Genomic DNA, 55,758 nt, shown 5'->3' on the forward strand with positions numbered 1-55,758 from the left:
ATGTCACGAGCACCTTATGTAATGGCAAAACCGGAGCGTGCATTTCCAAGGGGAGATATGAAACTTCAGCCCCTAAAGTAAAGTGGTGTAGGAGTATCTATTTAGTACTCCTCATACTTCATATAGAGAGTTTTCTAGAAAAGGATACATGGCCTTTCTAAATAGATAAAAGGGCGCATATAGTATTTCTGAATGAATGTTGCAAGTATCCTTACGGAGACGCGTTAAAAAATAAGATACCTATTAATCAAAACGATAGAGAAACTGTGGAAATCAGTTGCTTTATCGTTTTTTATTTCTTAAAAATAAAATGAAACTATATACAATAACCTACGTCTATAGCGCGAAGAAGTGCTTAAAGATAAGAAAAAAGAGATGAAAATTCAGATGTTGTTGGAGTGAGAAAATCTGTGTGAAGAGGTTCGGAGTTGTGGTGATGAAAATTGGGAAGTTAACTTTTCGTAGATGTTCCTTACACTAATTTCATAATGGATTATTCATGTAAATAGGGTACCAGGTCACACACAACTTGGAAACAAATCTGAATTGAATTAGAGTTGTGTGAGGACCTGGTACCTTTATAAAAGCAATTGACCTATTAGAATAACGCACTACAATTCAGGGTCGTATAAAAGTATATTTAAATTAAGGTAGGTGCATAAAATGTCCGAAATAATCAAAGCTATTCCAGTGGATAAGATGACTGAAGCAGGTGTAGAAGTAGGTAGAGCATTAGGAGATGCAATAAGGAAAAACCCTAAAGAATCATTAGCTGTAGCCCTGTTTTTAGGTAGCCTTTATGTTCTAAAAGATAAAAAACTTAAATTGAAACTGAAAGTGAAAGATATAGATATTGATTTTGAAGCAGAATAAACTACTTGAGAACATAAGGCGAGAATTCAAATAAGGTACCTGTGTGGGAAACAAACGTGAATGTGTAAACAATCATGAAAGTTTCACGCACAGGTATTTTTCATGAAAATTCACGCGATAACATGTAGCTGCCAGGCCGAACCGCTATAATAGATGACGCATTCCCAATAATCCATCACTTACGAACAATAATCTCATTCGAAAACTGAAGAGTAATATCAATAAAGTCTTGAATAGGAGGCGGGAGATAGCGTTCAGGCTGATAGACTAAATATACTGTTCTCTTGGAAGCGAAGTCTTTTATGAAGACTACGTTTCTTCTTTTCGATGGATTTAGGGTGAGAAAGCTTTCTGGTACAACCGATATACCCAGTCCATTCTCTACAAGGCTACATGCGGTTTCTAAACTTTCTGTTTCGAATTCTACTGTGGGTGAAAAGCCTACATGCTCGCATGCTTTGATAAATGTTTCTCTAATTTTAAAACCTTCCAGGCTATGAATAAAGGTTTCGTTTTTCAAATCGATGATTTCAATACTCGTCAGGTTTTTAAATCGGTGATCAGGAGGTGTTAGTAATACGTAATTTTCCTGGAAGATTGGTATATATTTGAAGTCGTTGTGATCATTGGCTATAGATGTGATACCTAAATGAATGTCAAAGCTCTCTAAATTTTTTACAATATCCTTCGGTCCTAATTCCCGTACTTTCATCGAGACAGCAGGATTTTTGCTCTTGAAAATTCCGATCATATGGGAAATGAAATACCGGTATGATTCAATCATTCCTAGATTGATTTTGCCTTTACCTACATTTCGTGCGTCCTCCATCTCTTTGTAAATCTTATCGAATAACTCCAATACATTCCCCGCATGTTTATATAAAATTTCTCCTGGTTCGGTCAACTTCAAACTTTTCGTGCTTCTTTCAAATAATGTACATCCGAGCTCCTTTTCTAATGATTTGATGGTATTGCTCAAAGCTGGCTGTGAAATATGTAATTGTATTGCAGCCCTTGTAAATTGTCCGCATTCTGCGATGGTATGAAAATGCTTTAAAGAGCGAATGTCCATTTTAGCACCTCTTCTTTATAACTATAAGTTATCAATTCATAATAATCCGATATTAGACATTATATATCTAGTGATATACAATTTCAACTAGATGGAGTGTTTAGAAAGTTCTAATTCATTTGATTTCATTTTTTATGGAATTATCTTTAGCTCCTAAGCAAAAAGCGATGTTTAGCGATAAATGGAAAGGAGGAACTGCTATGTCATCGAGTAGAAGTGAGAATGGAATGCTAATCCTGGATGTCGATATGATTACTTTTACTGCTATCGGGGCAGTGTTACTAATCTTGGGGACATGGATCGTAAAGAAATATGAAATTCTTTGGAAGTATTCAATTCCAGGGCCTGTAATTGGCGGTTTTGGATTTTCACTATTAATGTGGGGAGCTTATGAATTAGGGCTTTTTGAGTTTCAATACGACAATACACTCTACGATTTATTCATGTATGTTTTCTTTGTAACCATTGGCTTGTCTACCGGCGTGTCGATTTTGAAAAAAGGCGGTAAATTGCTTTTGATTTACATGTTGGTTTGTTGGTTCCTGGCTATTTTGCAAAACGGTATTAGTGTCGGGGCAGCATGGCTGACTGGCATTAATCCACTCTCAGCATTAATGGCAGGACAAGCATCTATGCAGGGCGGTCATGGCATGGCAGCCTCACTTGCTCCATTAATTGAGTCATTTGGTGAATCAAATGCATTAACGATTGGAATGGCTGCTTCAACATATGGACTAATAGCAGGCTCGTTAATTGGAGGACCTGTCGGCAATTGGCTGATCACTAGAAAAAATCTAAAAATCCAAACTGACACGGATGATTTGAATGCGCTTGCAAGTGAGATTGAAGAGAAGAAGACGGCGATTACTTGGCAAAATGTGCTCATAGAAGGTTCTTTAATCTTTGTAATATTGTCCATCGGTTTGCCAACAGCACAGTGGATTACAGAAGTGACTGGTTTCTCCATCCCAGGCCATATATTTAGTCTTTTCCTAGGTATTATTTTCCGCTCAATCAATGAGCGAACGTCATGGGTGCCTATGACAGACACGGCAATGGATATAATTTCAAATGTTTCATTGAACATGTTTTTAGTAATGGCCATGATGAAACTGAAGTTATGGGAACTGTACGATCTGGCTCTTCCTTTAGCAGTAATTCTCGTTTTGCAAACACTAGCGACAATGGCAGTTGCGGTATTCATCCTATATAGATTGCTTGGGAAGAACTATGACGCGGCTGTGATGTCAGCAGGATTTATTGGACATGGATTAGGAGCCACGCCAAATGGATTGGTTGTCATGAATGCGATATGTACGAAATATGGTGTCTTTTCTAGGAAAGCGTTTATCATTATCCCGGTTGCGGGGACAGTTTTAACAGATATCGTCGGAGTACCTATATTTGTATTTCTTGCAAACCTTTTAGGAAATTAAACTAGTAATGGGGGAATAACGAATGGAAAAAATTAATATGCCGATCACAGGAATTTGTTCTTTTGCTAAGTATCCAATCTGCACGGACTGGGAAGAAATTGATGCAGACATCGCAGTTTTAGGGGTTCCGTACGATACGGGCGTGGGCTTTTTAAGCGGCTGTCGATTTGGACCTAGAAGAATTCGAGAAGTGTCCACGCATTACGCACGTGGGAATGCAGGGTTCTACGATCCAGAACGGGATGAAGTATTTTTAGGCGGAGACGTAAAAATCGTGGATGCAGGGGATGCGGATGTCATCCATGGAGATATAGAGCAAGCATTTACTGCAATTGAATATGCAGTAGCAAAAATTCGAGAAAAAGGTGCTATTCCTGCAATTATGGGAGGAGACCATTCGATTTCCATCCCTGTTGCACGCGCATTAAAAGATGAAGGCGATATCACCGTCATTCAATTAGATGCACATTTAGACTGGTCAGATGCACCAGGCGGGCAGACATTAGGAAACGGTAGCCCTATGCGTAGAATGTCTGAAATGGATCATATTAAAGATATGGTACAAATCGGTTTGCGCGGATTAGGGAGTAGTCGAAAAGAAGATTTTGACGCGGCAAAAGCTTACGGAAGCGAGCTAATCTCAGCACGCGATTCCGCTAAGTTGGGTGTAGAAGGTATACTTAATAAAATTCCAAAAGCCGATAAGTACTATGTGACGATCGATATTGACTGCTTCGATATATCATTGGCTACGGGTACAGGATCTCCTTCACCTGGAGGTTTCTCGTTTGATTTCCTAAATGACATTTTAATTGGAATCGCTGAAAAAGGAAACGTCGTTTGTTTCGACCTAGTTGAAGTTGCTCCTCAATATGATCCGACTGGTGCGACGACTCGAGTAGCAGCTATGACGATGCTGAACTTTATGGGTCATATTCTTAAAAACAAAGAAAAACATGCAGACTGATAGAATGTACTATAGCCATGCAGCGAATGTATTTTATTCGCTGTATGGCTTTTTGAGTGGGTACGAATGAGCAAATCGGGTATCTTTAAATAGTTTGAAACTTTTTAAAGAAATTGACGTCTGTACGGGGAAATATAGTTTAGGTGCCAAATTGGCACCGATTGTATATTACTACTACATAACGTAAAGGGGAGACAGGAAATGGAGAAACAGCAAAAAAAGAAAAAACCATTTTATAAAAAGTGGTGGGTTTGGTTGCTTGCAATTATTATTATAGCGGCAGTCAATAGCGATGATGAAGACACAGAGAGTGCTGACGTGGAAGAAAGTCAACCAGCTGTTACGGCATCGGCGGAGGATAAGCCGGAAAAGGTAGAAGCAGAGACCGAAAAAGTAGAACCTGAGGTGAAAGAAAAACCAGTAGAAGACAATGTACCTAAAGAATTCAAAACAGCTTTGAATAAAGCTGAAACGTATGCAAAAACAATGAACATGTCTAAAAAGGCTATTTCTGAACAATTGACTTCAGAGTATGGTGAGAAATACTCTGCTGAAGCTGCCGAGTATGCAATGAATAATCTTGAATTTGATTGGAAAGCAAATGCACTGAAAAAGGCAGAAACGTATTCTGATACTATGCATATGTCAAAGCAAGGAATCCAAGAACAGCTTGTCTCTGAAAATGGTGAGAAGTTTACAGCGGAAGAAGCACAGTATGCAATCGATAATTTGCAAGCTGATTTTAATAAAAATGCGTTAGAGAAGGCAAAAACGTATCAGGATACTATGAGCATGTCACCGGAAGCGGTTAGAGACCAGCTGGCTTCTACGTACGGTGAGAAATTCACACAAGCAGAAGCTGATTACGCAATCGCTAATTTAGGTAAATGATGCTAGCTCATTAGGTGCCATGTCCCAACGCAATTTAGAAACAATTCTGAATTGAACTAGAGTTGTGTGAGGACCTGGTACCATTTGCGAAAGTTTCATGCACGCCTATCATCAATACATAAGAAATGTGAATTCTACTACTCTTAATCATGTTATAATTACCATAACCTTGCAAACAAATTAGAAAATCAGAAAGCGGGCGATTATTCTGTTTACGATCAAAAATTTTGAAGACAACGAGAATGTAAAAGTCAGGGAGGAGCTAGGCCCTTTTAAAGTAGTAGAGTTTCAAAGAGAACTAAGTATCGATCATGCTACGGCCCAATCGGCATATTATGCTTCTGAAATGAATGTAAGAAGAAGGCAGCTAGTTTGCGATGTCAGTCAATCAAACATTACGATTCAGGCAGGGGCCATGCAATGGATGGCCGGAGATGTGAAAGCGACGACTGGGCTCAAGGGAGTAGGAGACTTTATTGGAAAAGCGATTCGGGGCAAAGTGACCAAAGAATCGGCCATCAAACCTGAGTACACGGGAACCGGTACACTTGTTTTAGAACCAACGTACAAGCATATTTTGCTACTGGATGTTGACGAGTGGGATCAGTCACTCGTCATTGAAGACGGACTCTTTTTAGCTTGTGATTCAGGATTAAAACATAAGGCTGTGATGCGCTCAAATCTTTCTTCTGCTGCATTGGGCGGGGAAGGTCTTTTCAATCTTGGACTTTCCGGGCAAGGAACGATTGCACTGGAATCTTCCGTATCGAGAGAGGAACTTATAGAAATTGAGTTAGAAAATGATGAGTTGAAAATCGACGGGAATATGGCGATTGCTTGGTCAGGCGGTTTAGAATTTACTGTCGAGCGCTCTGGAAAAACACTTATGGGTTCGGCGGCTTCAGGCGAAGGATTGGTAAATGTCTACCGCGGAACAGGAAAAGTATTAATGGCGCCTTTCCTTCAATAAATTCGGAATATCAGATTCTATTAAAATAAGGTGCCTGTGTGAGAAACAACCGTGAATGTGTAATCCATCATGAGAGTTTCACACGCAGGTATTTTTAATTTCCAGAAATATGTTAGGATAAAGTAAAAATGGAAGGGGAGTTTGAATTGAAAAAGATGAATAGTGCATTGGGTTCGTTTGTTATCCTTGGGCTATTGTTAGCGAGTTGTGGAACGGATGACGAAGAAACGAAGCAAGTCGATTCACCAGTGCAAAAAGTCGAGCCGGCACAAGACAATGAGTCAAAAGTCGAAGTAATGGAACGTCCGCCAATGGTCAACGAATTCAATGAAGAAACCGACGACTTGGAAGAAGCATTTTTCTCTGAATTTTCAAGCGTGAAAAGTTTCGTTGAAAGCTCCGTAAATGACATGAAAGAAGGTTCTGACTATCGAGAGAAATTTGCACATGCTGAACAATTTCTTGCTAATTCGACAATTACGTATATCGGATATTTCCACAAAGAAATTGAAGAACTTGGGATGACTGAAGACTTCGAAGAACTAAAGACGATCGCAGCAGAAGTAGTTGAGAAGTTTGAGACAAGCGGTGAACATCTTGAAGAGTATGAAACGAAGTATATGGAATTCGAAAATAAAATGAGGGACGTCTATTCAAAAATGTAAATAGACGTTCTTTTTAAAATAAGGTACCTGTGTGAGAAACAAATATGAATGTGTAAACCGTCATGAAAGTTTCTTGCACAGGTACCTTTTAGTTTTTTAAAAGACCTCCGAAAAAATTGAAACGTTTACCTGATTTCTCCGTCTGTACGACAAATCGACATACAGATCCATGATGGGGAGGTTAGAAAATTTGAAGAAGAAAATTGTAACGATGTTTGGCGCATTGGTGCTGGCGTGCAGTTCTCCGGTTGCTGGTTGTGCCGCTGGAGAACAAATATTTTCTGATGTACCTGCGAGCAAGCATTTTGCACAAGCGGTGAATGAACTAGCGGAACGGCATGTCATTGGCGGCTATCCAGATGGAACATTTAAGCCCGGCAATTCAGTGACACGCGGACAGGCTGCTGCAATTATCGTGAAACTGACAGGCATAGACACTTCAAACGTGAAAGATCCGCATTTCAAGGATGTGGCAAAAACAAACGGTTCTTATCAGGCAATTGCCGCACTGGCGCAGGCAAATGTCATTGGCGGTTATGAAGATGGCCGGTTTGGTCCGAATGATCCAGTGAAACGGGGACAGCTCGCTTCTATTCTTGTAAAAGCATTCGATTTGCCGCGTTATGATTTCTACGGAATGAAAAATCCTTTTAAAGACGTCGCGGGCAACCAGTCTCACAGTGCCAGCATTTTGATACTTCACCAGTTTGGAATTGCGGGCGGCATTGCGCCGGACCGTTTTGGTGTGAATCAGCCGGTGACGAGGGGACAAGCAGCTAAGATGATGAAAGCAACAGAAGATGAAAAACCTGCGATGGTTTCATTTAAACCGGAAGAGCTTGGGATGGACGGAATATATTCAGTGATTTGGAAAGAGGATCAGGACGTGTACGAGTCGATTGTCGCTCGCGACACAGCGTATGGACCGGGTAGACTGCAACTTATAGCACTGAAAGAAGGAACTGCGACACTGAATGTCAGCGGATATAACGGAGACTCGCCAATGAATGAAGATGAGGAGATCTACCGGAAATATTATGTGCATGTTAAAAAAACAGCTGACGGACTGAAACTTTCAATTGAGCAAACAGATGATTATTTGCCGACAGAGGCACCGCTGGAATCGTCTAAAGCTGAGAAAATCAAGAAAGTCAGACTTTATTCAGCAACTGTTGAATTGCTAGAGGGTGACGCAGCTCTCCATATATGCAAAGAGGATCAAAAGACTTGTATAACGATTCGCCAGCCGGGCAACTATTATGCCGTTGCCCAGCTGAATAGTGGTGAAGAAATCCGCTATGCGATGCATGTGAAAGAGCCGGAGCATGCCTATTTTCATTACGACATGGATGTGTTGAGAGAGCGGCCGTTTTATACATTCAACGTGGAAGAGCTGTTTGAAAAGAATGGGTATTATGATGAGAAGGCGGCACGTAATATCGGGAAGCACACTGTCGTTACAAAAAATGCGAAACACATTGCAAACATTACAAGAGATCCCCGAACGAATGTATTTCATGTTACAGCTAAGAAAGCCGGCACAGTGGAAGTAAAGTTTGAAAATCCCGTTTATTTTACGGGTGAAGTAGGGGACGGGGTATCAGGTATGATCACCGGCATGGAAATAAAGGTCCGGGTGTTGAATGGCCTGATTAATGTTTCTGCTTCACAAGTTTATGAACTTAATTATTGACGGTGAATTTTGGATATTGAAGGAGAGTATAAGGGATATCGCATGAGGGGGAACTCTTGTGTGATATCCCTAAATAATCTATCTGTGCATTACACAACTCAAAAACAATTTAGAATAGTGCCCGAGTTGTGTGATGCACAGGTAAACAAGATCAAATACTTATATTATTATTTAAGCATACTCGTATTTCCCCTAAACTTTTAAGTACAAATTAGTATAACTTATTCTAACTATTCCCGAGGTTAAAATTAAAATTGGAAAGGAAGATTGAATTTATGATAAGTACAAAATTTAATAAAGTAACAAAATTAGCAGAAGAGATACGATTTGTTGATGAAGAAAAAGTTCATTCATTAATAATCTTGTGTAACCAAGTGAAAGTTAACCATCAAATTAGCACTTTGAAAGAAATTTATGATTTATTTTGTAGTATTTCCCTGGTTTTTCCACATGAAGACTATACTTTGCAAATTGAAATTACTAATAATATTTGTGATGCATTTGTTGAGATTGGTAAATTGGAATCAAGGTTTATATTAAGAGAATTTGATGGAATAACTTTAAGTAATGACATTTTCTTTGACAGAAGGTTTGCTAAATTTTCTGATCCTCATATATTTGCAATGGGTATGTATGCACTTTTAGCATCCAAATTAAATCATTTAGGAATAACTGGAGAACTTGATAACGCATTATTAAAAGCTAGAGATCCATGGGTAAATATTTATAATCGTGATACAAAAAAAGGCGATGAATTTTTAAAAAATGAACTACTCTTTCGAAAAGTTAATATCATGTATGCAAAAATAAATGAATCTAACAGACAAAATTTCGTAGGTAAATATTACTTGTTATTTAAGAATGCTATCACAATAGGTGACATAAATAATGAAGCTAGTTATTACTTTTTTAGTATAAAACCCTATGTGATTTTAGGTAAAAAAGCATCAATTTCAGACATACTTTTTTATACATACTATTTAGAATTATTGCTTAGCAAAAATGATATTGGAACTACTTTTAGAGAAATTGAACAACTGCTTTTGAATGAGTTTTCAATACAATCTTCATTAAAACGATATACATACAGTTATGAAATAGCAAAAACACTTGCAAAGGTCTATAAGGATAGAATGTGGAGTGAAATTGCATTAGCGATACCTACTGAAGAAAAACATCCTTCAGATGTTTGTTCGTTAGAAATGTTATTAATCATAAAAAATAATCACTCCGATTCTAGCCAAGAAATCATAGCAAAGATTGAATCACTACTATTTGATGCTAGAAATTCATATCCAACGAGAATAATGCTAGATTTGTATAAAAAGAAATATACATTTGTTTTCCTAGAAGCAATTACTTACTTTTACGAAAAAAAAGATTGGATTTCGATTATAAAGGTAACTTATTTATGGAATTGTTTTAATGATGTTGATAATGCAGATACTAATTTCCAAGATAAATGTATTCTGGTTTCAATTTTAAACTTAACTACTGAAAAGCCTTTATACATTTTTTCTAACCATGGAGAGGTTACTTACTTTGAAGCAGAGAGTAAATGGGTTCTTACAGATATATTAAAGGCCAAAGATATATTGGAAGATAGTTGGACAGCATTAATTGAGGCACCCGAATCATTGGAAGTAAAACTAGCAGACAGAATGTATATTCATACTGCTAAAGATTATACTAATATGTTAGGCCAATTTGTTGAAGTAGAGAAGTTGAGTAAACTTTTGGAGGATTCTATTAATGATTATATTGAATTCATAGAAATATGTTGGACTAATACCCCTATTGTTCCATTACTAGACAATTTAATTGAAAGTAAAATTGTAACTTTACGCACGAATAAAAAACTTAATTCTCTTAAAAGCGTGAGAAAAGTATTAATTTGGGCAAATCCAGATAGCACTTTATATAGAGCGCAATTTGAAGTAGACGCCCTCAAAGTATTATTAGATGACAGGGAAATTAGTTATGAAGTTTATTCTGAAACGGAATGTAACAAAGATCTGTTCCTACAAAAATATTCTGACTATGAATTCGATGTTATCTGGTTAATTACTCATGGTGAATTCGATCACAATAACCCACCAAATTCTCGGATTATCGTTTCATCAGATGCATACATAACTACAAAAGAGCTTTCAGAAATTAAAATTCAAAGATTAATTAAAAGATATTTAGTTCTAAACGCTTGTCAGAGTGCAACATCAGAAATCAGATATAATAGTATGGGTTTTACTGGAATTGCTTCTAGTTTAACTAATTCCCAACAGAGTGTACTTGGACACTTGTGGCCCGTAGACGCTATGGGTTCAGCTCTATTCGGATGTCTTATTATGAAATATCTTGTTTCTACAGATTTACCTGATTTAGCTTTAGCGCTAAAATCAACTGCTAAAACAATGTCATTTGGTAATGAAGCTATTATTTCCGAGTTGAAAAGTATTAATTCAAGTCTTGAAATTATTGATAGAATTCAAAGTAGTAGCGAAGATTTTTCAAGCCCTTTCTATTCTCAATCTGCTATGGTTTTTGAATAAAAATACAGTACCTGTGTTCGAAACAACCGTGAATGTGTAAACAATCATGAAAGTTTCATGCACAGATATTTTTATTAAGATATTACCCAGAAGCCCAACTTCTGAGTAATATCTTTTTTACATACATTCGTACCAAAATCCCCCAAAAGACAAAATCCGCAACCTTCAAACACCTCCATCGTCTATACTATGCTGTATACTACCAATAAAAATCCTCAGCAATAAAGCAGGTGAATCCTATATGAAAAGATCCGAATATAAAGAACAACAGCGTAAAAAAACGCCAATAAAGAAAATTAGCCTGAAGAAAAAGATCATCCGTTTCGTATCCATCAGTGTACTGCTTGCCGTTCTTTGCACACTACTCGTACTGAATGTCTTCATAACATTCAGTGACGTGAGTAAACTCGAAGAACCCGCACCCAGATCGACGGTTATTTACGATCCGAACGGAGAAGTCATCAGTAAGGTTTCGAATTCGAATATTGAAGGTGTATCGATCGACCAGATTCCGAATACGTTGATCGAAGCAGTTATCTCCGTGGAAGATCAACGATTCTACAAACATCACGGCATTAATTATTTGAGGATGGGACGCGCCTTACTCGAGAACGCATTTAAAGGTAAAATCGTGGCAGGGGGCAGTACGATTACGCAGCAACTTGCGAAAAATGTCTTTTTGACGCAGGAGCGTACGTACTCGCGTAAATTCAAAGAACTGATCCTCGCAAAGAAGATTGAACGGGAGTATTCGAAAGAGGAGATCATGGAACGTTACCTTAACCAAATCTATTTCGGCGACGGGGCGTGGGGTGTTCAACGTGCGGCGCAGACCTATTTCGGTAAGGATGTCAGCGAATTGACGTTAAGCGAATCTGCGACAATCGCAGGCATCATTAAAGCACCGTCGCATTTAGCGCCAACAAAAAATATGGAAAAGTCGGTGAAACGGCGCAATCTGGTGTTGTCGTTGATGCTACGTGAACAGTATAGTAGTCAGCAAGAATACGATGAAGCGATAGGACAGAAAATAGAACTGGCTGATTCGACAGTGCCAGATTATAAAGCGAAATATCCCTATTATATCGACCGTGTAGTGGACGAGGCGGTCAATATGTACGATTTGACGAGAAATGAAGTGCTATCCGGCGGTTTGCATATTACGACAGAAATTAATCCGGTGGTCCAGAATGCGCTGGAAGAAGTGTATGCGGATGATAGATATTTTCCGAAGAGCACTCCAGATCAAATTTTGCAGAGCGCCTCTGTTTTCTTGAACCCTAAAACAGGCGGGATCCTGGCGTTAGTCGGTGGTAGAGGAGAATATACGCATGGAAGCTTTAATAATGCGACTGACCTCATCCGGCAGCCTGGATCTGCGCTAAAGCCGCTTGCCGTCTATACGCCGGCACTTGAGCAAGGGTACCATATGTCGGATTTGCTTGTGGATGAACCGATAGATATGGATGGGTATTCTCCGAAAAACTTTGATCAGAAATATAGAGGGAACGTGACCATGTACGATGCACTCGCACAATCGTATAATATCCCTCCCGTTTGGCTGTTAGATCAGATCGGCATCAAAAATGGAGTTCGTGCTGTTGAACGGTTTGGAATTCCATTAGAAAAAAATGACCGTGCACTTGGATTAGCCTTGGGAGGACTGGTCAAAGGCACTTCTCCTTTGCGGATGGCACAAGCGTTTTCTGCGTTTGCGAATGATGGAGTGATGGAGGAAGCTCATGCGATCACAGAAATTAAAGATTCGGAAGGAAAAGTGCTCGGAAAGTGGCGGGGTGAGTCTGTGCAGGTGACAGATGCGGAAGTTGCCCAGCAAATGACCTATATGCTGCAAGGGGCTGTTGCGGAAGGTACTGCCAAAAAAGCACAAATTCCCGGTGTGGACGTGGCAGGGAAGACGGGCACCACACAGCTCCCGTTTGAAGGAGTGGACGGTTCAAAAGATCATTGGTTTGTTGGCTATACACCGGATATTGCCGGTGCGGTCTGGCTCGGATATGATCAAACAGATGCCGACCATTATTTAACCTCCACGAGTAGCGTTACCGCACCGCCCATTTTTGCGCAGGTTGTTTCAAAATCAGCCAGCGAATTAACTGTGAAGAAATTTGATTTGTCGTTAATTGATAAAGAAATAAAAGAGCTGAAGAAGCAGAAGAAAATGACAAAGGAAGAAAGAGAAAAGAAAGAGAAGAAAAAAGAGTTTTGGGAGGAGATTGAAAAGTGGGGACGGAGCTGGTTTCGGGTTGAGTAGGTACCAGGTCCCCACACAATTTAGAAACGATTCTGAATTGAACTAGAGTTGTGTGTGGACCTGGTACCTTTTGTGAAGCTTTGTTCAAGGTTTCACCGTGAACAGAAAAATGGTATACTATTTGAAGATGCCAAACCAACTGTTTACACTTATTATCCATACATATCGCGATTGAAATGTAATTTCGGTTGAACGATTTTATTGAAAGCAACAACCACAACAAATAAATGGCTTGAAAAGAAGATTGGAAATCCGATCTTCTTTTTAGCGTGAAAAATGATAAACGCTTGGAAATGAATCATGAGGGGACTAATTATTATAAAAAAGACATTTGCTTACGAAAATAAATTACCATCTTTACCCATACCGCCAGTAACGAGTACAAGGGAGAAACTTCTTGAATGGGTTGAACCACTTTTAAACGATGAACAACTTAAAGAAACTACGGGGGTGGTTACCCATTTCTTCAAAGTGGATGGAGACGCAGAAAAACTTCAAAAAAAATTGTGCGAATGGGATGCCAAAATGGAAGGTAGTTGGCTAAAGCCTTTATGGGATGATATGTATTTAAATTTCCGCGACCCTTTGCCAACGGGCATGCATTTCAATATTTTATTAGATAATAAAAAGCATGAAAATCGATATACGCGTGCGGAACTTGCCGGAAGGGTTAGCCGTTTAGTTACGGAATTATATCATTTAATAATTGATGGCGAAGTAGCGCCCGTCATACAAAATGGTGTGCCCCAAGATATGAGTCAATATAAGAAGTTTTTTAAGTCCATTCGCATTCCGAGAGTAGAAAGAGATGAATTTAGACTAGCGGCATTCGAGAAAAGAAATAACCATGTCATGATTTTATATAATAGAAATGTTTATAAAGTGAACGTAACCAATAGTGAAGGTGAAATTTATCAAAGCAGTGAAATCGCAGATGCTATTGAAAAATCTTTTCAAGAAGAGCAAAGTGAAGGCGCTAACGTAGGAATTTTTACAACTGGGAAAAGAGACGAAGCTGCGAAGATATATGATCAACTCACCGTATCTAAAGTGAATGCGGATACTTTACAAACGATAGCGGATTCGCTCATTGTCATTTCTATGGATGAAGAAAGTAGTAATTCCGAAGAAGCGATTGAGAACTTAATGTTAAATGGAACGAACAAATACTTTGATAAAACCATCCAAGTCATCCTCACTAAAAAAGGTGAATTGGGTTATAGCATCGAGCATTCTTCGGTTGATGGTACGACGATATTTGCTGTCATTAGCTATGTAAATGAAGGCCTGGAAAGTGAAGAGCCTGAAACCATCTATACGACTGAACCCACTCGAATGGAAAAACAACAATGGGAATTATCTGCGGAGATTGAGAAGTCGTTAATGAGATTCGAAGAAGATCATGCGAGAGTCAAAAAAGAGTTTTTTATTAAAACGAGAACCTTCAACAGCTTTGGTTCAGATGAAATCAAAAACCTGAATATGAGTCCGGACGCTTTTTTTCATATGGCCTTACAAATTGCACAGTACAGAACGTTTGGCGTATGTAGAAGCGTGTATGAACCCGTTTCAGTCCGTGCATTTTATGAGGGAAGAACAGAATGTGCGAGAGCGACCAGTATGGAGAAGCTGAACTTGGTGAAAGCGCTAGAAAACGGTGCAGAGAGTAGTGAAGTGTTGTATGCCTTAATGCAAAAGGCGAGCGCGGCTCATACAAATCGAATCATAACGTGCCGTAAAGGATTCGGTGTTGAAAGACATATGTACGGCCTGGAGCAAATGTATAAGTTACACGGGGTAGACATCGGTATGACGGATACACCTGCACTCTTTAGCGACCCTGGCTATTTGACACTGCGTCATGATTTTATTTCGACAAGTGGTATGGCTTATGACAATGTAAAGTATCGAATATTCGGCCCAGTCGTTGAAGGTGGTTTTGGACTCGCTTATATTTTATTAGATCAAACGATTTCTATTAATATCTCCTCCAATGCGGATGAAGCAGATCATGCGCAGAAGTTAACCAATCATTTGATAGATGCATTTTTAGAATTAAGACAGATTGCGAATCGTAGTCTTTAAATACTTCAAGGCTACTTGTTAACAGATGTTCGATTGAGTGAAATCAGTTTAGTACAGGACTTCCACTATTTCCAAGATATACTGGTGCTTTCATCGTGACGACTGGCGCTTGCCATGTTGTTAGCTCAGTGTAATCAATAATCGTGTACTCATTCGTAATGCCCTAAAAGCTGAAAACAAGGTACCTGTGTGAGAAACAATCATCAAAGTTTCACACAGGTGCCTTTTCTTACTTAAAAACAATTCAGAACAGTGCCTGACTTGTGTGATGCACAGGTAAACAAGACCAAGGCCAAGAATACGCTAATTCAATAGTTCACTATCCAACGCTAATCTCTCACCACCACTAAAATCGAGAACTGGTGGAACATATGATTCTCCTCTCGGTTCCTTTGCTACGACTAGTTCATTACTATAGTTTTCAAAGTTTGTAGCGTTAAACAAAGTAGAGGGTCGTAGGAACGTATTGAATTCACGGTGGTTCAACCATTGCTTGGTCTTTAGGTCGATGACACGAATAAAGTCTTCCTGTGTGTAGCCTTCTTTGATTCGACCGTTGATGAATTTACGGGTAGCAGCGGACTCCGCTTTGAAATGTTTTCCGGTTTTGTCGTTTAGGTATTCAATAACAGAATGTGCGACGTCGAGATTCTTCTCGACAATGGTTTTATTTTTTATCTTCTTAAGTTCTTTGGTTATAGGCCGTCCCATAGTGGGATACGCCGTCGTACCAGTGTGGGTTTGCACAGCGTCCAATTGTGAGTCGGTAATCGTCTCATGTTGAGACGGTGGAGCATCTAATTTTGGGTTCGCCGGTATCTCATTTGGCATATAGGAAAATGGCAGCTTTTCATAATCGATCCGGTACCATTTTGTGTTGTCGATTTTCATCTTATTGTGCTTGGAAGTGGAAATCAGATAACCCTTTTGTTCTAAGTCGTACGTAATCCGTTTAATCGTGTTCAACGACCAAAACGGAAATTCTTCCATCCAGTCGTCATACGTATTGAACACCCATTTATGACCGTCACGGATGTTTTTTGAAATGTTCAAACGGTAGTGAAGTTGTTGCAGGAATAGCGCAGCGTTCAGTCCTACTTTCATTGCTAATGAAGGTAATAATGGAATCGGATCTTCGTTAATTAATAATTTCATATGGTGGTCCTCCAAGAGTAAAGTGTTGTAGGAGTATTCATCTAGTACTCCTCATACTTCATATAGAGAGTATTTCTAAAAAGGATACATCGTCTTTTTAAATAGATAAAAGGGCGCGTGTAGTATTTCTAATGGAAATTTGCAAAATGGGATACCTTTAATAAAGAAGGTAACAGGTCCCCACACAGTTAGTGAACAATTCTGAATTGATTTAAAGTTGTGTGAGGATTATTTATGGGTAGATACTATTACTCACTATAGTTTTAAAAGCTAAACAGCTAAAAAATATAGACTAATGTTTAATTATGGTATATGATTGAGTAAATATAATTAGGCATATAGGAGGATTTTTAGATGTCATCTCTGGTAAAATGTAAAGCTTGCGATAATGATATCGCAAAAGGTGTAAAGAAATGTCCACAATGTGGAAAAGATCAGCGTAATTGGTTTATGCGCCATAAAATCATGACGTTTTTAGGTGCGTTATTAGTACTGATTATCATTAGTAGTTTAGGTGGCGGTAATGGTACCGATACCGATGAAACGGCAGTTGCTAATGAACAGACAAAAGCTAACGATGAGAAAAAAGAAGAATTTATTTATTCAGTAGGCGATACAATAAATATTAAACAACTAGATATTACACTAACGCAAGTTGAAGAACTAACACAAATTGGCGATCCACAATTTCTAGGTAAAAAAGCCCCAGAGGGATCAGTTTTGGTAGCGGTCCAATACACTATGAAAAATGTTTCAGATAAGCCTGTTGGAATGTTTAGTTATCCCACGGTTAATCTAGTAGACGGAAATGAAACTAAGTATAGTTCTGATTTTGATGGTTCGGTTGCGTATTCTGTAGAAACAGGCATTGACGATTCTAAAGCAGTATCTGATCTAAATCCAGATATTAGCGTGACGAAAGTTGAAGTATATGAAGTATCTGAAACGAGATTTGCGGAAGGCGATTGGTATATTCAGTTAGGCAAAGAGAAAATAAAAGTTAAATAAATTAAGTAACTAAACTACCTATTATCATAAATAATAAATGAGACGTCTAATCAGTTTGCGATTAAACGTCTCATTTTCGTATGGAGAAAAATACTAGACAGGGGTGTGGGTGGAGTGATTAATTACTAAGAAAAGAGGAAAAATGAAATAAGGTACCTGTGTAAAAAAACAAACATAAATGTTTAAACTTTCATGAAAATCTCACGCGCAGAAACCTTTCATTTAAAAAGGCCGAAACGTATTCTGATACTATGCATATGTCAAAGCAAGGAATCCTGGAACAACTTGTCTCTGAAAATGGCGAGAAGTTTACAGAGGACGAAGCACAGTATGCAATTGATAATTTGCAAGCTGATTTTAATGAAAATGCTTTGGAAAAGGCCAAAACGTATCAGGATACTATGAGTATGTCACCGGAAGCGGTTAGAGACCAGCTGACTTCTACGTACGGTGAGAAATTCACACAAGCAGAAGCTGATTACGCAATCGCTAATTTAGGTAAATGATGCTGGCTGATTAGGTGCCAGGTCCCAACACAATTTGGAAACAATTCTGAATTGAACTAGATTTGTGTGAGGACCTGGTACCTTTCGTGAGATTATCTAGCTTCTTATTGCAAGAAGTCCTCAGTTGAAGTTACAGCACAATACATACCGTTAAGGGCACCGACAAACGCGTAATGAACCTGTTCAGCTGGAACGTCTTTACCCCCATAAGATACGTCTCTTGTCGCACATGCATCTTCAATGAGAGTTGTCTCAAAGCCCAGATCTACTGCGGCTCTGACTGTTGCATCAATACACATATGCGTCATCATACCTACCACGACTATCTCGGTAACACCATTTTCACGTAACTTTTTTTCCAAATCAGTCTGTAAAAAGCTGTTAGGGAAATGTTTGATAATTAGGCTTTCGTTTTCCAAAGGTTGAACAGTTTCATGTATTTCCGCACCATCCGTATCTGGGAGGAAGAATCCTAAAGCTGGATCAGCTGCGATGTGCTGAACATGAAAAATATTTTCTTTATCGTTCTCCCTAAACCATTCAAGAACTTTGGCAGCATTTTCGGCAGCTTTATCTGGATTAACTAATTCCATCTTTCCATTTGGAAAATAGTCATTTTGAATATCTACAATAATTAGCGCTGTGCTCATTATTTCTCCACCTCATTGAAAGTATTTTGGTACACTATAATCATATCTCGTATATTAATTTTTATCGATATGTTGGCGAAACACTTTCAGCTCAAAAAATTTCACGGTGAAAGGAATTAATTATGGAACTTGATAACATTGATTTTAAAATCCTACGATTATTATCCAAAAATTCACGTATTCAATGGAAAGATTTAGGTGAACAAATTCATATGACGGGACAAGCAGTAGGGAATCGTATAAAAAAACTTGAGAATAGCGGTGTAATTAAAGCCTTCTCTCTAGAAGTCGATGAAATGAAAGTAGGACTATCTTATACAGCGTTTATTATTATATATATGAAAACAGCGAACCATGATGCGTTTATACGATTCATGAATGATTGTAAGGAAGTAGTAGAAGTTCACCGCGTGTCAGGCGAAGGCTGTTACCATATTAAAGTAAAACTCAACCACCAAGAACAATTGAATCTCTTTCTAGATAAAATTCTTGAGTATGGAAATTATAGTGTACATTTATCGATACAAGAGATTAAACAACAAAATCCGTTGACTGCTACATGAAATAAAGTACTTGTACCAGAAACAAAATAAGGTACCTGTGTGGGAAACAAACAATCATATTTGTTTCCCGCACAGGTACCTTTCATTTAGGACGGCAGGTCAACTTCAGTAATTCGTTGACGTGCATTCCTGTTTTGATTCCTTCGTATACTCTTTCTTAGCTTCATCAAAAATTTTAATTTGAGCAGAAAATGTTAGTGCAGATATCGTGATGACTACTGATAATAAGCTGACTCCGTTAAATAAGGTGATGGAATCTTGGTTTTCTATCCAAGCATATAAACTTTTTAAGGCCTGAGATTCTTCAAATTCTACTGTGGACTTCCACTTCTTCATACCAAATAAAGTGAAATAGGCTATGAGTATGACAGATAATAAGCTGTTCACAATGGTGATATTCAAATATTGTTTTTGTTTATCCAAGTCCATAGTCTTTGAGGGCTCTTTCAAGCTCAATTCCTCGACTTCATCTTCACTGTGTGCTTTTTCTGAAGGGAACACTCGCTTAAGTACAAGGAAGTATAGGAAGTTAAAGAAATAAATTAGTATGATATATACTGCGAACAGATAAGCAAGGAAGCCTATTACAGAGACATATCCTGCTGCATTTAAATTCGGAGTCAATAAAGAATAAAAAGCGGTAATCGAGATAATTAGAAAAAGTGAGAGCGAAATTTCGTAATATTTTGGATAAGCACTTTCTTCTTTATATTTGTGATACCATATGGCTAAAAATAAGACGATCGCAAATACCATATAGAAAACAAATAAAATCGATAATTTGCTTTGAAAGGTCAAGCTTATTGGAACTGCGATAAACATCAAGATATATAGTAGAATCTCCATACCACTCAATTTACTAAAGTCTGCTAACTTCCAAGCTTTTTTCACTATCATCCCTCACTTGTACTAATAAATAGTATATTCTTAACAATCGTTACCCTTAGTATATCAGTAAAAGAAGCGCCATATATGATTCTATTTGATATACATTCATAGCGAAGACAAGAAAATCATTTAGAAGTATGCACAGTTATGACCGGTGAAAGATATAGATCGATAAGGTACCTGTGTGAGAAACAATCGTGAATGTTGAAGCGATCATGAAAGTTTCACGCACAGGTACTTTTTTGAATGATATTGGCTTGATCCAGCGAGTGGACAGTTCAGGGAATGAGCTGTACGGACTGGTGGAGCGTGTGAAAGAATAATCACAGGGACCTGGTACCTTTATGATGTTGTTGTCTTGTGTTCATACGTTTTGAGAATGTACATAATAGTCTACTTTTTGTCGTTGTTTCTTTGAAGAAATAAAAATCATAAGTTTGGGGAGTACGCGACGGGGTATCTAAGAATTGTGTATGTAAATGAGATATACATCAATTTAAAACACAAAGGAGGATTATAAGTACTGGCTAAGAATGATCGAAACGAACGTACTCAAACGACGACATCATGCCCATGGATGGAAGAAGTAGGACATATAGGTAGCAAGATTACCTTTAGCATAGTCAAAGAAAATATAAGTCCAGTGTTTCGATGGGAGAGTGATAGATTAAGAAATGCACTTAAATTGTCGTAAGTGTAATATTAAGTGCAGTTCTTAGTTACGCATTCTCAAAATAACATACAAACTATAGTTTAAATTGAAACCGAAAAGGGTGAATAAATAGATGGATAAAAACAATAAAAACGAGCCAAAGAAAAATCCGAAAGAAGAGCAATTGGACAAGTACCGCAAACAGAACACAGGTCCTGACCAACCGATGACAGAAGAGAGTGGCATGAAAGTAGCGAATGACGAGCGATCTTTGAGAGCAGGGAAACGTGGACCTCACTTATTGCAGGACTTTCATTTTTACAAAAAACTAACTCATTTCACACGTGAGCGGATACCTGAGAAAATTGTTCATGCGCGAGGATTTGGAGTGTATGGTGAGTTTGAACTGTACGAATCCATGAAAGAGTATACGAAAGCAGATTTCTTGCAAGAAGTCGGAAAGAAAACCCCTTTGTTCGTTCGTTTCTCCAACTTCACGGGGAATCGGGGTTCCAAGGACACGGCGGTTGATATTCGTGGGTTTGCAGTTAAATTCTATACTGAAGAAGGGAACTATGATTCGCTTTCACTTCAATTCCCTGTCTTTATCCTAGCTGATCCCATGAAGTTCATGGATGTATCACATGCAGCCAAACCCAATCCGAAGACGCATATGCCACAGGCCAGTGTAGCCCATGATAATTTCTGGGATTACGTTGTCAGTAACCCTGAATCTGCCCATATGGTAATGTGGCTCATGTCGATGCGCGGTCGTCCGAGAAGCTGGCGCATGATGGAAGGATACCCGGTTAATACATTCAGATTCGTCAATGAAGAAGGAACTTCTACTTTTGTACGTTTTGTCTGGAAGCCGAAGCTTGGCGTTCACTCTTTGCTTTTGGATGAAGCAAACTTGATTGGCGGAGCGGACCCAGACTTCCATCGCCGTGATATTGTGGAAGCAATTGAAAACGGGGCATATCCAGAATATGAGTTGGGTGTGCAGTTAATCGCTGAAAAAGATGAATTTAACTACGATTTCGATATTCTAGATGATACGAAACTTTGGCCTGAAGAAGTAATACCTGCAAAGATCATAGGTAAAATGACGTTGAATCGTTTGATGGACAATTTCTTTGCGGAAGAAGAACAATCAGCGTTCAATCCGTCAAACCTTGTTCCGGGCATCGAGTTTTCCAACGATCCCGTCTTGCAAGGCCGTTCCATTGCCTATCGGGATACGGAACTATATCGCCAGCATTCACCGAACTATGAAGAATTGCCGGTAAATCGTCCGATTGTTGATGTCAATAATAATTTACGAGATGGCTTATTGAAGCAAGAAATTGACACGGATACTGTTCATTTCCACAGCAATACACAGGCGGAAAATAGTCCTTCGGAAACCTCACTGGAGAGTGGAGGATACGAAAACTATCCAAAAGAAGTAGAAGGCCATGTGACACGAGAGTTCCCGAGCGATTCTTTTGATGATCATTTCTCGCAAGCAAGGATATTCTGGAACAGTTTATCAAAGCCTGAAAAAGAAGATCTGATTGAGTCATTCAGTTTCCACCTTGGAAGTGTAAAAAGCAAGGAACTTCGAGAAATGAACGTAGAATTATGGGCAAATGTCGATAAACAGATGGCTGGGTTGATTGCTGACAACATTGGTGTGGATCAACCGAAAAATAGTCATGTGAAAATGGATGAAAGTTATCCATCCCTGAGTCAATTGAATTCACCTCACTCAGCGATGACCCAAAAAGTTGGTGTGTTGATTGGTGAAGAATTTAACGAAGAGGAAGTCACTGCCGTGTTGGCTACATTGCGTGAAAACGGAGTGGTAGTTGAAGTCATTGCGGAGAAGTTGGGACCTGTCAAAGGCGATAAAGGAACGGCACTAGAGCCCAATAAGACATTTTTGACTGTTCATCCCGCAATGTATGACGCAATTTATGTAGTAGGCGGCAAATCTAAAAATCAGATGAAATTCGATCAAATGCTGTTAGACTTCATTCGACTGCAATATATGCACCTAAAACCAATTGGCGTATCTGCAGGAAAGGATTCCCTCATCTTGCAAACAGATCAAAGTCATCCTGTCGGTGTTGTGTCAGCAACCGATAATCCGGATTTTGCAGACGCATTTGTAGAAGCTATTGCTCAAAAGCGTTTCTGGGATCGCAAGTAAGCTAGAAAAGGATTATTATAAGAGCAGTAAGCCGCACCTGAGCAGAAATATACTAGTTTCGTGCTTAGGTGCGGCTTTTGAAAGAAGGTACCAGGTCCCCACACAAATCAGAAATAATTCTGAATTGAACTAGAGTTGTGTGAGGACCTGTACCTTTACGACAATTTGACCTTGCCAATAAAGTGTTGTTTAACACTATCTCGGAATGGTCTGGAATCAACTTATTGGCGCCTTTGGACGTTTCTGGGCAGTAGCGTTTCTCCATACAGGAGCCTTACCTAACGAGGGGTATCTATGCAATTCATTGCAGATACTATACGAGGGCATGTAGTTTGTCAACCGATACTTTGGCTATGATCTCTTCCAAAAATAAAGTGCCAGGTCCCCACACAATATAGCGCAAATGAACTCTCTTTTCAAAGTAGCTCAGCGATGGAGCAATCGGCTGTTAACCGATCAGTCGCAGGTTCGATTCCTGCCTTTGGAGTACATAAAAAATTCTCCCGACCGGCTATGTGCGGTTAGGAGAGTTTTTTGTTTTGCGCAGATATACATGTTTGTTGCGTAGGCACTTCATTCATCATCCCATGCTGTTCCGTTCACACGCTTTTCACTCATTAGTTCACTGACGGTACCCAAACGAAAACCTTTTTCTGTGATTTTTGTAATCATATCTTCCATTCCTTCAGCTACAGGTTTAGTCGGGTGCATTAAAACCATCGAGCCGTTCCCCACTTGAGATACTACCCTGTTCACCATTTCATTAGTCGCCGGCTTTTTCCAGTCGACTGTATCTACCGTCCATAAAACCGTATGCATTCCTAGCCGGCTTGCGGTTTCAACCGTTTGCTGATTAAAACTGCCGCTTGGCGGACCGAACCACTTGGGCGAAGCAATTCCGAGTGTTTTTATGATGATATCATTTGTCTTTTTTAACTCTTCCATTGTTTCAGCTTCTGATTTCTGCTGTAAATCGGGATGGCTGTATGCGTGGTTTCCAATTTCATGGCCATCATGATAAATCAATTTAGCTAAATTAGGATTTTTACTTACCCAGCTGCCGTCGAAGAAGAAGGAGGCTTGGATTTTATGCTTCTTCAGTACATCCAAAATTTCAGGAATATATTCATTACCCCAGGCAACATTAATTAAAAAAGACACCATCGGTTTATCCGGATTTCCTTTGAAAATGGGGTGGGGGCCTAGATCTTTCAAATGAACAGAGGGGGAAGTTTCTTTGTAAACGACTTTTGATTCATCCAATTTGCCAGTCGTTTTCATTTTTCTGTAACTGGCTTCCAAATCCACTTCCAGTCCATTGTAGCCGGGGATGGCTTTCCAAACTCTGTCGACCTTTGCATCCACCGCGGGGATATAATGTGTCTCGCTGAATGATACTAATTCTGTCGTCAGTCTGTCTTTGCTAGTTTTAGATACGGAGGCAGTGCTTACTAGATTCGTATCTGCTCCCCAATGATTGGTGAAAAGAACTAGGTAAAGTATTCCTATACAAGCAATGAAAGAAATAAGCCAGATCCGTTTCAGTTTATATCACCTCTTCTCTAGTTGGTAGTGTTTCCTGTACTTGAATAAGTATGCATCGGTACCAGGTCCCCAAACAATTCATAAACAATTCTGAATTGAACTAGAGTTGTGTGGGGACCTGGTACTTATTACTATCCGTATACTTCCGCTATAAATTGCAATACTAAGCTCGTTATCATTGATTTTACATGTGGGAGGCGAAGGATATGACAAAGGATTCTGGCCCGAGTTGGAAAAAGGATCATCCGGGCACGTTTTTTGGTAATTCGGTAGAGAAAGCAGACCGTGCAGTGAAACAAGCGATGTCTCATCCAGAAGAGATGGCAATCGAGCATGCGTTTAATGCAATCGAGCGCGCTGAAAACGCGTTTAGGAATGCAGAGCAATTTAACAGTGAGTTAGATACGATTCAGCAACATAAGGGGCAGTTGGATTTGATCAAGCAGCAATTGAATGAAGCCCAAATGAAAAAAGGCGAGTAATCCATCATGGACCTAAGTCAACTTAGTACTTTAAAAGGCAGGTATCTGCGTGAGTAACATACGTGGATGTTTAAACTATCATGAAGGAGGTTAGTGCATGTCCAGAAAATTAGTAGCCTCTATTAAAGAGCAGGCGATTTCGCTGGATGACCCGTCTGCATTTGACCGGCTTCTGAAAGATATAGGAGATGCACAGATTGTGATGATTGGTGAGGCGACGCATGGAACTTCAGATTTCTATCGATTGCGCGCCGAATTCTCAAAACGTCTCATACAGGAAAAGGGTTTCGCTGCCATTGCTGTGGAAGGCGACTGGCCGTCTGTACAGAAAATAAACAGCTATGTCAAAGGATACAATGATGAGACATCCCTCAACGAGTTGCTGTCGCGTTCATTCAGCAGATGGCCGGCATGGATGTGGGCGAATGAAGAAATTGAAGCATTTGTCACGTGGCTGGCCAATGAAAACAGGCAACGTGGTTCAGACTCATCAGTCGGCATGTACGGCATCGACCTGTACAGCTTATACGATTCTATCGATGAAGTCATGAACTTCCTGGAAAGCCATCCATCCTACGGTGCCGATCTGGAACTTGCCAAAAAAGCATTCTCCTGTTTTGAACCGTATAATCGGATGCCCGAACACTATGCCTTGTCTTCTGCCCACTTCACTGATCAATGCATAACAGAGGTAACGAGCCTACTGGAATCCATCCGAACCAATGAAGAGCACTATCCCCGCGCGAATGAGCAAGACTTGAACCTGATAATGAACGCTCTGGTAGCGAAAAATGCAGAAGCCTATTACCGGGCAATGCTTCAAGATGATGCACTGTCATGGAATATTCGTGATACCCATATGGTTGAAGCAACTAAGGAAGTACACAATTATTACGGCAAAGACGCCAAAATTATTGTGTGGGAACATAACACCCATATCGGTGACGCATCGGCGACTTCGATGACAGACCATGGATTGACAAATGTCGGCCAGCTGATCCGGGAGCAGTATGGTAGGGACAGTACGTACGCGATTGGTTTCGGCACTTATGAAGGGACGGTCATTGCAGGAAGCAGTTGGGGAGAAACTCCGGAAGAAATGGTCATACCGCCTGCACGTTTTAACACATGGGAAGGCCAACTGCACGCAGCGGGCGCACATGACAAAATGCTGTTATTCAACGATGAGAATCGAAAGCAGTTTGACGAATGGATCGGTCACCGCGCTATCGGCGTGGTCTACCATCCCGAGTTCGAAGCCCAAGGCAACTTCGTCCCGTCCCGCATCAGCGAACGCTACGACGCCTTCCTATATATCGACCGCTCGACTGCGTTGAGGCCGTTAAGCTGGTAAAGAAGGTACCAGGTAAAGAAGGTACCAGGTCCTAACACAAATCGGAAACAATTCAGAATTGAACCGAAGTTGTGTCTGGACCTGGTACCTTTAGTAAAAAAATGGGTTGTGGTGTGTGTGGTTTTTCTCATGGCTGTAACAGGGACGATGCAGAATGTACAAGCTGCAAGTTTCAAAGACATGCATAAGAATACGTCGTCGCTGTATGTCGAAGTGAATTACTTGGCAGACCGCGGAATTATAAGCGGTTATCCGGACGGGAAATTTAAGCCAAATGAACCGATTGCAAAGAAGCATATTGCCGCAATGCTAGTTCAGGCACTGGATCTGCCGAGGACGAATTTGCGGGATCCTAACTATAAGGATGTACCAAAATCTCATCCCTATTATAATGAAATAGCGGCTGCGTATAATGCCGGACTGTTCTCAAATGCAGTCAATTTCAAACCGGAATCCAGTATTTCTCGCGCATTTATGGCAAGGTTGATGAGTAAAGCATTTAATTTGAAGGTGCATAAACAGGGAGAAGAAAGTCCACGGTACAGCGATGTCCCTCCCCATTCTGAGTTTCACATAGATATTTTGAGAGTGTCGTCGAACAATATCGCCACTGGATATCCTAACGGGACATTCAAACCGAATCAGCTCATTACACGTTCTCATTTTTCAGCATTTCTCGCGCGTGCCCTTACAACGAGAGCGATGAATATTATGCCGGATCCGAATTATACGTATTACTACACAGACGGATCTAGCAACTATCGCTATGAATATGACAGAAAAGAAGAGAACGGCATGGCTTATTGGCGTATACACAACGAGACGAAACATGAAAAGATTCCTCGTTTAGGCTATATGCAAAACTCTTGGTCCTACGCAGAAGCTTACGACGACTGGTTCCACTACGATCAATATATTCCGTCTCCTTTTGTTGTCACTCAGATCCACAGTGCAAACGATATCGGACCAGTCAACTACGGGAATATTTGGATTACAGAAACGAATGCAGTGAAAACAGTTCGTAAAATAGAGTACCGTGACGTGCTAGTAATGGAGAATTATATGCCATGGGACAATAAAACAGTGTTCGAATACTACGCGAAAGATATTGGACTAATTCAACGTGTGGACAGTTCGGGGAATGAGCTATATGGATTGGTGAAACGTGTGAAAAAAACTAAGTAATTATACGAGGTCCCGGAACAATTCCTGATCGTGTCGGGACCTTTTGCTGGTACCAGGTCCCGACACAACTCGGAAACTATTCTGAATTGAACTAAAATTGTGTGTGTACCTGGCACCACCAACAAAAAACAGCGCACCCTCATCGACACAAGAGGGTGCGCTGTTTCCATTCACTTTTCTTCAATTAACCCACTATCCACCAAGAATTCCTTGGCGACGAGTTCAACCATCATGCCGTCATTGTCGACTTTTCCGTTCATGACTTGCATGGCTTCTTCATCAATTTTACCTTCGAGAAGGCCGAGTACTTCTTCAAGTTCGGGGTATTCTTTGAGCGTTTCATCTCGTACTAACGGCAGTGCATGGTAGGGTGGGAAGTACGATTTATCATCTTCCAATACACGTAGATTCGCAATGGCCAGCTGTCCATCCGTCGTGTAGGAGTTAATGACATCTACTTCATTTGCACCAATCGCACGATACATCATGCCGTGATCCATTCCTTTGACATCTTTAAACGCAATGTCATATTCCGTTTGGAAACCAGGTAATCCATCCGGGCGGTCAATGAATTCGAACACGGCGCCCAATGTAAAGTCCTTCGATACTTTAGCGAAATCACTAAACGTCACAAGTCCTAACTCTTCAGCTTTCGCCTCATCCAGTGCCAGTGTATACGTATTATTGAATCCGAACGTACCGAGTGCAGTGATGTTGTCACCGGCGACAAGTCGTTTGGTCGCTGCTAATGTTTCTTCAGCTGTCCCAGGTTCTTCGTGATAATATGTCACCACAATGGTCCCCGTATAGTCAGGGATGACATCGATATGGTCATTTGTCATGGCGTTCCAGACGACAGACGAGCCGCCCAAGTTTTCTTTGTAAAGAATATCTAGACCTAACCGATCCTCAATTAACTGTCCCATTATATTAGACAAAATAATGCTTTCCGTATTATTTCGAGAACCGAGTCTAAGTGAATCTTTTTCATTGAATATACAGCCTGACATGATGCTGGCAACTAAGGTTGTGATAAGCAATAGTGTAAGTTTGTTTTTCAACATTATTTCAATCCTTCCGGCGTCGTCCAACGTTCAACGGCGCTAAAGAACGTTTCAAGGGCAATTGCAAGGATCGCCGCTGGAATGGCTCCAAGTAAAATCAATCCGTCTATTCCACGTGTAATTCCGAGGAAAATGAAATCTCCGAGTCCACCTGCTCCGATGAATGCAGCGAGAGTCGCGTTACCAACGTTAATCACCGCAGCTGTTCGAATTCCAGCCATAATAATAGGGACTGCAAGAGGCAATTCAACTTTAAACAAAATTTGCCTGCTCGTCATACCCATACCTCTCGCGGCTTCGATTGTGGCGGGATCCACGTCTTTAATCCCTGTGTATGTGTTTCGCATAATAGGCAGTAACGAGTAAAGGAATAACGCAGCAATTGCGGTTTTCACGCCAATTCCGAAAATGGGAATCATAAAACCAAGTACAGCTAAACTAGGGATGGTTTGCATAATACCTGCCGCACCAAGTACCCCAGTTTTAAGTCTAGGTACGCGTGTAATGAGAATTCCGAGCGTTACAGCAATGAGCACTGCGAGGATCATCGAGAAAAATACGAGTTGAATATGGACGGATGTTGCTTCGAGCACTTCCGGCCATCGCAATTTAGTTTGTTCCACAAGTTGTTGCCATATATTTAAATTATTCATGTAGATCGTCCCCCTTATCTGTCCATTGACTAGACATCGCGGAGAGTAAGGAGCCGCGGTTGACGAGTCCTACAAGTATATGATGTTCATCGACAATGGGAATCATGCCAAACGGTGAAGTGTCCATCATGATAATTGCATCCTTTGCCGTCGCCGTATCCACTAAAAAAGGTACTGCGGGTTTCATCACTTCATCAATGGTTTGGATGCCGTCCACATTTTTAATCAAATCATAAGCAGAAACAATACCCAGTAGCTTCTTATGATCATCTACAACGAGAAGATCCGTTATTTTTCGTTGACGTATAAGTGAAATGGCTCGTTCTGGAGAAATGCTAGAACGGGTCGTGACAACCTTCTCTGCCATGATCTCAGTAACAGGCATCAGTTCAGGATTTTGGATAATTCGATGCTTACCCATAAACTCTTCTACAAAGCCGTGTGCGGGTTCGTGTAGTAATTTCTCTGGAGTGTCTAACTGAAGTAAATTACCGTCTTTCATAATGGCAATACGGTCGCCCATTTTTAACGCTTCATCCATGTCGTGTGTAACAAAGACAATGGTCTTCTTTAACTTTTTGTGTAGCTTAATTAATTCTTCTTGCAACTGTTCACGTGTAATGGGATCCAGCGCACTGAACGGTTCATCCATTAAAATAATATCTGGATTTGCTGCAAGCGCTCTCGCAATTCCGACACGTTGTTGTTGTCCACCTGATAATTCTTTCGGATAACGTGTAGCATAAATTTCCGGATCCAGTCCGACTAATTCAAGTAGTTCTTGTACACGTGTTTTAATTTCTTTTTCATCCCAATTTTTTAGTTGCGGTACAATAGAAATGTTTTTTTCAATCGTATAGTGAGGAAAAAGACCGATTTGCTGAATGACATAACCAATATTTCTGCGGAGTTCAGCGGCGTTGTAAGATTTGATATCTTTGCCGTTGATAGAAATTTTTCCACTTGTGTGTGGAATAATCCGGTTAATCATTTTCATTGTAGTCGACTTACCTGATCCACTAGGTCCTATCAGAACAAGTAATTCGCCTTCAGCAATCTCGAAGTTGACAGATTTCACAGCTTGAAATCCACCATCGTACATTTTTGAAACATTTTCAAACTTCAGCATAAGTACCTCCTGTATGTAATGAAAGAAAAATCTTATTTTTAAACGATTCCAAAATTGATAGTTAAGCACTGACCGGTGCCTCTTAACGAATTCAGAAAATCGCTCACCAAATTACCTTAACATATTAGTAAAGTATGTTCAAGAAGGAATGAATTTATAGGGTACCAGGTCCCCACACAACTCAAAAACTATTCTGAATTGAACTGAAGTTGTGTGCGTACCTGGTACATTTTGTTTGCCGTTTGTCCTTCAATTTTGATTTCGCTAGTAAATACGTATAAAATATACTTCTGTACTCTTATAAATTACTGGAGAAGTACGGGTGTACATACTGAATAAATGTTTACGTGGAGGGTTTTTATGAAATATAGAATCAGTAACAAGCAAGTATTCGAGCAAGCACAGTTGCGATCGGTGTTAGATGTACCGTTCACTGAAGAAGAACTGCAAGATGGTATGAGGTTAGCGGTGGCTAAGGAAGACCCTACGTTGGCGCTGTATTTGGTAGAGGTAGACGGTCAGAGGAAATTTGAAGTTCGTTGGGATGATTCACACGAGCTTTTCACCGGCTGGTATTCGGCTTGGGAAAATTTCACATGGTGTTTAGATATCGCAAGTAACTGATTACACAGATACGTGTGTGCAAAACTATCCATATGCTCTAAATAAAAGACTCCGCAGTTTTATGCAAACTGGCGGAGTTTTTGTGTTTCAGTACCGTTCGTACCAGTTGTGAGTCCCCAAAAAAGCTCCACAAACATATGCTATTACAAAAGAAAAAGTTTGTGCTACTTATAAGGGGAGAGGAGCTAGTAGTTCATGGCTACAAAACCGCAACAACTAAAAAGAGGCGATACGATAGGCATTGTTACGCTTGGAAGTCCGCTCGCGGCCACTCGCATTACGGAAGGGATCCGGATGTTGCAAAGTATGGGATATAAAGTCGTGGTGGGTGATCATGTGTATTCCGCTAATGGGTTTCTTGCAGCGACTCCTCGGCAAAGGGCTTCGGATTTAATGAAGATGTTTAAAAATCCGGAAGTGAAATGGATTTTACCTACCCGCGGTGGTGTTGGAGTGGCAGGTATCTTACCATTCCTGGATTTTAACGTCATTAAACAAAACCCGAAAATTGTTTCGGGATACAGCGACATCACGGTTTTATTAAATGTCTTGTTTGAATATGCCGACCTCATCAGTTTTCAAAGTTTGTTATTGTTAGACTTCAATCCAGGAACACCTCCGTATAATTTCAACCAATTCTTTACAGCGACATCAAATGTCAGGGCACCTTGGCAAATTATGAATCCACCTGGAGTTCCACTGATTGGATTAGTTCCAGGAAACGTTACAGGACCGCTTGTGGGCGGGAATCTCACGTCGTTCGTAGGTACGTTAGGCACCTCCTATGAAATCAATACGGAAGGCAGAATTCTTCTTTTGGAAGAAACACATGAACCGATCAATACGGTGTATCGCTATGTAAACCACTTGGCGATGGCAGGGAAGTTTGATGATTGTGCAGGAATTATTATGGGACAATGTACGAACTGTGAGTCGGCCTACGGGAAGAGTTACGTAGATTTGATCAATGAATTTTTAGTTCCACTTGGCAAACCTTTATTGACGAACTTGGCCAGCGCACATAGCTACTATAAAGCGACGATTCCTATTGGGGCGAGTGTTCAAATGGATACGGTGAATCGAACGTTAACGGTGATGGAGCCAGTAGTAAAGTAGGTGCCAAGACCATATTTTTTCATTTATATACAATCATGATTTTTTAGTTATATACGTAAGATTTAGGGTATACTAATAAAGCAAGAAGGTCTACTTTGATAAATTAAAGTATCGTATAGGTATTGAATAGATGATCTTTAAAGACGACAAGAATAGTAGGTGAATAAGATGGGGAAGTATCAATTGGATAGCAAAGGTAAGGCGGCTGTGGCAAAGTATCATGAGAAGAACAAGCCAGCGCAATTTGATAAAAAGAAGCAACTTGAAAAAATCCGTACAGCGTATTTGGAAAAAAAGCAAAAACAAGCAGATGAATAAGATACATTAGGTGTTAGCATGGCTCGAGAACTATGTTGAAATGTACTAACACCTAGCACGTAATTTTCATATTCATACATGGAAAACTCTTAGCATTCATTGCTTGGAGTTTTTTGTATCCAGCCAACATAATCATTGGACAAATGTGTTAGTAATGAAACGATTTAATATCGTAAACCTGTAATTGTTGTTATGATGTGTTTATATTCTGCAGGAAAAGATAGTTGCCGTCAGAAAATACTTAATAAGGTGTGAATTCCATTGAATCTTTTAAATGTTAGAAAAGGCCAATTTGTTTATTACCAAAACAAGCTACATCAAGTCTACTCAGTGAAAGCTTTTTTTAAGCAGTCGGTTCACTTAGTCCGATTAGAAGATTTTGAACAACAGCTGGCAACTGCTAGAGAAATTAATTTGTATAAACCAAAACATATGGACAGTTTTGTAGTGAATCATAAACGCTATACATTGCATAAAGATGAGAAGGCTAAAGTAGGCGATTATATTTTAATCATCAATCCACAGCCCGATTCATTAGATTATCACTATCTACACGCGATTGAAATGGTGTCTTCTATTGAACGAAACGGCGTTATCAGTAATAAATCCAATGGAATTAAACATAATGAGTATTGGGTGATGATCCCCGGGCTACAAAAGGGCGCGAATATTATTGATCTGGAAATTCCAGATGTCAATTATATAACTGAACAAGGAAACCAACAGTTGGAAATCCAGACACCTGAAGCGCATATACCTAAAATAGGCGATATATACCAATGTCACGACAGTGTTCCACCTCTACAGGCAATGGTTATCGCTATACAAGGCGATACGCTTTATTTAGGCGGAGACGTTGAAGTGAAAATGGATGAATTAATGGATACGGATTCTTGGAGTTTGGTTCACAGCATACCGAGTCTGTAGTCTAGAGCGCGACAGAAAAACAAATGAAGGTATCTAATCCTCACACGAATCATCGACAGTTCTGAATGGAGCTATTAGTAGTATCGGGTTGTATTTCTTCTAATTGAATTTGAAACGACTGGGCTTGTTTCCAGTCGTTTTTTTCGTCGGGAGACTTGCTGTAACATAACTCAGTTAACAAGTGCTACGTTATGTCTGCTACCACAGAATATTTCCCATTTAAGCTATCAATCGTTATACTAGGAAAGCCGGAACGAATATACGTTCTGAATTCGACCGTACACTATACAGCTAGAGAGGTTTACATATGAAAGGCACTTCACATTTAGTTATCGGCACAGCTGTCGGCGCCATTGCGGGATACGCTGTGCAGCCGGATATCCGGACTGCTTTGATAGGCGCGGCGGTTGGCGGAATATCTGGAGTAGTTCCGGATCTCGACACGAACGGGCTCGCGAGCAACAGTATCACACTTAGTAAGAAAGTAAGCAAATGGCTCATGGAGACTGCTGGCATCGTCATTTTGCTGACTCTCATTTATCAGGTATTTACAGAAGGACTGAGTCAAGAAATTTATGTGTATGGAGGGATCGGACTTCTGTTACTCATCGTGTCGCGTCTCATCACACAGCGCCGAATGCTCACCATTACCGGTATTCTTGTCATGCTTCTCGGTTTTGTCCTTGACCAGTCGCTAGGCATTTTACTCGCTGGCGGCTATATACTCATTGCCTCGTTCTTACCGCATAGATCCTATACGCATTCTATACTTGGCATTGTTTTCTATGCGTATATATTGAAGCATTTGTATGCGCAGTGGCCGATTGACGGCTTACTCGCTGCAGGGCTTGCCGGTTATATTAGCCATCTACTTGCCGATATGAAGATTCTTCCTGTTAACCGGCGTGGAGTTAAATGGTTTTTGCCTTTGTGGAATCGGGAATTTTGAGGTACCAGGTCCCGACACAACTTGAGAACAATTCAGAATAGTTTTATTGATTACTTAAGAGAAGCGCTACACACGCTTCTCTTTTTGCTATATGATGACTATAGTTGAACGTAATTTGAATAATACATAGGTGAAAAAATGAAAAAACAAAATAAAAAACCCATTAGTATGCAAGTATGGTTGACGGCTTTGGTGTGTTTGGTTGTTCTAGTTTCTCTTTCATTAGCCGGTTATTTAATTGGTAGCAATGCAGCCGATCAAGCTAGGAAATCTCAATCGGAAAAAGCGATGAATATTGCCATTACTATCAGTCATGCACAGTCGGTGATTGATGGCTTGACAGGAAAAGGACCAATTGAAGATATCCAGGCGTTCACTAAATCTGTACAAAACGACACACAAGTTGAATATATCGTAGTAATGAATAATGAACGTATCCGCCAATCCCATCCAGTAACTGAGCGCATCGGCCAATATTTTGTAGGCGGTGACGAAGACAAGGCATTTAAGGGGGAGCAGTACACGTCCATGGCTACAGGAACATTGGGTAAGTCAATGAGAGCGTTTGTACCGATCACGTCTGAAGGTCAAATTATTGGTGTGGTTGCTGTTGGTATTATGATGGATAATGTTCGTACTAGTGTTTTAGCCAGTATTAATGCGAGCTTTATCGGGATTGGCTTTGGTTTACTGATTGGCTTATTTGGTGCCGTTTTATTGGCAAGAAAAGTGAAGCGTACTTTATTTGGACTTGAACCGAGGGAAATCGCTCAACAACTTCGCGAAAGGGAGTCGATGCTTGAAGCGGTCAGCGATGGTATTGTTGCCATTAATGACAAGGCAGAAATTGTCTTAGCGAATCAAGCGGCAATCACGCTTTTTCGGAATGCAGGAATTGAAGGGAATCCTGTTGGAAAGCTTATTCAGTCCTTTGTTCCTTCGCTACCGCTTCAGCAGATGCTCGAGTATAAAAAACCACAGTATGACCAAGAGTTTAAATTAAATGGACTGGATGTCGTGGTTACCCAAGTCCCTGTCATTTCTAACCATCATGTAGTCGGAGCACTTGCTATATTTCGCGATAAATCCGAATTGACCTCGCTAGTGGAACAGCTATCTGGGGCTAGAGTATACGCTGAAACGCTGAGGTACCAGACGCATGAGTTTATGAATAAACTGCATATTATCATGGCGATGGTTCACACGAAATCTTATGATGAGTTAAAAGAGTATATCGCCTATATTTCAGATGCTTATCAAACGGAGGCAGGCATCGTTTCAAGACTCGTCAAAGATCCCGTCATTGCGGGCTATTTAATGGGGAAGTTAAGCGAATTACGAGACTCTGGGATAAAAATTACGTTAAATGGGGATCATCCGCTACCTCCTTTAAAAAAGGTTGAGCATATGGATAAGATCATCACGATACTTGGAAACTTACTAGACAATGCTTGTGATGCAGTGAGTGATCGTATCGATGGGGAGTTACAATTGACACTTAATTATGAAGAGTCTCGATTAGAATTCAGCGTACACGATAATGGACCTGGAATCCTTGTAGAGAATATCGAAGAAGTATTTGAACAGGGAATGTCTTCAAAAGGTGAAGGCCGCGGTTATGGACTGTACCTGGCTAAAATCGCATTGGATGAATTGGGTGGTATTTGGTCTGTATCTTCTACGAAAGGTAAAGGGACGCAATTTAGTGTAAGTGTTCCATACAAAGGTGAAGCATTATGATTCAAGTATTAATCATTGAAGATGATCCGATGGTAGCGAAATTCAACGGAATATACCTAGAGAGTATTCCAGGTTTCTCAGTTGCCGGTTTTGCAAAAAATGTAGCAGAAGCCCGGAAATTTCTTGAGTTGTCGAAAGTAGATCTCATTTTACTCGATGTCTATATGAAAGGACCGACCGGACTTGATCTGTTAAAGGAGCTTCGAAAAGAGGGCGACTCGCTAGATGTTATTCTAATCACAGCTGCCAATGACAAAGAGTCTGTGCAACAAGCGCTTCGATATGGGGCTGTTGATTACCTTATAAAGCCATTTACTTTTGAACGCTTTCAAAATGCTTTATTGCAATTTAAAAAGCAACTTCATTTGATGAATCAGCATGAAAACATCAGCCAGGATGAAATTGATCATTTACTTTATACGGCGGATAGAAAAACTAGTAACATATTGGAATTGCCAAAAGGTCTGACGAAAACGACATTCACACGTATTGCGGAACAGATTATTGAAAGGCAAGGAACTATATTTTCCACAGCAGAACTTGCAGAAGACGTTGGAGTGTCAAGTGTATCCACACGAAAGTACTTACATTATCTCGTTGACCGTGAACTAATCGATAGCGATATAGTGTATCAGTCAACAGGGCGTCCGTTAACAAATTACCAACTGTTGCCTGAAAAAGTAGATATCCTTCAGTCGTTGCTAAATAAGTGATATACAGGTTGTACGAATAAGCTTCCAGGCAGTTTGACGACAGAAATTCGCAACTGCTTGAGTTGCTTATTTTAGTTACAAAAGTATTTGTTTGATTACATAATATATAAAATCTGAATAGTCCCTCTTATAGTTAAACAAATAAGAAAGCGTTTTCGGAGGGATGACAATGAAGGATATCGCATCAAATACCTGGCAGAAATTATGGCGTTCACATGACCAGGCAAAAGATTTACTTAATTTCTTTTCTTATAAGAAAAAACTAACGGAAGCAAATCATCGTGTAACTACAGAAGGGGAACAGATTTCACCTCAACCCCCTAATCAGAACGCGGATAAAAGTTCGTCCTATTCTACCGTCCAATTGGTAGGTCTAATTCTAGGTCCGCTATTATTTATCATCATGATGTTCTTTTTATCTCCTGAAGGGATGAATCCGGAAGCCAAATCGGTACTGGCTGTAACGTTGTGGGTAGCGACATGGTGGATTACGGAAGCGATTCCCATCCCGGTCACATCATTGCTTCCTATTTTTCTATTACCAGTGACAGGAGCTATGGAAGCCGATGTGGTTACATCTTCTTACGGCAACGATATTATTTACTTATTTTTAGGCGGGTTTTTCATTGCTACAGCAATGGAGAAATGGAACTTGCATAAACGGCTGGCATTGGCCATTATCGCTTTCATCGGTACAGGGACTCAAAGAATCTTGCTCGGCTTCATGACGGCTACAGCATTCCTGTCTATGTGGGTTTCAAATACAGCTGCGGTTATGATGATGATTCCTATGGGATTGGCGATTACAGCCCAGGTAGCGGCTGCGTTAAAAGGCACTCCGGAAGAAAAGGAATTGCCGAAGTTTGAAAAGGCACTTATTTTCGGAATTGGTTATGCAGGAACGATTGGTGGACTCGGTACGCTTATAGGGACACCGCCCAACATTATTCTAGCGGCACAAGTTAAAGAATTATTTGATGTCGAGATTTCTTTTGCGGGCTGGATGCTCGTCGCAGTACCGATTGTCATAGTGCTGTTGTTTTCTACGTGGATTTATCTTGGGCGCTTTGCGTTTAAGATGAATATCAAAGGTCTTCCTGGTGGAAAAGAAGTGATCACCGAAGAACGAAAAGCATTAGGAAAAACATCATTCGAAGAAAAAGCGGTGAGTGCAGTCTTCGCTTTTGCAGCATTTATGTGGATCACCCGTGAATTTCTTTGGATGAACATTCTGCCAGGTTTAAAAGACGGCATGATTGCGGTAGTGGCAGCGGCATTGCTGTTTGCTATTCCTACTTCCAAGAAAATTGGCAAACGCATTCTAGCATGGGAAGATTCAAAAGAAATTCCATGGGGAGTTTTGCTATTATTTGGAGGAGGACTTGCCATTGCAGCAGGTTTTCGAGAAACGGGACTTTCTGAATGGATTGGTTCGCAATTGACAGCTTTGGAAGGATTCCATATGTTTGCTATAATTGCTGCCTCTTCTTTACTCGTACTAGCATTGACGGAGTTCACATCGAATACGGCAACAGCAACCATGATTCTTCCTGTATTGGCAGCGCTTGCACTATCTATGCATATTCACCCATTTGCTTTGATGGTACCCGCTGCAATGGCTGCAAACTGTGCTTTCATGTTACCGGTCGGCACACCTCCTAACGCTATCATTTTCGGAACGAATAAGCTCCGCTTGGGAGAAATGGTACGAGTCGGATTTATCATTAATGTGTTTGTACTCATTCTGATTGTATTGGCTGCCTACTTCCTATTACCTCTATTTTGGGGAATTGATTTGCAAGTAGTGCCGGAAGAGTTTTATGTGAATTTTAAGTAAGCGAGAATTTGGGTACCAGGTCCACACATTTCTTGAATCATTCAGGATTGTGACACGACCAAATACTTAAAACTATCTCTACGGCAGATTTTTGATAGGCACTAGATTCTTGACAATGCTAAATTGTTTGAGGATCTGGTGCTTTTTTTATGGGTACCAAATCATTTATTTCCTATTATTTCCCATTATTTCTCTTGTTGAATTTTGTGGAAAACGCAGTCATCAATACTATAAAAACAAGTACTAAACTCCATAAAAAGAAACCCCAATGCTGTGTCAGTAAAGACAAGGCCAAGAAGAAAGCAATTGCGACAAATGAAATATATACCGTACGTTTTTGATAGTTATTCATATTCCACACTCCTTTTCTTGGTACCAGTTATATGTATCGACGAACATTTTGGCAATACTTTGTATACGCTTCTCCATAGATTTTTACTAACGATTGTTCTTCGAGTCGTACTTGTCGATTAAATAACCAAAAACCTAAGATCAAATACACTAATACGATCCAATTGGGATAAATGAGGAACTCACCCAATAAGACCATCCCAAAAGCAGTATATATTGGATTTCGACTGATGGAAAAAGCGCCAGTCGTAATCAAAGAACCTGGATTTTCTTCATCAATGCCTACTCTAAAGCTTTTTCCAAATGAAATTAAGCTATAAACGAATAGCAAAAGCCCGCCAAAGCATAAGACCACGCCTATCCAGCCGATGAATTCATTGGTAAATAGCTTTGTACCTAGCGTTGGTAAATGGAAGACGTTTGAAATGATTACATAGAATAAGAGCAACGCAAAGGGTGGTATGATGAAATCTTTTTTATCCATTTCGCCAAATTTAAATACGTTAATACCAAATTTTTTTAATTGAATTGACCTAATGATCACCAATATGATTAATAGGGTAATCGTTATAACAGCAATGTATCCTTGCATCATGCCCACCTCTTTCATTCACTTTTTTCTATCCTACTCCATTAATAAATCGTGTCTCATTCCACCATTTGAATGTTCTGCTTCCTTCATTACTTAATGAGGTACCAGGTCCCGATACAACTTGGAAACAATTCAGAATTGCATCGGAACCTAGCACCCACAGGAAAATACTCTACCGTTAAAATTTGACTTGACATTCAAAGTCTGAAGATTCATACTAAGTACATGAATAGAAGCTTGCGAATGAAGGAAGTGAGAACGTCATGTCATTACGAGAGAAGAAAGTTGAAAAGAAAAAGGAAGAGATCCGAGAATCCGCAATGAATGTAATTGCGGAGAAGGGATATCATGCCACTACGATGGAAGATATTGCAGCGAAGTTACTCATGACAAAGGGTTCTGTTTACTATTATTTTAAAGATAAAGAATCACTTGTGTATGAAAGTCATAAAATACTTCTGGAAAAAAGTATGGAGCAACTCCAAAATGTGTTGGCGGAAGAACTCTCATCTGTGGCCAAGCTGCGGAAGGCTATGATCGTCCACATGGAATATGTCATTACAGAAAGAACGGATTTCTTACTAGGTGCTAAACCTGATCAAGTGTTTGAAGGGGCGTATTTACAAGAAATCTTACACCTTAGAAATCAATACAGTGATTGTATGGATCAACTGATTCAACAAGGCATTCAGGACGGAAGTTTTGTACAAGTAGATATTAAGATTGTGAATTATATTATTCTAGGCGCCATGAACAATGCGGTAATTTGGTATTCTCCAAAAGGTAGTAAAAGTATACAAGAGTTGGCTAATTCCATTGCGGATTATTTATTAAAAATCCTATTGTAGGACTATATATTATTTTGATAAGAAAGGGAGCGGAGCAATTATGAAAATGAATCACGTATCAGCAGTTATTACAGGAGGCGCTTCAGGACTCGGAGAAGCTACGGCAAGAGAGATTATAGCAGCGGGAGGACGGGTAACGATTTTGGATTTGCAAGTAGATCGTGGGAATGAATTGGTAAAGGAGCTTGGAGATTCTGCATCATTCGTCAAGACGGATGTTACGAGCACGGAAAGTGTTCAGATAGCTTTAGATCATGCGGTGAGCACTTTTGGCAAAATCAATACAGTTGTTAATTGTGCGGGCATTGGTGTGGCGGAAAAAACATATAGCGGCAGAAAAGGTGCGCATGACCTGGAAAACTTCAGCAAGGTCATTCAGATCAATCTGATCGGGACGTTTAATACGATTCGTCTCGCTGTCGAGCATATGACGAAAAATGAACCGAATGATAAAGGCGAAAAAGGCATCATTGTGAATACGGCATCTGTTGCGGCGTTTGACGGACAGATTGGTCAAGTGGCGTATGCCGCATCAAAAGGCGGTATCGTTAGTATGACGTTGCCGATTGCGAGAGATTTGGCTTCTGAAGGCATTCGCGTGATGACCATCGCACCGGGCTTGTTTGAAACTCCGATGTTTGCTTCATTGCCAGAGAAGGCTAAGGAATCTCTCGGCGCGATGGTGCCTTTCCCTTCGCGGCTCGGCTACCCTGAGGAATACGCGCAATTGGTTACAAGCATCTGCGAAAATACGATGCTGAACGGGGAAGTCATACGTCTGGATGGAGCAGTCCGTATGCAGCCTAAATAAAGGCTGGAAATAACTATCGAGTAAATGTAAGGGCTTACAAATGAAAATAAGAAAGAAGGGTTTATATGAGAGAAGCTGTAATTGTGGAATGGGTCAGAACACCGGTAGGAAAACGGAATGGTGTATTGAGTGCGATACGGGCGGAAGATTTAGCAGCCAAGCCGCTGGCGGAAGTTATCAAACGAGCGGGAATTGATGCGGGGCTAGTAGAGGATGTCATCTTCGGATGCGTATCGCAAGTAGGGGAACAATCCTTTGACATCGCGAGAGTCGCAGCTTTGCAGGCAGGATATCCGATCGAAGTACCGGGGACGACCGTGGATAGACAATGTGGATCTAGCCAGCAAGCCCTGCATTTTGCAGCGCAGGCTATTATTAGTGGAGATATGGACGTTGTCGTTGCAGGAGGTGTCGAGAGCATGTCGCGGGTGCCGATGGGGAGCAGCCGACTAGACGTGATGTTTAGTGGAGAACTCACATCGAAATATGAAATGGTCCACCAAGGTGAGTCAGCGGAAAGAATTGCGGATCAATGGGAAATATCAAGAGAGGAAATGGATCGCTACGCGCTAGAAAGCAATGAGAAGGCGGTAACTGCTAGAGAGGAAGGTAGGTTTGAAAAAGAAATCATGCCGATTGAGGTAACACTTCCTGACGGTACGAACATGACAGTGAAGGATGATGAAGGGCCGAGGGAAGATACCACGATGGAGAAGTTGAGTATGTTGAAAACTCCTTTTAGGGAAAATGGCGATGTGACGGCTGGAAACTCCAGTCAAATCAGTGACGGGGCAAATGCCATTTTGCTAATGTCACGTGAAAAGGCTGAAGAACTTGGTTTGAAGCCACGGTTTAAAGTGCTTACCCGCGTAGTGGTTGGTTCCGATCCGACTCTCATGCTGACAGGGCCCATACCAGCGACACAAAAAGCGTTGGAGAAAGCAGGACTAACCCTTGATGATATAGATATTTTTGAAGTCAATGAAGCATTTTCGGTTGTGACGATTGCTTGGTTGAAAGAAACAGGTGCAAATCCGAAGAAGTTGAATCCTAACGGTGGGGCCATTGCTCTTGGTCACCCACTCGGAGCAAGTGGCGGACGCTTGATGATTACGATGATGAGTGAACTGGAAAGAACAGGCGGCCGTTACGGACTGCAGACGATGTGTGAAGGTCATGGCATGGCGAATGCGACGATTTTGGAACGATTAGATTAATTGCTGATCATGAATGAAGACACGTGAAGAGGAGAGATTTCAATGCCATTAGATTCTATTCGGGTACTGGATTTATCCCGCTTGTTACCGGGTCCTTACTGTTCGATGCTTCTTGCAGATTTTGGTGCAGAGGTGATCAAAATTGAAGAACATAGTACCGGTGACTATGCGCGGGCGGAATCGCCTAAGGTAGGGGAAGATAGTGCATTTTTCCATTCGTTGAACCGCGGCAAAAAGAGCATTTGTCTAAATTTAAAAGATGTGGAAGACAAGCAACGGTTTAAGCAGCTGGTGAAAGACTCGGATGTTGTGATTGAATCATTTCGGCCGGGCGTTATGAAGCGGCTTGGTTTGGATTATGAAATTTTAAACGAAATCAATCCAGGGCTTGTCTACTGTGCGATTACAGGTTACGGACAAGACGGTCCATACGCTAGCTTGCCCGGTCATGATCTAAATTACATTGGTTATACGGGACTACTGGATATGATGGGTGAACGACACGGTGCGCCGCAAATCCCTGCTACGCAAATTGCAGATATTGGAGGGGGTGCTTACCCGGCGGCAATGGGGATTATGCTTGCATTGTTTGAAAGACAGAAAACGGGAAAAGGGCAAATGGTCGATATTTCGATGATGGATGGCGTGCTTTCTTGGATGCCAACAGTCTTTCCTAGTTTTCTGGCAACAGGACAACAGCCGCAAAGAGGTGAATTAGATTTAAGTGGCAAGCGTGCTTCTTATGCTGTGTACAAAACGAAAGACCATAAATGGTTGGCTGTTGGCGCATTTGAATTAAAGTTTTGGAGTGAGTTTTGCAGAGTCATTGGAAAAGAAGATTTTGTAGCGAAAATGCATGATCCGGTAGACGTTCAATTGCAGATGAAGGAAGAAATTCAAGAGATTTTATTGCACAAGACGAGCGCGCAATGGATGGAAATATTCGATCAGGTGGCGGCCTGTGTAACTCCTGTGCTGTCATACGATGAAGTACTAGATGACCCACATGTAAAAGCTCGTGGGATGATTCAAGAAGTAAAAGATCCAGAAATTGGACTAGTCAAGCACATCGCAACGTCTATTAAGTTGTCGAGGACACCGGCCAAAATTCATAGTCGAGCTCCTATGTTAGGTGAGCATACAGTCGCGGTACTTAAAGAATATTGAAGGGGATGTATTGTGTCAGGAAAATAGAAACTGTCTGTACAAGAGTTTAGTGAGAGAAAGGGGATAACAAGAATGGATATCGGCCTATCACTTTCCCGTAACGCACGTAGAATACCTGAGAAAACAGCAATTATTTATGAGGATCGAACATTTACGTATCGTGAGCTTAATCAAGAGGTGAATAAACTATCACACGGACTGATTCAACATGGTGTGAAAAAAGGTGACAAAGTAGCACTCATGATGAAAAACTCAGATACCTTTATTATCGTCTACTATGCCATTTTGAAAGCAGGAGCCATTACGGTTCCGGTAAATTTCCGCTTAACAGCTACTGAAGTGTCGTATATTTTGGATGATAGTGATGCGAATGTCGTGCTGTTTGACGAAGAGTATGCTTCGTTGATTGATCAAGCAACAGCGGAAAATAGCAAGATCGTCGTAAAAGTCACAACGGGTGCTTCCGCTATAAGCGGCCAAGTCACTTACGAAGATTTGCTACAAGATAATACGGATGATCCCGATATTTCTGTCGATGAAGCAGATGATGCAGAAATCTTATATACATCGGGGACTACTGGCTATCCGAAAGGCGCGTTATTTGATCATCACCGCGTACTTCACGTAGCTTTTAACACCGCCTTAATCCTCAAAATACATCCCGAAGACGTATTGTTCCATGCGGCACCGTTGTTTCATTCCGCACAATTAAATTTATTTCTGGTGCCAGGAATTTATTTAGGTTGCACGCAAGTCGTACATCAAAACTTCGAACCTCAAAAAGTCTTACAGGCTATCGATCAATATAAAATCAGCTTGTTCTTTGGTGTACCGACGATGTACAATTTCTTGTTGCAAGTTCCAGACAAACAGCAATATGATCTTTCTTCTGTTACGCGATGCGGATATGGCGCAGCACCGATGCCTGTCGCGTTGTTAGAGCAAATTATGAAACTCTTCCGTACAGATCAGTTTTACAATATGTGTGGTCAGACAGAAGGGGGACCAGGTGGCGGAGCTTTTCTCATGCCAGCAGATCATAAAGATAAAATCGGCACTGGAGGAAAAGCTTCGCTGAATACGGAAATTCGCGTTGTGGATGATCATGGAGAAGATATTTCTCCCGGTGAAGTGGGTGAATTTATTATTCAAAGCGAGATGGTCATGAAGGGCTATTATAATAAGCCGGAGGAAACTGCGAAAGCTATACGAAACGGTTGGCTCTATACCGGGGATTTGGCGACAATTGACGAAGATGGTTTCGTTACATTAGTAGACAGAAAGAAAGATATGATCGTTTCTGGAGGAGAGAATGTCTACTCAACAGAAGTAGAACAAGCGCTGTACAGGCATCCTCAGCTATTAGATGCGACAGTAGTCGGCTTGCCGGATCCGGTTTGGGGAGAGAAAGTAGTTGCGATTATTGTAGCGAAGAAAGATGAGAAGCTCGACTACGCAGAATTGAAAGCTTTCTGCAAAGAATATCTAGCGGATTATAAAGTACCAGTCGAATTTATTGAAGAACAAGAAATACCTAGAAATGCGTCAGGGAAAGTCTTGAAATATCGCATTCGTGAAGCACTGGTCTCCAATAGACCTGTTAATCCTCACGTATAAAAACAGAAGATTTGTTAATAAGGAGTGATGGATGCATGAAGAGACCATTTATGACGGAAGAACATGAACAGCTCAGAAAATCGGTGCAGAAGTTTTTACAGAAAGAAGCCGTTCCTTATATAGAGGAATGGGAGAAAGAAAAGCAAGTACCTAGGTCTTTTTGGAGAAAAGCTGCGGCACAAGGATTGATTGCACCTTCAGTTGAAGAAAAGTATGGCGGTTTAGGCGCTGATTTCGGCTATGCTGTAGTTATTAGTGAAGAGTTTGAAAAAGTGGCAAGCGGAATCGGCGGAATTGGACTTCATAATGATATCGTTATTCCTTATATACAATCCTTTGGTTCGGACGAACAGAAAGAACGTTGGCTCACGAAAGCCGTGACAGGAGAGATGATCAGTGCAATTGCTATGACGGAACCAGGCACAGGTTCCGACCTCGCAGCAGTTCGGACAACTGCAGTGAAAAAGGGAGACCGTTATATTATTAATGGGGAAAAGACCTTCATAACAAATGGCTTTTCTGCCGATCTTGTTATTGTCGTCTGTAAAACAGATCCTACTGCATCGCCTGCTCATAAAGGCATTAGCTTGATCATAGTGGAAGAAGGAATGCCCGGGTTTACAAAAGGGAAAAAACTGAATAAAGTAGGGCAGCATGCGAATGATACAAGTGAATTGATTTTTGAAGATGTATCGGTTCCTGCGGAAAATCTTCTTGGAGGGGAAGGCAAAGGATTCTACTATTTGATGGAGAAATTGCAACAAGAACGCTTGATGTGCTCCATTCAAAGTTTAGCTTCCGTGCAACAAATGATTGATATCACTTTGGCGTATGTCAAAGAGCGACAGGCATTCGGTAAGAGGATCGGCGACTTCCAAAATACGCAATTTAAAATAGCGGAGATGCAAACGAAGGCAACCATTGGCCAAACATTTGTTGACCGATTAATTACAGAGCATATGCAAGGACAACATGTCGTGGATGAAGTATCGATGGCTAAATGGTGGACGAGTGATTTGGCGCAAGAAGTGGCGATACAATGTATGCAATTTCATGGCGGCTACGGGTATATGGAAGAATACGAGATCGCCAGAAGGTACCGGGATGTAGCGGTCGGCTCGATTTATGCTGGGACCAATGAAATTATGAAAGTGATTATTGCGAAGAATATGGGGCTTTGAATGAAGGAGAGTGGCATTTTCAATTATATGACTAACTGTTTCATATTAATAATATTCAATCGTTTCCTGAAATTTAATCAAAACGAATAATAACTGGCTACCTAATGGGAGAGATAAGCGATGAATTATGAAGAGATGATGCATATGTTTTCATGGGAAGATGCAGAGACGCAGTATGAAGGTGATCCAAATGGCGTGATGAATATTGCGAATGAAATATGCGATCGCTGGGCAAAAGATCCTAAAAGGGTAGCAATTTATTGGGAAGATGAACTGGGGAATAAAGAAACATGGACGTATTGTCAATTGAAAGAGAAATCCGATAAAATGGCTAACGCGCTTCAGTCAATGGGGGTCACAAGAGGTGATCGTGTAGCAGGGTTGCTCGGAAAAGATATGGAATTGCTTGTAACGATTTTAGCAACTTTTAAAGTAGGTGCTATTTTTGTTCCACTATTCACAGCCTTCGGTCCAGATGCCCTCGTCTATCGGTTGAAAGATGCAGGTGTGCGTTTACTTCTGACAAACAGTGAACAGTCAACTAAACTGGAAGGTAAAGAACTATCAATTGATTTACTCCTCACTGATGGTCAAACAAACGACGGCAAAAGTTTCTGGGAATTTGTAAACTCTTTTTCCAGTGAATTCACAATGGAACGAACGTTGGGAAATTCCCCTGCAATCATTCAATATACTTCAGGAACGACTGGCATGCCAAAAGGGGCTATTACAAAACATAAAGTGGTATACAGTCTTCATCCATACTGGAAATTCGCTTTGAATTTGGAAGAAGAAGATGTGTTTTACGGTGGGGCTGATTTGGGTTGGGCGTACGGATTAATCGCTTCAACTATAGGTCCGTTAAGTCAGGGAGCTAAAATTGTTTTCTACAAAGGTCCGTTTGATCCTAAAAAGATATATAAGCTTTTAAGTGAATATCAAGTGACTAGTTTTGCTTATGCACCGACAGCATTCCGCATGATGATGGCATTGGGGTCAGAAATAATTAAAAAATATGATCTCAAAATAAAGAAAATAAGTAGTGCAGGAGAACCTTTGAATACTGAAGTAGTGAGGTTTTTTGAAAAAAATTTAGGGAGACCAATCTATGACCATTATGGCGCAACAGAAATGGGCATGATTGTGAACAACTACCATATTTCGACCATGAAAGTAAAACCAGGGTCAATGGGTCTTCCGCTACCTGGCTATACTATTGGCTTGATTGATGAATATGGAGACCCCGTAACTAAAGGAGAAGTAGGTCAAATTGCTGTAGACACATCAGATGGTAATACAGCGTTTGGAGGTTATTGGAACGCGGATGAAAAATTAGCTGAAAAGATGCGTGGTAGTTGGTTTTTATCCGGAGATCTTGCTTCAGAGGATATAGATGGATACCTTTGGTTTCAAGGTCGTGCAGACGATGTTATCTCAAGCGCTGGTTACCGAATAGGGCCCACTGAAGTTGAATCCTGTCTAATGGAGCATCCTGCGGTTTTGGAGACGGCGGCAATTGGCAAGCCAGATGTAACGAAAGGCGAAACTGTTAAAGCGTTTATTGTCCTCAATAAACGCTTCGCATCTACTGACGAACTTAAAGAAGAACTCATCTCCTTTGTGAAAGAGAAGTTATCCAAACATCAATATCCAAAGGAAATCGAGTTTGTAGATGAATTACCCAAAACTCAAAGTGGAAAAATACAGCGTTATTTACTGAAAGAGCAGGAGAGGAAGAAACATTCTCTGTAAAACAGTAGATAATGCTAGTAATGAACATCATACTTTCATTGTGCAGTATATAATTCACTAGTGTTGTGAGAATAGCATTTCATAGTTCGCACAAAAAACGCGATGAGCAAACCATCGCGTTTTTATGTTTTACGGTTGGATAAGTACTTTAATACAACCGTCTTCTTTCTTATCAAAAATGGAATAAGCGTCTGCTGCGTCTTCTAATTTTACTTTGTGTGTAATAATATCTGTCGGATCAAATTCTTTTGCTTCAATTTTTTTAAATAGTTCTGGCATTAAGTGAATGACAGGGGCTTGTCCCATTTTCAAGGAATTGTTCCGAATTGGTTATCCCCATTTGATCCAAATGTTTCACCTGGTTGCACCGTACCATCCATACCTACGCAATCAATGACGACGTCTGCGCCGCCTTTCGTTTCTTCATGCAATAATTTACCGATATCGTCATGATCTTTGAAATTATAGGTTTCTACTTTATTAGTCCTTTCCGCATGCTTCAAACGATAATCCACATGGTCTACTGAAATAACTCGTTTTGCACCTTGCATCCAGGCAAATTTTTGCGCCATTAATCCAATAGGGCCGGAGCCTAAAATAATTGCGGTATCGCCTTTTTTCAATCTACTGTGAAGGACACTCCAATAAGCTGTGGGAATGACATCAGACAGTAAGGCGAGATGCTCGTCATCTAGCTCACTGTCTTCTGGAACCTTAAATGAGGTGAAGTCTGCGTATGGAACACGTAAATATTCGGCTTGGCCCCCTGGGAAGTTTCCATTTGGCTCTGCAAATCCGAATAGTCCACCAACTTCTCTATGTGGATTGGATTCATCACACTGACTTTCCATTTCGTGTTGGCAGAAGAAACATTCTACCGCACCCTATATTAAACGTAATGACGACCCGGTCGCCTTTCTTCAATGTTTTCACTTCCGAACCTACCTCTTCGACAATTCCCATTGGCTCATGGCCTACTACATAATCTTGCTCAGGCACAATTCCGCCATAGTATAAATGCAAATCTGATCCACAAATATCACTCGTCGTAATGCGTACGATTACATCACTAGTTTCTTGGATACTTGGAGCTTTGACTTCTTTAGTGACGATGGACTTCTTTCCTTGAAATGTTACTGCTTAATACCATCACATCCTCTTTGCGTTGTGCTTATTTGTAACCGTCTGCTTTCTATCTAAACTAAGAAAATAGGATATGATTATTGGTACCTAGTAGAGAAGTAGATGGTAGAATTGGAAACATAATAGTATATGTATGTTAAAAGAAGTGCTATAAAGGGAAGTAAAGAATAAGGAGGGATTCATTCATGTTACAAGAAAGTGAAATGAAGCACTTACAACGATCTGTCGAATTAGCAGAAATTGCGCTACGTAAAGGTGATCAGCCATTTGGTTCGGTGTTAGTTTCAGCGAGTGGTGAAGTGTTAGCTGAAGATCATAATCGTACAAGTGGTGGCGATCCAACGCAACATCCGGAATTCGCTTTAGCACGTTGGGCCGCAGACCATATGGACGCAGATGACAGAGCGAAAGCGACAGTGTTTACGTCAGGTGAACATTGCCCGATGTGTGCATCAGCCCATGGGTTAGTCGGTTTGGGACGGATTGTGTATGCTAGTTCATCGAAACAGTTAACGCAGTGGAAGAAAGATATGGGGGTAACAACGCCTGCTCCTGTGAACAGTTATCCAATTCAAGAAATGGTGCCTGCTATAGAAGTAGTTGGGCCGATAGAAGAGTATGCGGAGCAAGTGCGAGAGTTGCAACAGCAGTACTATCAGAACAATAACTGAAGTAGATTATGCGAAGAGAGCCGTTTGTTTTGGCTCTCTTCGCATAATGATTAACAAAACTTTTTTTCGAAATTACAGAATTAAGGATTGAATTACAGACAGAGGAGATTGTCTCCTTCATGTATATTAATAATCTCTGTGTTATGATAACGGGATAAAATAAAACATGTCAGTGGAAGGGGAAAAAGTCTTCAAACCGCAAATTAACTAGTTAAAAAGGGGAGGAATCCTAAAGTGATTATTCATCCAATTAAAGCCTTTTCTGATAATTATATATGGTGTATTCAAGAAGAAACAGAGGTAGTGGTGGTGGATCCAGGAGAAGCGAAAGGTGTCCTTGATTACCTTGAAGAAAAGCAGCTTCGTTTGGCGGCCATTCTTTTAACTCATATGCATGAAGACCATACTGGTGGGGTACGGGAAATTCTAGCGAGTCATCCGGAAAGTGTAGTTTATGGACCGGCAGAAACGAAAGACTTGGTGAATAGTGTTGTAAAGGAAGGGGACTCCTTTAACTTATTAAATCAAACTGTCCAAGTCTACGAATCAGGCGGTCATACGCATGGCCATATCAGTTTTTTTATGGGAAATCATCTCTTTTGCGGGGATGCCTTGTTCTCAGCAGGATGCGGTCGGGTGTTTACCTGCGATTACGAAGCTCAATATGAAACTTTGCAGAAGTTTAAGCGTTTGGATGATGATATACATGTTTATCCCGGCCACGAGTATACCGAAACTAATTTACGCTTTGCATACGAAATGCATCCCGATAATGAAAAAATCTCCAAATCATTGGAAGAAGTCCAGGAAATGCGTGCGAAAGGTCAGCCAACGCTCCCGTCAACGATCGGCAGGGAGAAGGAAATTAACCTCTTTCTGCAAGCGGAAACATTGGAAGACTTTATCGAATTACGTAACGCGCGTGATAACTTCTAGGATAACTAACTTTATGCAATCGCATAAAGTGTACTGATATAGTATCTATGATAAGATTAAGTCAATAAAATCATGGAGGATGATAGTGATGAACCAAGTGCTTGTTGAAATTTGTTTACGTGTTAGAGACATTGATGCTACTTTAGATTTTTATACGGAGCTTTTTGATTTTGAAGTAGCCAGTCGCAGAGAATTCCCTGAGGATAAATTTGATTTAATCTACCTAAATTCACCAGGTTCTTCCGTACAAATAGAACTTACGTATAATTATGATGCAGAACCATATGTGATAGGAAATGGTTTTAGTCATTTAGGCGTAACAGTAGATGACTTAGAGAAAATGCATGAAATTTGTAAAGCTTCTTCTTATGAAACAGGTGATTTGAAAGGACTTGCAGGCGGAACACCTTCTTACTTCTTTGTTACTGACCCTGATGGCTATAGAATCGAAGTAAAGCGTAAGCACTAAAACGTTCTAAATACAAAAATGATTGTAAAAAGCCTAACCCTCCAGACTCTACTTACAAAATAGAGAAACGAGGTGTAGGCTTTTATTTTGGTTCTGTAATAAATGTTGAGGTTTTTGTATTTGTGAGTTCTAAGACTTTTACCTGAACGTCAGGAGAAAGACTTACATTTTCCAGATGAAGATTATGCAGCACTTTTCTAAATTCTTTTGATTCAAAATTCGATTAACTACTTTACCAAATGTTCTTTATTAAGCGAATCATCATTCTTGGGATAAACATCAAGACGTTCCAAGCCACTTCAAATAAGATCGAATCCCTAAGCTCAATTAGGATATCTTTAAAAAAGCCGTTTCGTTTTTTTCTATTATTTTTCATCTTCTAAACCTCAATAACTCATTTATTTGAATATTAATCTGTTTTTTGTTGCAATAACTCATTTATTTGAATATTAATCTATTTTTTGTTGCAATAAATATATGTTTTGCGATAAAACTCCTATTTTACTACATATATTTATCCATGCGCAAAGTCCTAATCTTTTTTAACTACTATTCTGTCCCTTTAGTTTAATTATAATAAGAGCTGTCTTAGCAGCTCAATGATCTTCAAGTAAAGCGCCCGTTTGCTTCAATTCAATAAGAACTATTGCTAGAGCTATTATTAATTTTACTTCGTTTAACCGAGAAAATTATAGACATAATAAATATTAAGCATAATAAATAGAAGTCGTATTGGGTTAATAATTCTTGCTGTCTTTTAATAGCAAAAATCACCTTTGCAGTAATGGCTCCTAATGCGCAGAGCGGTATAGAAAAATCTATTATAAAAATCTTTAATTTCTCCAATAGTATTCACTTTTAAGACTGACCCAGTGAATTAGTTCTTGTCTTTATGGCAAGTTTATTCAAAAACAGCCAAATGTGAAGATAAAGAACTGAACCCACAATGCCTAAAACTAGATACTCCATAACTCCTTCGCTCCATCCGTTTCTTACAAAATCTCCTAAGGCATAAATGTTACAAATTATTCCCGAAAATATAAATATAATTAAAGAAATAAAGTAATTTCGTGATTTTAAAAACTCTTGTACAAAGAAATCTACGCATAAAGTGATAAAACCACCAATCAAAAAGACTGGCAATACAAAAAATCCCCATAACACAAGAAAATCAGTTAGCTCAAAGTAATTTAATGAATCAAAATAGCTTAATGAAATCAGTTGTACAAATATAAAACTGCTAACAAAACTAGTGATTGCATAGATAATTAATATCATTCTTCATTCTCCTTTTTAACAAAGAAAGGACCATTTCAATTAAAAATATGGCCCTATTACTGGATAGGGTGCAGATCCCTTATACAAGAATCGCGCCCGTTTGTTGAAAAGTATTAATGAAATTTAAACCAGGCAAACCATTGCCCCTGTTTGTTTTTAGTAACAAAAATTTGTCTATGTGATGCATCATATGCCGGTAAATATTGTGGGAATAGTAATTCTACAAACCAAGAATTATCAGCTATTTCTTCTCCGCAATAATTTTTAGCCATTCCGTAATAATCCTCCAGATGCAATGACTTTGAAAGATGTGATTTTGAAAGATGCGCTATGGTTTCTATTTTCCAACCCTTATAATCATCCTCTTTATAAACCTCAGGAATGATTGTATTCAATGCATTTATGAGACCTTTATCTGAATCTGCACGTCCTAATTTTTGTGAATCCGGACATTTACCATTGTTAATTAAAAAGGGAGGTTTTTCATCTGTTTCAGCAAATGATATTTGAGTGTATATAAAAACCCCCAAAATACACATGTAAATAATTATTCGTAAATGATTCATGTCATCACTCCTTGTATGGTTATTATCCATAAAACAAGGGTTTTTATGCCATCCATTAATTAACGATTTGGCCCATTTTACAGAACAGACGCAGTTTCTTTTGATTGCAATGCTGCAATCGCGCCCGATTGAGGAAGATTTATTAACTATATCTTTTGTTCAATTTGAGACCTTTTCTATAACTCCAAAAAACATAACCACTAAGACACAGCTGAACAATGCCAATAATTAAAAAGGGGCCAGTTACTATATACATTTCACCAACGGCAATGTATTGAAAAGCCAAACCGAACAAGAAAACTGCTCCCATAACAGCAGATGCATACCAAGAACTATTATGTTCTTTTTTAAAACTTAACACTGCCGCTATAATATTACCGAGTCCAAATATGACAACTGCTAAAATTCCAGGCATAACCCAACTATCAAAAGGAAGATTGGACACCCAACTGTCGGGATATGGATCAGCAAAAAACGTTCCCTTACTCGACGTTATCATTTGAACTCCTAGCCAAATTGCACCCATCGCCATAAACAAATCATAAATGCCCAACACGATTGCACCAGTTTTACGCATTACCTTCCCCTCCCCAGATAATAACTTATAAAAGTTTTAGCATAACTGTTCAACAAAATAGCGCGTTAATGGCATAAAATTTGTCCAACAATCGCACCCGATTGATGAAAAATAATTGTTAAGTGTTTCCGTAATACTCCGCAAAATATAAAAAACCATATTTCTTTACAAGAAAGTTTCTTAATTCTCCTTGTGTTGCTTTTTCTATTGGTGGTTTTGTTAGGCTGTATGCTTTAGCATTTAATTTGGCAAATTTCTCTTTATCTACTTCGTTGTGGTATTCATCATCAACAACTTTTGAAATGACCGCTGCCTTTGGATAACCAATGGTAAATACGTGTGTTCTTAATGCAATGTTAGGCGTTGAGTTCAGGATTATAAAAATAAAAACCGCTAGAGCTACAATGATAATAGTGCTTTTTTTCATAAATTCTCCCCTTGTGATTTTTTATACTTTGCTCAATCGCTATTTAACAATCTGGCCCGATTCTGGAACAACACTATGCTGCAATCGCACCCATTTGCTTAGCATTAGTTTATTTATTCGCTTGGCATATAGCCAACTACTTCATTTGTATTCGAATCAACGAGGATTAATGGTGTCCCAGTTACAGCGTTATCTACATCTTCAAATGAAACTTCCAGCAATTCTTTTCCATCATATGTTTGATCTAATAATACGTATTTACTATCAGCATTTACTTTTTCCACTTTGGCACTTTCAAAATCATCTTTCGCTCGGTCTTGCCAGCCTTTTTCATTTAAAAATTCCCACGCTGCAGCTTTAACATCTTCATGGCTATCTATTTCACTTGCGTTTTCTATAACTGGTTTATTTGAACAACCCGCAATAAGTATTATCGAAAAAACTGTTAATACTAAGTAAACGAATTTAACTTTCATTCCAGCTTCACCTCCTTGACAGGTAGACGGCATATTGCTAAGTAAGTTACATGATTTTGGCCCGCTTGCTTAATAAGCCAACCTCTTATAATCCATTTTAGCATAAAATCCCTTTTCTACTTTGATTTTTTCAATTTTCATAAAAATGTATTCTAGGAAACCATCCCACTCATCAATTAGCAAGTAAATTAATAACAGCATATAAATTTATCCGCTGTTATTAATTTGACTATCCATTTTAAGGCGATTTACTATCGATATGCATCTATAACCTCGATACAACAATAAAAATAGGGGACACCGATTCATATACGAATCGTGTCCCCATTTGCCACGCATTTAAAAGCTTCTTTCCATGTACCGAACCCATATCTCCATGTGAACAGCACGTTACCTAAGCCGATGAACTTTTTTCAGCCCGTGGCCAAATGAAGTAGGAGAGTGAGATCACCATATCAAGGTCTACAATGAGCGCCCATAACTTCAACATTTGAGATAGTGCTTCCGTTTTATTGGCATCTTCAATTAGGTAAATCATTGCAAACAAGAATCCGCCACCGATGAAAAATGCTAGTATATGTTGCAACGCACCTTTCACGGAATGGCGTGCATGCGCATATCCTGTTTTCTTTGCAGGTTTTGTCCCTTGCTTCTTGACGTAGTAAAGAAAACGTTCATCCGCCCAGCGAATCAGACTTTTTCCGAATGCGATCGATACCCCGAGATAAATCGCCGCAATGGCATGAACTTGAGTGGCAATAGCGCCGTTATAAAGATCAGTCGCCGTGACCACTAGCAATAGTAAATCGATGACTGGTGTTAACGCTAGAAAAAATAAACCGAGTCGTTTTTTATTACATACATATCGTGTAATGAGACCCGCAAGAATAACGACCCAAAAGCCTATTTCACAACACTGACACCAGGAAGCCCCTCATTTCAATGATGGGG

General features: G+C 40.0%; 51 protein-coding genes, 1 tRNA gene and 2 pseudogenes. 37 read left to right on the plus strand and 17 right to left on the minus strand.

What is annotated here, in order from left to right; all coding sequences use genetic code 11:
• The first annotated feature begins 663 nt into the window (after window positions 1-663).
• A complete protein-coding gene (locus CSV77_RS14740; RefSeq protein ID WP_099673987.1) occupies window positions 664-873 on the plus strand; it encodes a hypothetical protein in 210 nt (69 codons plus the stop codon).
• A gap of 175 nt (window positions 874-1,048) precedes the next feature.
• Here CSV77_RS14740 and CSV77_RS14745 read toward each other — a convergent pair whose 3' ends face one another.
• Complete coding sequence (locus tag CSV77_RS14745) at window positions 1,049-1,945, minus strand: LysR family transcriptional regulator (RefSeq protein ID WP_099673988.1); 897 nt, start codon at window positions 1,943-1,945, stop codon at window positions 1,049-1,051.
• Window positions 1,946-2,145: 200 nt separating this feature from the next.
• On the opposite strand from CSV77_RS14745, the gene gltS reads away from it, so the two are divergent.
• From gltS to CSV77_RS14790, 9 genes are all read left to right on the plus strand, one after another.
• Window positions 2,146-3,381, plus strand: a complete 1,236-nt coding sequence (gene gltS, locus CSV77_RS14750) for a sodium/glutamate symporter (protein WP_099673989.1) — start codon at window positions 2,146-2,148, stop codon at window positions 3,379-3,381.
• Window positions 3,382-3,403: 22 nt separating this feature from the next.
• Window positions 3,404-4,348: an agmatinase gene (speB, locus tag CSV77_RS14755; RefSeq protein WP_099673990.1), complete on the plus strand. Its 945-nt coding sequence runs from the start codon at window positions 3,404-3,406 to the stop codon at window positions 4,346-4,348.
• A 201-nt stretch (window positions 4,349-4,549) separates the two neighbouring features.
• A complete protein-coding gene (locus CSV77_RS14760) occupies window positions 4,550-5,239 on the plus strand; it encodes an Ltp family lipoprotein (protein ID WP_099673991.1) in 690 nt (229 codons plus the stop codon).
• A 346-nt stretch (window positions 5,240-5,585) separates the two neighbouring features.
• Window positions 5,586-6,209: an AIM24 family protein gene (locus CSV77_RS14765; RefSeq protein WP_233212270.1), complete on the plus strand. Its 624-nt coding sequence runs from the start codon at window positions 5,586-5,588 to the stop codon at window positions 6,207-6,209.
• 146 nt (window positions 6,210-6,355) lie between these two features.
• On the plus strand, window positions 6,356-6,874 hold the full coding sequence (locus CSV77_RS14770) for a hypothetical protein (protein ID WP_144034682.1): 519 nt from the start codon (window positions 6,356-6,358) through the stop codon (window positions 6,872-6,874).
• A 190-nt stretch (window positions 6,875-7,064) separates the two neighbouring features.
• On the plus strand, window positions 7,065-8,567 hold the full coding sequence (locus CSV77_RS14775; protein WP_158232083.1) for an S-layer homology domain-containing protein: 1,503 nt from the start codon (window positions 7,065-7,067) through the stop codon (window positions 8,565-8,567).
• A 275-nt stretch (window positions 8,568-8,842) separates the two neighbouring features.
• A complete protein-coding gene (locus tag CSV77_RS14780; RefSeq protein WP_099673995.1) occupies window positions 8,843-11,116 on the plus strand; it encodes a CHAT domain-containing protein in 2,274 nt (757 codons plus the stop codon).
• A 241-nt stretch (window positions 11,117-11,357) separates the two neighbouring features.
• Entirely contained in the window at window positions 11,358-13,391 is a 2,034-nt protein-coding gene (locus CSV77_RS14785) for a transglycosylase domain-containing protein (RefSeq protein ID WP_099673996.1), read from the plus strand.
• A gap of 300 nt (window positions 13,392-13,691) precedes the next feature.
• On the plus strand, window positions 13,692-15,476 hold the full coding sequence (locus tag CSV77_RS14790; RefSeq protein WP_099673997.1) for a choline/carnitine O-acyltransferase: 1,785 nt from the start codon (window positions 13,692-13,694) through the stop codon (window positions 15,474-15,476).
• 303 nt (window positions 15,477-15,779) lie between these two features.
• On the opposite strand, the gene CSV77_RS14795 is transcribed toward CSV77_RS14790, so the two are convergent.
• Window positions 15,780-16,631 (minus strand): conserved phage C-terminal domain-containing protein, encoded by an 852-nt coding sequence (locus CSV77_RS14795; protein ID WP_099673998.1) that lies wholly within the window; start codon window positions 16,629-16,631, stop codon window positions 15,780-15,782.
• A gap of 354 nt (window positions 16,632-16,985) precedes the next feature.
• Between CSV77_RS14795 and CSV77_RS14800 the strand changes: the two genes are divergently transcribed.
• Window positions 16,986-17,639 carry a DUF4352 domain-containing protein gene (locus CSV77_RS14800; protein ID WP_099673999.1) on the plus strand — a complete coding sequence of 218 codons (654 nt, stop codon included), beginning with the start codon at window positions 16,986-16,988 and terminating at the stop codon, window positions 17,637-17,639.
• A gap of 218 nt (window positions 17,640-17,857) precedes the next feature.
• Window positions 17,858-18,145 (plus strand): annotated as a pseudogene (locus tag CSV77_RS14805) (Ltp family lipoprotein); the annotation flags it as partial.
• Between the two features lie 104 nt (window positions 18,146-18,249).
• Here CSV77_RS14805 and CSV77_RS14810 read toward each other — a convergent pair.
• Window positions 18,250-18,795: a cysteine hydrolase family protein gene (locus CSV77_RS14810; protein WP_099674000.1), complete on the minus strand. Its 546-nt coding sequence runs from the start codon at window positions 18,793-18,795 to the stop codon at window positions 18,250-18,252.
• 122 nt (window positions 18,796-18,917) lie between these two features.
• Between CSV77_RS14810 and CSV77_RS14815 the strand changes: the two genes are divergently transcribed.
• Complete coding sequence (locus CSV77_RS14815) at window positions 18,918-19,358, plus strand: Lrp/AsnC family transcriptional regulator (protein ID WP_099674001.1); 441 nt, start codon at window positions 18,918-18,920, stop codon at window positions 19,356-19,358.
• Window positions 19,359-19,463: 105 nt separating this feature from the next.
• Here CSV77_RS14815 and CSV77_RS14820 read toward each other — a convergent pair whose 3' ends face one another.
• On the minus strand, window positions 19,464-20,249 hold the full coding sequence (locus tag CSV77_RS14820; RefSeq protein WP_099674002.1) for a hypothetical protein: 786 nt from the start codon (window positions 20,247-20,249) through the stop codon (window positions 19,464-19,466).
• A 194-nt stretch (window positions 20,250-20,443) separates the two neighbouring features.
• Here CSV77_RS14820 and CSV77_RS17305 point away from each other — a divergent pair, with 194 nt between their 5' ends.
• The 3 genes from CSV77_RS17305 to CSV77_RS14830 all read left to right on the plus strand — a co-directional run bounded on the left by CSV77_RS17305 (window position 20,444) and on the right by CSV77_RS14830 (window position 23,579).
• Window positions 20,444-20,569: a hypothetical protein gene (locus CSV77_RS17305; RefSeq protein WP_255407107.1), complete on the plus strand. Its 126-nt coding sequence runs from the start codon at window positions 20,444-20,446 to the stop codon at window positions 20,567-20,569.
• Between the two features lie 462 nt (window positions 20,570-21,031).
• Window positions 21,032-23,092: a catalase gene (locus tag CSV77_RS14825; RefSeq protein WP_099674003.1), complete on the plus strand. Its 2,061-nt coding sequence runs from the start codon at window positions 21,032-21,034 to the stop codon at window positions 23,090-23,092.
• 415 nt (window positions 23,093-23,507) lie between these two features.
• A tRNA-Asn gene (locus CSV77_RS14830) sits at window positions 23,508-23,579 on the plus strand.
• An 86-nt stretch (window positions 23,580-23,665) separates the two neighbouring features.
• Here CSV77_RS14830 and CSV77_RS14835 read toward each other — a convergent pair.
• On the minus strand, window positions 23,666-24,394 hold the full coding sequence (locus CSV77_RS14835; protein WP_233212271.1) for a polysaccharide deacetylase family protein: 729 nt from the start codon (window positions 24,392-24,394) through the stop codon (window positions 23,666-23,668).
• A 449-nt stretch (window positions 24,395-24,843) separates the two neighbouring features.
• On the opposite strand from CSV77_RS14835, the gene CSV77_RS14840 reads away from it, so the two are divergent.
• The 3 genes from CSV77_RS14840 (at window position 24,844) to CSV77_RS14850 (ending at window position 27,658) form a co-directional block, all read left to right on the plus strand.
• The gene (locus tag CSV77_RS14840; protein ID WP_099674005.1) at window positions 24,844-25,119 is read left to right on the plus strand and encodes a DUF2564 family protein; all 276 of its coding nucleotides are present in this window, start codon (window positions 24,844-24,846) and stop codon (window positions 25,117-25,119) included.
• Between the two features lie 97 nt (window positions 25,120-25,216).
• The gene (locus CSV77_RS14845; RefSeq protein ID WP_099674006.1) at window positions 25,217-26,473 is read left to right on the plus strand and encodes an erythromycin esterase family protein; all 1,257 of its coding nucleotides are present in this window, start codon (window positions 25,217-25,219) and stop codon (window positions 26,471-26,473) included.
• A 129-nt stretch (window positions 26,474-26,602) separates the two neighbouring features.
• Window positions 26,603-27,658: an S-layer homology domain-containing protein gene (locus CSV77_RS14850; protein ID WP_099674007.1), complete on the plus strand. Its 1,056-nt coding sequence runs from the start codon at window positions 26,603-26,605 to the stop codon at window positions 27,656-27,658.
• Between the two features lie 170 nt (window positions 27,659-27,828).
• Here the strand turns inward: CSV77_RS14850 and CSV77_RS14855 are convergent, their stop codons facing one another.
• From CSV77_RS14855 to CSV77_RS14865, 3 genes are read right to left on the minus strand one after another with little or no spacing between them, the layout of a single operon-like run.
• A complete protein-coding gene (locus tag CSV77_RS14855; RefSeq protein ID WP_233212272.1) occupies window positions 27,829-28,722 on the minus strand; it encodes a glycine betaine ABC transporter substrate-binding protein in 894 nt (297 codons plus the stop codon).
• Window positions 28,722-29,375: an ABC transporter permease gene (locus CSV77_RS14860; RefSeq protein WP_099636967.1), complete on the minus strand. Its 654-nt coding sequence runs from the start codon at window positions 29,373-29,375 to the stop codon at window positions 28,722-28,724. Before CSV77_RS14860 ends, CSV77_RS14855 begins: the two co-directional genes overlap by 1 nt.
• A complete protein-coding gene (locus CSV77_RS14865; protein ID WP_099674008.1) occupies window positions 29,368-30,504 on the minus strand; it encodes a betaine/proline/choline family ABC transporter ATP-binding protein in 1,137 nt (378 codons plus the stop codon). The genes CSV77_RS14860 and CSV77_RS14865 overlap by 8 nt, the downstream gene beginning before the upstream one ends.
• 360 nt (window positions 30,505-30,864) lie before the next feature.
• On the opposite strand from CSV77_RS14865, the gene CSV77_RS14870 reads away from it, so the two are divergent.
• The 8 genes from CSV77_RS14870 (at window position 30,865) to CSV77_RS14905 (ending at window position 38,728) form a co-directional block, all read left to right on the plus strand.
• The gene (locus tag CSV77_RS14870) at window positions 30,865-31,128 is read left to right on the plus strand and encodes a hypothetical protein (protein ID WP_099674009.1); all 264 of its coding nucleotides are present in this window, start codon (window positions 30,865-30,867) and stop codon (window positions 31,126-31,128) included.
• Between the two features lie 195 nt (window positions 31,129-31,323).
• A complete protein-coding gene (locus CSV77_RS14875) occupies window positions 31,324-32,244 on the plus strand; it encodes a S66 peptidase family protein (RefSeq protein WP_099674010.1) in 921 nt (306 codons plus the stop codon).
• 168 nt (window positions 32,245-32,412) lie between these two features.
• Window positions 32,413-32,562 (plus strand): hypothetical protein, encoded by a 150-nt coding sequence (locus CSV77_RS17055; protein ID WP_099674011.1) that lies wholly within the window; start codon window positions 32,413-32,415, stop codon window positions 32,560-32,562.
• Window positions 32,563-32,823: 261 nt separating this feature from the next.
• Entirely contained in the window at window positions 32,824-33,489 is a 666-nt protein-coding gene (locus tag CSV77_RS14885) for a hypothetical protein (protein ID WP_099674012.1), read from the plus strand.
• Window positions 33,490-33,796: 307 nt separating this feature from the next.
• Window positions 33,797-34,438 carry a metal-dependent hydrolase gene (locus tag CSV77_RS14890; RefSeq protein ID WP_099674013.1) on the plus strand — a complete coding sequence of 214 codons (642 nt, stop codon included), beginning with the start codon at window positions 33,797-33,799 and terminating at the stop codon, window positions 34,436-34,438.
• 138 nt (window positions 34,439-34,576) lie between these two features.
• A complete protein-coding gene (gene dcuS, locus CSV77_RS14895; protein WP_099674014.1) occupies window positions 34,577-36,178 on the plus strand; it encodes a DcuS/MalK family sensor histidine kinase in 1,602 nt (533 codons plus the stop codon).
• A complete protein-coding gene (locus CSV77_RS14900) occupies window positions 36,175-36,891 on the plus strand; it encodes a response regulator (protein ID WP_099674015.1) in 717 nt (238 codons plus the stop codon). The genes dcuS and CSV77_RS14900 overlap by 4 nt, the downstream gene beginning before the upstream one ends.
• Window positions 36,892-37,060: 169 nt before the next feature.
• On the plus strand, window positions 37,061-38,728 hold the full coding sequence (locus CSV77_RS14905) for an SLC13 family permease (RefSeq protein ID WP_099674016.1): 1,668 nt from the start codon (window positions 37,061-37,063) through the stop codon (window positions 38,726-38,728).
• Between the two features lie 175 nt (window positions 38,729-38,903).
• On the opposite strand, the gene CSV77_RS17060 is transcribed toward CSV77_RS14905, so the two are convergent.
• Window positions 38,904-39,080, minus strand: a complete 177-nt coding sequence (locus tag CSV77_RS17060; protein WP_199203766.1) for a hypothetical protein — start codon at window positions 39,078-39,080, stop codon at window positions 38,904-38,906.
• A gap of 27 nt (window positions 39,081-39,107) precedes the next feature.
• The gene (locus tag CSV77_RS14910; protein ID WP_233212273.1) at window positions 39,108-39,674 is read right to left on the minus strand and encodes a methyltransferase family protein; all 567 of its coding nucleotides are present in this window, start codon (window positions 39,672-39,674) and stop codon (window positions 39,108-39,110) included.
• 260 nt (window positions 39,675-39,934) lie between these two features.
• Between CSV77_RS14910 and CSV77_RS14915 the strand changes: the two genes are divergently transcribed.
• From CSV77_RS14915 to CSV77_RS14945, 7 genes are all read left to right on the plus strand, one after another.
• Entirely contained in the window at window positions 39,935-40,519 is a 585-nt protein-coding gene (locus CSV77_RS14915; protein ID WP_099674018.1) for a TetR/AcrR family transcriptional regulator, read from the plus strand.
• A 40-nt stretch (window positions 40,520-40,559) separates the two neighbouring features.
• Window positions 40,560-41,330 carry a 3-hydroxyacyl-CoA dehydrogenase gene (locus CSV77_RS14920; protein ID WP_099636980.1) on the plus strand — a complete coding sequence of 257 codons (771 nt, stop codon included), beginning with the start codon at window positions 40,560-40,562 and terminating at the stop codon, window positions 41,328-41,330.
• A 65-nt stretch (window positions 41,331-41,395) separates the two neighbouring features.
• The gene (locus tag CSV77_RS14925) at window positions 41,396-42,547 is read left to right on the plus strand and encodes a thiolase family protein (protein ID WP_099674019.1); all 1,152 of its coding nucleotides are present in this window, start codon (window positions 41,396-41,398) and stop codon (window positions 42,545-42,547) included.
• A 42-nt stretch (window positions 42,548-42,589) separates the two neighbouring features.
• On the plus strand, window positions 42,590-43,714 hold the full coding sequence (locus tag CSV77_RS14930; RefSeq protein WP_099674020.1) for a CaiB/BaiF CoA transferase family protein: 1,125 nt from the start codon (window positions 42,590-42,592) through the stop codon (window positions 43,712-43,714).
• 72 nt (window positions 43,715-43,786) lie between these two features.
• On the plus strand, window positions 43,787-45,331 hold the full coding sequence (locus CSV77_RS14935; protein ID WP_099674021.1) for a class I adenylate-forming enzyme family protein: 1,545 nt from the start codon (window positions 43,787-43,789) through the stop codon (window positions 45,329-45,331).
• Between the two features lie 35 nt (window positions 45,332-45,366).
• The gene (locus CSV77_RS14940; protein ID WP_099674022.1) at window positions 45,367-46,512 is read left to right on the plus strand and encodes an acyl-CoA dehydrogenase family protein; all 1,146 of its coding nucleotides are present in this window, start codon (window positions 45,367-45,369) and stop codon (window positions 46,510-46,512) included.
• Window positions 46,513-46,632: 120 nt separating this feature from the next.
• Window positions 46,633-48,264 carry an acetate--CoA ligase gene (locus CSV77_RS14945; protein WP_099674023.1) on the plus strand — a complete coding sequence of 544 codons (1,632 nt, stop codon included), beginning with the start codon at window positions 46,633-46,635 and terminating at the stop codon, window positions 48,262-48,264.
• 129 nt (window positions 48,265-48,393) lie between these two features.
• Here the strand turns inward: CSV77_RS14945 and CSV77_RS14950 are convergent.
• Window positions 48,394-49,377 (minus strand): annotated as a pseudogene (locus CSV77_RS14950) (alcohol dehydrogenase catalytic domain-containing protein).
• A gap of 215 nt (window positions 49,378-49,592) precedes the next feature.
• Between CSV77_RS14950 and CSV77_RS14955 the strand changes: the two are divergent.
• From CSV77_RS14955 to gloA, 3 genes are all read left to right on the plus strand, one after another.
• Window positions 49,593-50,078 (plus strand): nucleoside deaminase, encoded by a 486-nt coding sequence (locus CSV77_RS14955; protein WP_099674024.1) that lies wholly within the window; start codon window positions 49,593-49,595, stop codon window positions 50,076-50,078.
• A gap of 234 nt (window positions 50,079-50,312) precedes the next feature.
• Window positions 50,313-51,014, plus strand: coding sequence for a hydroxyacylglutathione hydrolase (gene gloB / locus CSV77_RS14960; protein WP_099674025.1), 702 nt, complete (start codon window positions 50,313-50,315; stop codon window positions 51,012-51,014).
• A gap of 88 nt (window positions 51,015-51,102) precedes the next feature.
• Entirely contained in the window at window positions 51,103-51,483 is a 381-nt protein-coding gene (gloA, locus tag CSV77_RS14965) for a lactoylglutathione lyase (RefSeq protein WP_099674026.1), read from the plus strand.
• Between the two features lie 858 nt (window positions 51,484-52,341).
• Here gloA and CSV77_RS14970 read toward each other — a convergent pair.
• The 6 genes from CSV77_RS14970 to CSV77_RS14995 all read right to left on the minus strand — a co-directional run bounded on the left by CSV77_RS14970 (window position 52,342) and on the right by CSV77_RS14995 (window position 55,714).
• Window positions 52,342-52,761 (minus strand): hypothetical protein, encoded by a 420-nt coding sequence (locus tag CSV77_RS14970; protein WP_099674027.1) that lies wholly within the window; start codon window positions 52,759-52,761, stop codon window positions 52,342-52,344.
• 113 nt (window positions 52,762-52,874) lie between these two features.
• Window positions 52,875-53,327: a hypothetical protein gene (locus tag CSV77_RS14975; protein ID WP_099674028.1), complete on the minus strand. Its 453-nt coding sequence runs from the start codon at window positions 53,325-53,327 to the stop codon at window positions 52,875-52,877.
• A 142-nt stretch (window positions 53,328-53,469) separates the two neighbouring features.
• On the minus strand, window positions 53,470-53,904 hold the full coding sequence (locus tag CSV77_RS14980; RefSeq protein WP_099674029.1) for a hypothetical protein: 435 nt from the start codon (window positions 53,902-53,904) through the stop codon (window positions 53,470-53,472).
• 118 nt (window positions 53,905-54,022) lie between these two features.
• The gene (locus CSV77_RS14985; protein ID WP_099674030.1) at window positions 54,023-54,331 is read right to left on the minus strand and encodes a hypothetical protein; all 309 of its coding nucleotides are present in this window, start codon (window positions 54,329-54,331) and stop codon (window positions 54,023-54,025) included.
• Window positions 54,332-54,444: 113 nt separating this feature from the next.
• A complete protein-coding gene (locus CSV77_RS14990) occupies window positions 54,445-54,807 on the minus strand; it encodes a hypothetical protein (RefSeq protein WP_099674031.1) in 363 nt (120 codons plus the stop codon).
• Between the two features lie 394 nt (window positions 54,808-55,201).
• Window positions 55,202-55,714 carry a hypothetical protein gene (locus CSV77_RS14995; protein ID WP_099674032.1) on the minus strand — a complete coding sequence of 171 codons (513 nt, stop codon included), beginning with the start codon at window positions 55,712-55,714 and terminating at the stop codon, window positions 55,202-55,204.
• Window positions 55,715-55,758: the final 44 nt, after the last annotated feature.

Source organism: Sporosarcina sp. P16b, assembly GCF_002743065.1.
Taxonomy (GTDB): domain Bacteria; phylum Bacillota; class Bacilli; order Bacillales_A; family Planococcaceae; genus Sporosarcina.

Bases quoted from the DNA above. Each gene is read 5' to 3' on its own strand.
- speB (WP_099673990.1), top strand. From the start codon at position 3,404: ATGGAAAAAATTAATATGCCGATCACAGGAATTTGTTCTTTTGCTAAG.
- CSV77_RS14785 (WP_099673996.1), top strand. From the start codon at position 11,358: ATGAAAAGATCCGAATATAAAGAACAACAGCGTAAAAAAACGCCAATA.
- CSV77_RS17055 (WP_099674011.1), top strand. From the start codon at position 32,413: ATGGGGAAGTATCAATTGGATAGCAAAGGTAAGGCGGCTGTGGCAAAG.
- gltS (WP_099673989.1), top strand. From the start codon at position 2,146: ATGTCATCGAGTAGAAGTGAGAATGGAATGCTAATCCTGGATGTCGAT.
- CSV77_RS14765 (WP_233212270.1), top strand. From the start codon at position 5,586: ATGAATGTAAGAAGAAGGCAGCTAGTTTGCGATGTCAGTCAATCAAAC.
- CSV77_RS14980 (WP_099674029.1), bottom strand. From the start codon at position 53,904: ATGCGTAAAACTGGTGCAATCGTGTTGGGCATTTATGATTTGTTTATG.
- CSV77_RS14875 (WP_099674010.1), top strand. From the start codon at position 31,324: ATGGCTACAAAACCGCAACAACTAAAAAGAGGCGATACGATAGGCATT.
- CSV77_RS14740 (WP_099673987.1), top strand. From the start codon at position 664: ATGTCCGAAATAATCAAAGCTATTCCAGTGGATAAGATGACTGAAGCA.
- CSV77_RS14810 (WP_099674000.1), bottom strand. From the start codon at position 18,795: ATGAGCACAGCGCTAATTATTGTAGATATTCAAAATGACTATTTTCCA.
- CSV77_RS14855 (WP_233212272.1), bottom strand. From the start codon at position 28,722: ATGTTGAAAAACAAACTTACACTATTGCTTATCACAACCTTAGTTGCC.
- dcuS (WP_099674014.1), top strand. From the start codon at position 34,577: ATGAAAAAACAAAATAAAAAACCCATTAGTATGCAAGTATGGTTGACG.
- CSV77_RS14845 (WP_099674006.1), top strand. From the start codon at position 25,217: ATGTCCAGAAAATTAGTAGCCTCTATTAAAGAGCAGGCGATTTCGCTG.
- CSV77_RS14935 (WP_099674021.1), top strand. From the start codon at position 43,787: ATGGATATCGGCCTATCACTTTCCCGTAACGCACGTAGAATACCTGAG.
- CSV77_RS14815 (WP_099674001.1), top strand. From the start codon at position 18,918: ATGGAACTTGATAACATTGATTTTAAAATCCTACGATTATTATCCAAA.
- CSV77_RS14780 (WP_099673995.1), top strand. From the start codon at position 8,843: ATGATAAGTACAAAATTTAATAAAGTAACAAAATTAGCAGAAGAGATA.
- CSV77_RS14945 (WP_099674023.1), top strand. From the start codon at position 46,633: ATGAATTATGAAGAGATGATGCATATGTTTTCATGGGAAGATGCAGAG.
- CSV77_RS14940 (WP_099674022.1), top strand. From the start codon at position 45,367: ATGAAGAGACCATTTATGACGGAAGAACATGAACAGCTCAGAAAATCG.
- CSV77_RS14920 (WP_099636980.1), top strand. From the start codon at position 40,560: ATGAAAATGAATCACGTATCAGCAGTTATTACAGGAGGCGCTTCAGGA.
- CSV77_RS14790 (WP_099673997.1), top strand. From the start codon at position 13,692: ATGAGGGGACTAATTATTATAAAAAAGACATTTGCTTACGAAAATAAA.
- CSV77_RS14975 (WP_099674028.1), bottom strand. From the start codon at position 53,327: ATGAATCATTTACGAATAATTATTTACATGTGTATTTTGGGGGTTTTT.
- CSV77_RS14745 (WP_099673988.1), bottom strand. From the start codon at position 1,945: ATGGACATTCGCTCTTTAAAGCATTTTCATACCATCGCAGAATGCGGA.
- CSV77_RS14990 (WP_099674031.1), bottom strand. From the start codon at position 54,807: ATGAAAGTTAAATTCGTTTACTTAGTATTAACAGTTTTTTCGATAATA.
- CSV77_RS14970 (WP_099674027.1), bottom strand. From the start codon at position 52,761: ATGATATTAATTATCTATGCAATCACTAGTTTTGTTAGCAGTTTTATA.
- CSV77_RS14795 (WP_099673998.1), bottom strand. From the start codon at position 16,631: ATGAAATTATTAATTAACGAAGATCCGATTCCATTATTACCTTCATTA.
- CSV77_RS14915 (WP_099674018.1), top strand. From the start codon at position 39,935: ATGTCATTACGAGAGAAGAAAGTTGAAAAGAAAAAGGAAGAGATCCGA.
- CSV77_RS14900 (WP_099674015.1), top strand. From the start codon at position 36,175: ATGATTCAAGTATTAATCATTGAAGATGATCCGATGGTAGCGAAATTC.
- CSV77_RS14800 (WP_099673999.1), top strand. From the start codon at position 16,986: ATGTCATCTCTGGTAAAATGTAAAGCTTGCGATAATGATATCGCAAAA.
- CSV77_RS14865 (WP_099674008.1), bottom strand. From the start codon at position 30,504: ATGCTGAAGTTTGAAAATGTTTCAAAAATGTACGATGGTGGATTTCAA.
- CSV77_RS14760 (WP_099673991.1), top strand. From the start codon at position 4,550: ATGGAGAAACAGCAAAAAAAGAAAAAACCATTTTATAAAAAGTGGTGG.
- CSV77_RS14930 (WP_099674020.1), top strand. From the start codon at position 42,590: ATGCCATTAGATTCTATTCGGGTACTGGATTTATCCCGCTTGTTACCG.
- CSV77_RS14955 (WP_099674024.1), top strand. From the start codon at position 49,593: ATGTTACAAGAAAGTGAAATGAAGCACTTACAACGATCTGTCGAATTA.
- CSV77_RS14870 (WP_099674009.1), top strand. From the start codon at position 30,865: ATGAAATATAGAATCAGTAACAAGCAAGTATTCGAGCAAGCACAGTTG.
- CSV77_RS14840 (WP_099674005.1), top strand. From the start codon at position 24,844: ATGACAAAGGATTCTGGCCCGAGTTGGAAAAAGGATCATCCGGGCACG.
- CSV77_RS14850 (WP_099674007.1), top strand. From the start codon at position 26,603: ATGGCTGTAACAGGGACGATGCAGAATGTACAAGCTGCAAGTTTCAAA.
- CSV77_RS14860 (WP_099636967.1), bottom strand. From the start codon at position 29,375: ATGAATAATTTAAATATATGGCAACAACTTGTGGAACAAACTAAATTG.
- CSV77_RS14890 (WP_099674013.1), top strand. From the start codon at position 33,797: ATGAAAGGCACTTCACATTTAGTTATCGGCACAGCTGTCGGCGCCATT.
- CSV77_RS14825 (WP_099674003.1), top strand. From the start codon at position 21,032: ATGGATAAAAACAATAAAAACGAGCCAAAGAAAAATCCGAAAGAAGAG.
- CSV77_RS14925 (WP_099674019.1), top strand. From the start codon at position 41,396: ATGAGAGAAGCTGTAATTGTGGAATGGGTCAGAACACCGGTAGGAAAA.
- CSV77_RS14910 (WP_233212273.1), bottom strand. From the start codon at position 39,674: ATGATGCAAGGATACATTGCTGTTATAACGATTACCCTATTAATCATA.
- CSV77_RS17060 (WP_199203766.1), bottom strand. From the start codon at position 39,080: ATGAATAACTATCAAAAACGTACGGTATATATTTCATTTGTCGCAATT.
- CSV77_RS14985 (WP_099674030.1), bottom strand. From the start codon at position 54,331: ATGAAAAAAAGCACTATTATCATTGTAGCTCTAGCGGTTTTTATTTTT.
- CSV77_RS14905 (WP_099674016.1), top strand. From the start codon at position 37,061: ATGAAGGATATCGCATCAAATACCTGGCAGAAATTATGGCGTTCACAT.
- gloA (WP_099674026.1), top strand. From the start codon at position 51,103: ATGAACCAAGTGCTTGTTGAAATTTGTTTACGTGTTAGAGACATTGAT.